This is a genomic window from Kitasatospora sp. SUK 42, assembly GCF_015776785.2.
Taxonomy (GTDB): domain Bacteria; phylum Actinomycetota; class Actinomycetes; order Streptomycetales; family Streptomycetaceae; genus Kitasatospora.
This window is the reverse complement of the sequence record NZ_LFMD02000003.1, coordinates 190,387-245,137: the sequence shown is the minus strand read 5'-3', so window position 1 is coordinate 245,137 and position 54,751 is coordinate 190,387. Positions and strand designations below refer to the sequence as shown.

At 74.0% G+C, this 54,751-nt stretch carries 53 protein-coding genes; 26 read left to right on the top strand and 27 right to left on the bottom strand.

Going from position 1 to position 54,751, the window contains the following annotated elements; translation table 11 throughout:
* Positions 1 to 318 precede the first annotated feature (318 nt).
* The 4 genes from RZ50_RS10710 to RZ50_RS10695 all read right to left on the bottom strand — a co-directional run bounded on the left by RZ50_RS10710 (position 319) and on the right by RZ50_RS10695 (position 4,760).
* Positions 319 to 1,098, bottom strand: coding sequence for a MerR family transcriptional regulator (locus RZ50_RS10710; RefSeq protein ID WP_196952683.1), 780 nt, complete (start codon positions 1,096 to 1,098; stop codon positions 319 to 321).
* A gap of 213 nt (positions 1,099 to 1,311) precedes the next feature.
* A complete protein-coding gene (locus RZ50_RS10705) occupies positions 1,312 to 2,385 on the bottom strand; it encodes an isopenicillin N synthase family dioxygenase (protein ID WP_374199905.1) in 1,074 nt (357 codons plus the stop codon).
* A 324-nt stretch (positions 2,386 to 2,709) separates the two neighbouring features.
* A complete protein-coding gene (locus tag RZ50_RS10700) occupies positions 2,710 to 3,357 on the bottom strand; it encodes a response regulator transcription factor (protein ID WP_196952685.1) in 648 nt (215 codons plus the stop codon).
* Positions 3,309 to 4,760 (bottom strand): histidine kinase, encoded by a 1,452-nt coding sequence (locus RZ50_RS10695; RefSeq protein WP_196952686.1) that lies wholly within the window; start codon positions 4,758 to 4,760, stop codon positions 3,309 to 3,311. Before RZ50_RS10695 ends, RZ50_RS10700 begins: the two co-directional genes overlap by 49 nt.
* 276 nt (positions 4,761 to 5,036) lie before the next feature.
* Between RZ50_RS10695 and RZ50_RS10690 the strand changes: the two genes are divergently transcribed.
* Entirely contained in the window at positions 5,037 to 5,750 is a 714-nt protein-coding gene (locus RZ50_RS10690) for an ABC transporter ATP-binding protein (RefSeq protein WP_196952687.1), read from the top strand.
* A complete protein-coding gene (locus RZ50_RS10685) occupies positions 5,747 to 8,140 on the top strand; it encodes an FtsX-like permease family protein (protein ID WP_308271580.1) in 2,394 nt (797 codons plus the stop codon). Before RZ50_RS10690 ends, RZ50_RS10685 begins: the two co-directional genes overlap by 4 nt.
* Positions 8,141 to 8,316: 176 nt before the next feature.
* Here RZ50_RS10685 and RZ50_RS10680 read toward each other — a convergent pair whose 3' ends face one another.
* The 5 genes from RZ50_RS10680 to RZ50_RS10660 form a co-directional block, all read right to left on the bottom strand.
* On the bottom strand, positions 8,317 to 9,078 hold the full coding sequence (locus RZ50_RS10680) for a MerR family transcriptional regulator (RefSeq protein WP_196952688.1): 762 nt from the start codon (positions 9,076 to 9,078) through the stop codon (positions 8,317 to 8,319).
* Positions 9,079 to 9,296: 218 nt separating this feature from the next.
* Positions 9,297 to 10,313, bottom strand: a complete 1,017-nt coding sequence (locus RZ50_RS10675; RefSeq protein ID WP_196952689.1) for a DUF2332 domain-containing protein — start codon at positions 10,311 to 10,313, stop codon at positions 9,297 to 9,299.
* Between the two features lie 104 nt (positions 10,314 to 10,417).
* Positions 10,418 to 10,795 carry a hypothetical protein gene (locus tag RZ50_RS10670; RefSeq protein WP_196952690.1) on the bottom strand — a complete coding sequence of 126 codons (378 nt, stop codon included), beginning with the start codon at positions 10,793 to 10,795 and terminating at the stop codon, positions 10,418 to 10,420.
* A gap of 111 nt (positions 10,796 to 10,906) precedes the next feature.
* Positions 10,907 to 12,058, bottom strand: a complete 1,152-nt coding sequence (locus tag RZ50_RS29865; RefSeq protein WP_196952691.1) for an SUKH-4 family immunity protein — start codon at positions 12,056 to 12,058, stop codon at positions 10,907 to 10,909.
* Positions 12,059 to 12,219: 161 nt separating this feature from the next.
* Positions 12,220 to 12,855 (bottom strand): hypothetical protein, encoded by a 636-nt coding sequence (locus tag RZ50_RS10660; protein WP_254802446.1) that lies wholly within the window; start codon positions 12,853 to 12,855, stop codon positions 12,220 to 12,222.
* 245 nt (positions 12,856 to 13,100) lie between these two features.
* Here RZ50_RS10660 and RZ50_RS10655 point away from each other — a divergent pair, with 245 nt between their 5' ends.
* Entirely contained in the window at positions 13,101 to 13,637 is a 537-nt protein-coding gene (locus RZ50_RS10655) for an AAA family ATPase (protein ID WP_196952692.1), read from the top strand.
* Positions 13,638 to 13,649: 12 nt separating this feature from the next.
* On the opposite strand, the gene RZ50_RS10650 is transcribed toward RZ50_RS10655, so the two are convergent.
* Both RZ50_RS10650 and RZ50_RS10645 read right to left on the bottom strand, forming a co-directional pair.
* A complete protein-coding gene (locus tag RZ50_RS10650; protein WP_196952693.1) occupies positions 13,650 to 14,240 on the bottom strand; it encodes a DinB family protein in 591 nt (196 codons plus the stop codon).
* A gap of 62 nt (positions 14,241 to 14,302) precedes the next feature.
* On the bottom strand, positions 14,303 to 14,653 hold the full coding sequence (locus RZ50_RS10645) for a DUF6191 domain-containing protein (RefSeq protein ID WP_196952694.1): 351 nt from the start codon (positions 14,651 to 14,653) through the stop codon (positions 14,303 to 14,305).
* 519 nt (positions 14,654 to 15,172) lie between these two features.
* Between RZ50_RS10645 and RZ50_RS10640 the strand changes: the two genes are divergently transcribed.
* The 12 genes from RZ50_RS10640 (at position 15,173) to RZ50_RS10585 (ending at position 30,938) form a co-directional block, all read left to right on the top strand.
* Positions 15,173 to 16,195, top strand: coding sequence for a hypothetical protein (locus RZ50_RS10640; protein WP_217680481.1), 1,023 nt, complete (start codon positions 15,173 to 15,175; stop codon positions 16,193 to 16,195).
* 94 nt (positions 16,196 to 16,289) lie between these two features.
* A complete protein-coding gene (locus RZ50_RS10635) occupies positions 16,290 to 18,032 on the top strand; it encodes a class I tRNA ligase family protein (protein ID WP_196952696.1) in 1,743 nt (580 codons plus the stop codon).
* A 25-nt stretch (positions 18,033 to 18,057) separates the two neighbouring features.
* Positions 18,058 to 19,377, top strand: a complete 1,320-nt coding sequence (locus tag RZ50_RS10630; RefSeq protein ID WP_254802570.1) for a lysine N(6)-hydroxylase/L-ornithine N(5)-oxygenase family protein — start codon at positions 18,058 to 18,060, stop codon at positions 19,375 to 19,377.
* Positions 19,374 to 19,724 (top strand): cupin domain-containing protein, encoded by a 351-nt coding sequence (locus RZ50_RS10625; protein ID WP_196952698.1) that lies wholly within the window; start codon positions 19,374 to 19,376, stop codon positions 19,722 to 19,724. The genes RZ50_RS10630 and RZ50_RS10625 overlap by 4 nt, the downstream gene beginning before the upstream one ends.
* Positions 19,721 to 20,788 carry an FAD-binding oxidoreductase gene (locus RZ50_RS10620; protein ID WP_196952699.1) on the top strand — a complete coding sequence of 356 codons (1,068 nt, stop codon included), beginning with the start codon at positions 19,721 to 19,723 and terminating at the stop codon, positions 20,786 to 20,788. Before RZ50_RS10625 ends, RZ50_RS10620 begins: the two co-directional genes overlap by 4 nt.
* Positions 20,789 to 20,872: 84 nt before the next feature.
* The gene (locus RZ50_RS10615; RefSeq protein ID WP_196952700.1) at positions 20,873 to 22,057 is read left to right on the top strand and encodes a hypothetical protein; all 1,185 of its coding nucleotides are present in this window, start codon (positions 20,873 to 20,875) and stop codon (positions 22,055 to 22,057) included.
* A complete protein-coding gene (locus tag RZ50_RS10610) occupies positions 22,051 to 23,262 on the top strand; it encodes an MFS transporter (RefSeq protein ID WP_196952701.1) in 1,212 nt (403 codons plus the stop codon). The genes RZ50_RS10615 and RZ50_RS10610 overlap by 7 nt, the downstream gene beginning before the upstream one ends.
* A gap of 83 nt (positions 23,263 to 23,345) precedes the next feature.
* Positions 23,346 to 24,395: a GNAT family N-acetyltransferase gene (locus RZ50_RS10605; protein WP_196952702.1), complete on the top strand. Its 1,050-nt coding sequence runs from the start codon at positions 23,346 to 23,348 to the stop codon at positions 24,393 to 24,395.
* 15 nt (positions 24,396 to 24,410) lie between these two features.
* Entirely contained in the window at positions 24,411 to 24,980 is a 570-nt protein-coding gene (gene cysC, locus RZ50_RS10600; protein ID WP_217680480.1) for an adenylyl-sulfate kinase, read from the top strand.
* Positions 24,981 to 25,192: 212 nt separating this feature from the next.
* Positions 25,193 to 25,927 (top strand): hypothetical protein, encoded by a 735-nt coding sequence (locus RZ50_RS10595; RefSeq protein WP_196951905.1) that lies wholly within the window; start codon positions 25,193 to 25,195, stop codon positions 25,925 to 25,927.
* Position 25,928: 1 nt separating this feature from the next.
* Positions 25,929 to 27,617 carry a DNA polymerase Y family protein gene (locus RZ50_RS10590; protein WP_196951904.1) on the top strand — a complete coding sequence of 563 codons (1,689 nt, stop codon included), beginning with the start codon at positions 25,929 to 25,931 and terminating at the stop codon, positions 27,615 to 27,617.
* Between the two features lie 81 nt (positions 27,618 to 27,698).
* Positions 27,699 to 30,938 carry an error-prone DNA polymerase gene (locus RZ50_RS10585; protein WP_196951903.1) on the top strand — a complete coding sequence of 1,080 codons (3,240 nt, stop codon included), beginning with the start codon at positions 27,699 to 27,701 and terminating at the stop codon, positions 30,936 to 30,938.
* A 26-nt stretch (positions 30,939 to 30,964) separates the two neighbouring features.
* On the opposite strand, the gene RZ50_RS10580 is transcribed toward RZ50_RS10585, so the two are convergent.
* A complete protein-coding gene (locus tag RZ50_RS10580) occupies positions 30,965 to 31,780 on the bottom strand; it encodes a TIGR03084 family metal-binding protein (protein ID WP_196951902.1) in 816 nt (271 codons plus the stop codon).
* A 159-nt stretch (positions 31,781 to 31,939) separates the two neighbouring features.
* Here RZ50_RS10580 and RZ50_RS10575 point away from each other — a divergent pair, with 159 nt between their 5' ends.
* Positions 31,940 to 32,746, top strand: a complete 807-nt coding sequence (locus tag RZ50_RS10575) for a LuxR C-terminal-related transcriptional regulator (protein WP_196951901.1) — start codon at positions 31,940 to 31,942, stop codon at positions 32,744 to 32,746.
* A gap of 22 nt (positions 32,747 to 32,768) precedes the next feature.
* Here RZ50_RS10575 and RZ50_RS10570 read toward each other — a convergent pair whose 3' ends face one another.
* Genes RZ50_RS10570 through RZ50_RS10560 form a run of 3 tightly spaced genes read right to left on the bottom strand, consistent with a single transcriptional unit; the run spans position 32,769 to position 35,559 of the window.
* Positions 32,769 to 34,307 (bottom strand): AMP-binding protein, encoded by a 1,539-nt coding sequence (locus RZ50_RS10570; RefSeq protein WP_196951900.1) that lies wholly within the window; start codon positions 34,305 to 34,307, stop codon positions 32,769 to 32,771.
* 51 nt (positions 34,308 to 34,358) lie between these two features.
* Positions 34,359 to 34,766, bottom strand: a complete 408-nt coding sequence (locus RZ50_RS10565; RefSeq protein ID WP_196951899.1) for a MerR family transcriptional regulator — start codon at positions 34,764 to 34,766, stop codon at positions 34,359 to 34,361.
* 28 nt (positions 34,767 to 34,794) lie between these two features.
* The gene (locus RZ50_RS10560; RefSeq protein WP_196951898.1) at positions 34,795 to 35,559 is read right to left on the bottom strand and encodes an SDR family NAD(P)-dependent oxidoreductase; all 765 of its coding nucleotides are present in this window, start codon (positions 35,557 to 35,559) and stop codon (positions 34,795 to 34,797) included.
* An 84-nt stretch (positions 35,560 to 35,643) separates the two neighbouring features.
* On the opposite strand from RZ50_RS10560, the gene RZ50_RS10555 reads away from it, so the two are divergent.
* From RZ50_RS10555 to RZ50_RS10545, 3 genes are all read left to right on the top strand, one after another.
* On the top strand, positions 35,644 to 35,865 hold the full coding sequence (locus RZ50_RS10555; protein WP_196951897.1) for a hypothetical protein: 222 nt from the start codon (positions 35,644 to 35,646) through the stop codon (positions 35,863 to 35,865).
* Positions 35,866 to 35,948: 83 nt separating this feature from the next.
* Entirely contained in the window at positions 35,949 to 36,500 is a 552-nt protein-coding gene (locus RZ50_RS10550; protein ID WP_308271579.1) for a GNAT family N-acetyltransferase, read from the top strand.
* 4 nt (positions 36,501 to 36,504) lie between these two features.
* The gene (locus RZ50_RS10545; protein ID WP_196951896.1) at positions 36,505 to 36,891 is read left to right on the top strand and encodes a VOC family protein; all 387 of its coding nucleotides are present in this window, start codon (positions 36,505 to 36,507) and stop codon (positions 36,889 to 36,891) included.
* 56 nt (positions 36,892 to 36,947) lie between these two features.
* On the opposite strand, the gene RZ50_RS10540 is transcribed toward RZ50_RS10545, so the two are convergent.
* On the bottom strand, positions 36,948 to 37,541 hold the full coding sequence (locus RZ50_RS10540; protein ID WP_196951895.1) for a maleylpyruvate isomerase N-terminal domain-containing protein: 594 nt from the start codon (positions 37,539 to 37,541) through the stop codon (positions 36,948 to 36,950).
* Between the two features lie 175 nt (positions 37,542 to 37,716).
* Between RZ50_RS10540 and RZ50_RS10535 the strand changes: the two genes are divergently transcribed.
* Positions 37,717 to 38,364: an NAD(P)-dependent oxidoreductase gene (locus tag RZ50_RS10535; RefSeq protein ID WP_196951894.1), complete on the top strand. Its 648-nt coding sequence runs from the start codon at positions 37,717 to 37,719 to the stop codon at positions 38,362 to 38,364.
* Between the two features lie 68 nt (positions 38,365 to 38,432).
* On the opposite strand, the gene RZ50_RS10530 is transcribed toward RZ50_RS10535, so the two are convergent.
* Complete coding sequence (locus RZ50_RS10530; protein WP_196951908.1) at positions 38,433 to 39,215, bottom strand: dioxygenase; 783 nt, start codon at positions 39,213 to 39,215, stop codon at positions 38,433 to 38,435.
* Between the two features lie 116 nt (positions 39,216 to 39,331).
* Between RZ50_RS10530 and RZ50_RS10525 the strand changes: the two genes are divergently transcribed.
* A complete protein-coding gene (locus tag RZ50_RS10525) occupies positions 39,332 to 39,799 on the top strand; it encodes a MarR family winged helix-turn-helix transcriptional regulator (RefSeq protein WP_196951907.1) in 468 nt (155 codons plus the stop codon).
* Between the two features lie 7 nt (positions 39,800 to 39,806).
* On the opposite strand, the gene RZ50_RS10520 is transcribed toward RZ50_RS10525, so the two are convergent.
* From RZ50_RS10520 to RZ50_RS10510, 3 genes are all read right to left on the bottom strand, one after another.
* Positions 39,807 to 41,039 (bottom strand): RNA polymerase sigma factor, encoded by a 1,233-nt coding sequence (locus tag RZ50_RS10520; protein WP_196951893.1) that lies wholly within the window; start codon positions 41,037 to 41,039, stop codon positions 39,807 to 39,809.
* A gap of 52 nt (positions 41,040 to 41,091) precedes the next feature.
* Positions 41,092 to 41,463 (bottom strand): YciI family protein, encoded by a 372-nt coding sequence (locus tag RZ50_RS10515; RefSeq protein ID WP_196951892.1) that lies wholly within the window; start codon positions 41,461 to 41,463, stop codon positions 41,092 to 41,094.
* 246 nt (positions 41,464 to 41,709) lie between these two features.
* Entirely contained in the window at positions 41,710 to 42,816 is a 1,107-nt protein-coding gene (locus tag RZ50_RS10510; RefSeq protein ID WP_196951891.1) for a hypothetical protein, read from the bottom strand.
* Between the two features lie 89 nt (positions 42,817 to 42,905).
* Here RZ50_RS10510 and RZ50_RS10505 point away from each other — a divergent pair, with 89 nt between their 5' ends.
* Both RZ50_RS10505 and RZ50_RS10500 read left to right on the top strand, forming a co-directional pair.
* Positions 42,906 to 43,424 carry a GNAT family N-acetyltransferase gene (locus RZ50_RS10505; protein ID WP_196951890.1) on the top strand — a complete coding sequence of 173 codons (519 nt, stop codon included), beginning with the start codon at positions 42,906 to 42,908 and terminating at the stop codon, positions 43,422 to 43,424.
* A gap of 232 nt (positions 43,425 to 43,656) precedes the next feature.
* Positions 43,657 to 44,691 carry a sphingomyelin phosphodiesterase gene (locus RZ50_RS10500; RefSeq protein ID WP_196951889.1) on the top strand — a complete coding sequence of 345 codons (1,035 nt, stop codon included), beginning with the start codon at positions 43,657 to 43,659 and terminating at the stop codon, positions 44,689 to 44,691.
* Positions 44,692 to 44,714: 23 nt separating this feature from the next.
* Here the strand turns inward: RZ50_RS10500 and RZ50_RS10495 are convergent, their stop codons facing one another.
* Positions 44,715 to 45,833: a LacI family DNA-binding transcriptional regulator gene (locus RZ50_RS10495; RefSeq protein ID WP_196951888.1), complete on the bottom strand. Its 1,119-nt coding sequence runs from the start codon at positions 45,831 to 45,833 to the stop codon at positions 44,715 to 44,717.
* A 158-nt stretch (positions 45,834 to 45,991) separates the two neighbouring features.
* Between RZ50_RS10495 and RZ50_RS10490 the strand changes: the two genes are divergently transcribed.
* Entirely contained in the window at positions 45,992 to 46,969 is a 978-nt protein-coding gene (locus RZ50_RS10490) for a DUF4436 family protein (protein ID WP_196951887.1), read from the top strand.
* On the opposite strand, the gene RZ50_RS10485 is transcribed toward RZ50_RS10490, so the two are convergent.
* Positions 46,966 to 47,856 carry a MurR/RpiR family transcriptional regulator gene (locus RZ50_RS10485; protein WP_196951886.1) on the bottom strand — a complete coding sequence of 297 codons (891 nt, stop codon included), beginning with the start codon at positions 47,854 to 47,856 and terminating at the stop codon, positions 46,966 to 46,968. The genes RZ50_RS10490 and RZ50_RS10485 overlap by 4 nt on opposite strands.
* Positions 47,857 to 47,978: 122 nt before the next feature.
* Between RZ50_RS10485 and RZ50_RS10480 the strand changes: the two genes are divergently transcribed.
* Positions 47,979 to 48,836, top strand: a complete 858-nt coding sequence (locus RZ50_RS10480) for a DMT family transporter (RefSeq protein ID WP_196951885.1) — start codon at positions 47,979 to 47,981, stop codon at positions 48,834 to 48,836.
* A gap of 13 nt (positions 48,837 to 48,849) precedes the next feature.
* Here the strand turns inward: RZ50_RS10480 and RZ50_RS10475 are convergent, their stop codons facing one another.
* The 4 genes from RZ50_RS10475 to RZ50_RS10460 form a co-directional block, all read right to left on the bottom strand.
* Positions 48,850 to 49,605, bottom strand: a complete 756-nt coding sequence (locus RZ50_RS10475; protein ID WP_196951884.1) for a GNAT family N-acetyltransferase — start codon at positions 49,603 to 49,605, stop codon at positions 48,850 to 48,852.
* 104 nt (positions 49,606 to 49,709) lie between these two features.
* Complete coding sequence (locus RZ50_RS10470) at positions 49,710 to 50,804, bottom strand: sialidase family protein (protein ID WP_196951883.1); 1,095 nt, start codon at positions 50,802 to 50,804, stop codon at positions 49,710 to 49,712.
* Positions 50,805 to 50,918: 114 nt separating this feature from the next.
* Positions 50,919 to 52,364: an NAD(P)/FAD-dependent oxidoreductase gene (locus tag RZ50_RS10465; protein ID WP_254802445.1), complete on the bottom strand. Its 1,446-nt coding sequence runs from the start codon at positions 52,362 to 52,364 to the stop codon at positions 50,919 to 50,921.
* A gap of 188 nt (positions 52,365 to 52,552) precedes the next feature.
* On the bottom strand, positions 52,553 to 53,287 hold the full coding sequence (locus RZ50_RS10460; RefSeq protein ID WP_196951881.1) for an alpha/beta fold hydrolase: 735 nt from the start codon (positions 53,285 to 53,287) through the stop codon (positions 52,553 to 52,555).
* 103 nt (positions 53,288 to 53,390) lie between these two features.
* Here RZ50_RS10460 and RZ50_RS10455 point away from each other — a divergent pair, with 103 nt between their 5' ends.
* Positions 53,391 to 54,353, top strand: a complete 963-nt coding sequence (locus RZ50_RS10455; protein WP_196951880.1) for a YafY family protein — start codon at positions 53,391 to 53,393, stop codon at positions 54,351 to 54,353.
* A 138-nt stretch (positions 54,354 to 54,491) separates the two neighbouring features.
* Here RZ50_RS10455 and RZ50_RS29045 read toward each other — a convergent pair.
* Positions 54,492 to 54,751: IS30 family transposase (locus RZ50_RS29045; RefSeq protein WP_254802444.1), on the bottom strand; the 260-nt coding region annotated here is incomplete at its 5' end.

Sequence of the window (54,751 nt, the reverse complement as noted above, 5' to 3'; positions counted from 1 at the left end):
ATCTGGGCCACCTGTTCCTCCGGTCGTTCGATGCGTGCTGCTCGTCCGGACGACCTCGCCAGCGTGGTCCTACTCAGCGATGCACCCGAGGGGCTCGCAGCTCCTAATCAGCGGTCGAGTCGTCGTGAGACACCGGGCGGCCAGGTGACGTAGGCCATCAAGGGCAACCGACTGAAAGCCATACCCGATGTCTCTGGATCTCTGGACCTTACGACGGCCCGTCCAACCCACCAACAACGTAGGACCGACTGAGCGGCGGGCCTCGCGGTTGCTGGTGGCCCTGCCGGTTCTCGGTGGTCCTACCGGTTCTCGGTGGTCCTACCGGCTTTCCGCGGTCCCGGGTGAGGCCGTGCCCCGCACGGCCTCACCCAGTTCCTCCCGCAGCGACCGCTGGAACGCGGTGACCAGCGCCTGCGCGACCATCGGCTGGATGTGGTCGGTCAGCGCCTTCATCCGGGCCAGCTCCTCCGGGGCGGGCTCGCTCTCCCGGTACGGCTTCCACACCGTCTCCCGGAACAGCCGCTGCAACTCCCGGGCCGTGGCCCGGCTGTGCTCCAGCACCACCGCCCGGGCGGCCAGCAGCGTCTCCAGCGGGATCGGCACGTCCAGGACCCGCACGCCCAGCGGCAGCAGACCCGGGTCCACCCGGAACACCTCCGGGTCCTCCGTACGCTCCAGCGCCCCCATCGCGGCCAGCCGCTCCACCTGCTCCTCCGACAGCCCCCGCCCGGCCCGCCGCTCCAGTTGCGCCCGCCCCAGCTCCTCGGCCGCCTCGGGCGTCCAGGAGGCCACCAGCGCGCGGTGGATCGCCAGGTCCAGCGGCGTGCTGTCCTCCGGCAGCCGGGCCAGGTACCGCTCGATCGCCGCCAGGGTCAGCCCCTGCCGCTGCAACTCCTCGATCAGCCCCAGCCGGTCCAGGTGCACGGCCCCGTACAGGCCCACCCGGCGCGGCCCCAGCTCCGGCGGCGGCAGCAGCCCCTTCGTCCCGTAGAACCGCACCGTGCGCACGGTCACCCCGGCCCGCGCCGCCAGCTCGTCCACCGTCAGCCGCACCCCGTCGGCCACCACATCGCCCCCCACGACCCCGTCCGCCCCCATCTGCCGCCTCCGCGCTGGCACATTCCCGCTGTGACAGCAGCAGTGTGACAGCGCCGTGCGACCAGGTCCACAGCCCGTCCAGCCGCCACCGGCAGGGGCGGGACCGGCCGGTGGCGGGCGCATGGTGGGGCGGTACGCGCGACGCCCCTGCCCTTGGGTGGGCAGGGGCGTCGGTCGTGGCGGCGGCCCGGAGCCGGGGCGGCCCGGGACGGGTCAGACCAGAGTGGCGTGGTGGCGGCGGGTGACCTCGGGGTGGGCGCGGGTGTAGCCCTTCCACTCGTTGAGGCCGAAGTCGGCGAAGAGCGGGTTGTCCGGGTCCTCGGTGGCGCCGGGGGCGTGGTGGGCCAGCGGGAAGTCGAGCGGCTCGACGTGGGCGTCGAGGCGGGGGTTGTAGAAGAAGGGGACGGAGAAGCGCTCGCGGGCACCGGGCGGGCTGACCACGCGGTGGTTGGTGGCCTTGAGGTAGCCGTCCGTGGCCACCTCCAGCAGTTCGCCGAGGTTGACGACGAAGGCGCCGTCGAGCGGCGGGACGTCCAGGAAGGTGCCGTCCGGGCGCTCGACCTGGAGCCCGCCGACGGTGTCCTGGAGCAGCAGCGTGATGAAGCCGTAGTCCTTGTGGGCGCCGACGCCCTGGCCGGCGCCGTCCGGGGCGGTGCCGGGGTAGCGGACCAGCTTCAGGCGCAGGTGGGGGTGGTCCGCGAAGGCCTCGTCGTAGAAGTCGGGGCGGGCGCCGATCGCGGTGAGGAGTTCGTGCAGCAGACGGCGGGCGACCGCGCCGAGGTGGTCGATCCAGCCGAGCGCGGCGGTGCGCAGCTCGGGGAGTGCGGCCGGCCACTGGTTGGGGCCCTCCAGCCACCAGTACGGGGGCTCGCCGGTGCCGGGGACGTGCGGGGGCAGCTCGGCGCCGATGTCCAGCTGGTCGCGCCAGTCCTGGCTGCCGCCGGTGCGCTCGTCGCCGGTGCGGGTGTAGCCGCGGTAGTGCGGGGAGTTGAGGTTGCTCACGGAGAGCCGGTCGGCCTCGGGGAGGGCGAAGAAGGCGCGCATGGCCCGGGTGAGCGCGGTGGTCTCCTCCGGGGTGATGCCGTGGCCGACGAGCTGGAAGAAACCGACGCCGGTGGCCGCGGCGCGGAGCTCGTCGTGCAGCCGGAGGCGGTCGTCCGGGCTGCCGTCGGCGAGTGAGAGGTCGATCACCGGGAGGGCGTCGGGGGTGGTTGTGACGGGGCCCGCCGGGGCCGGGGTGGAGCCGGTTCCGGGTATGGGCGTGCGCTGCTGCGTCATGTGTGACATCCGCTGGGTCTCGTCCCGGCGCGTCCCGGTGGTCGACCGGGGGTGGCCGGAGCCGCGCCTGGTGCGGCGGGTGCTCCGGGAGCCGGGAGGTGGTGGCAGCCGCTGGGGCCGCCGTTGAGGGTGGTGGCGCGAGGTTCAGCCGGAGCGTCGACAGGACATGCTCGTCACGCGGAGCAGGTCCACGTGGCGGCGGCGAACAAGGATGAGCACCCCACCAGGGTAATTGACCCGTTCGGCGGCGGGCGAGCCCCCTGCGGCGGAGGGCCACCCACCAGTTGTCCGTGGCCCCTCAGGGTGCGGTGGCGTGGCGATCGGCGGCTCCTTTCAGGAGTTGTTGAGGTAGGCCAGGACGGCCAGGACCCGGCGGTTGTCGTCGTCGGAGGGCTGGAGGTCGAGGCGGACGAAGATCGACGCGGTGTGCTTGGCGACCGCCCGTTCGGTGATCACCAGCTGCTGGGCGATCGCCGCGTTGGAACGGCCCTCGGCCATCAGCGCCAGCACCTGCCGCTCGCGGGGGGAGAGGGTGGAGACCGGGCCGGCCGAGGAGTTGTGGGTCAGCAGCCGGGTGATCACCTCCGGATCCATCGCGGTACCACCCTGGGCGACCCGCTGGACGGCGTCGATGAACTGGGCGCCGTCCAGCACGCGGTCCTTGAGCAGGTAGCCGATCCCGCCAGTGCTGCCGGCCAGCAGCTCGCGCGCGTACAGCTGCTCCACGAACTGCGACAGCACCAGCACGGGCAGGCCCGGGTGGGCCTGGCGGGCCGCCAACGCCGCCCGCAGGCCCTCATCGGTGAAACTCGGCGGGAGCCGCACGTCCACCACGGCGATGTCGGGCCGGTCGGCGGCCACCGCGGCGAGCAGCTGCTCGCCGTTCTCCACCGCCGCGGTGACCTTCATTCCGCTGGCCTCCAGCAGCCGGGTCAGCCCGTCCCGGAGGAGGAAGAGGTCTTCGGCGATGACAACGCGCACGGGATCTCCAGGTTCACGATGGTCGGACCACCGGACGGGCTGCTGATCGCGAGCACCCCGTCGAAGGCGGCCAGTCGGCGTTCGGTTCCGCTGAGGCCGGTTCCCCGGGACGGGTCGGCGCCGCCGCGCCCGTCGTCGGTGATCGATATCCGCAGCAGCCCGCCACTGTGCCCTATCTCGATCCACACGTGCGAGGCCCCGGCGTGTTTCACCACGTTGGCCAGCAGCTCGCTCACCGCGAAGTAGGCGGCCGACTCCACCGGGGCCGGGGCCCGGCCGGGCAGGCCGCCGGTGAAGGTGACCGGCAGCGGCAGGTCCAGCGCGGTCGCCTCCACCGCGTCGGCCAGGCCCCGGTCGGCCAGCACCGGCGGGTGAATGCCCCGGACCAGGTCCCGCAGCTCGCTCAGCGCCTTCACCGAGGACGTCCGGGCCTCGGCCAGCAGCGGCCCGAGGGCGTCCGGGTCGTGCTTCACCTGCTCGGCGACGGTCAGCAGCATGCCCAGCGCCACCAACCGGGCCTGCGCCCCGTCGTGCAGGTCCCGCTCGATCCGGCGCAGCTCGGCCGCCCCGGCGTCGATCGTGTCCGCCCTGGTCCGTGCCAGGTGGCTGACCTGGCGGGCGAGCTCGGTCTGCCGGGACGGACCGAGCAGGGCCCGGGCGGCCTTCTCGTGCATCCGCAGGACGGGCGGGGCGGCCCACAGGGCGGCCAGCGGGGCGACGTAGAAGCCCATCCCGTAGACGATGAACAGCGGGAAGAACGGTCCGTTGCGGCCGAAGACCTCCAGGGCGACCGGGGTCAGCAGGACGACCGCGGCGGTGAGCAGCACGGCGAAGCCGGTGAGGAGCGCCCAGGCGAGGTCCCGCCAGGTCGCCGGGTCGGTCAGCCAGCCGCCCGACCGCAGCCGTTGCCAGGGGCCGGCCGCGTCGACCGGGCGGCGGTACGGCACCGGGAGCGGCCGCCCGCTCCACTGCCCGACGACCCGCCGGCTCTCGGCGGCGATCCAGCGGGTGCCGAACAGCGCGAGCACCACCAGCGAGGGCGCCAGCCAGAGCGCACCGACCCGGCCGGCCGGTGGCGCGCCGCCGTACAGGTGGGTCGCCATCACGGCGAGCGCGCCCGGGGCGAACAGCGCGGCCCCGACCGCCCGGCCGCCGCCCCCGGTGGCCCAGCAGAGCGCCCAGAGGGCGACCGGCCCCATCGGCACCGCCAGGATCAGCGGCCCGCCCGGCGCGAACGGCCGGGACTCGTCCGGGCCGAACACGGCGGCGGCCAGCAGCAGCGGCCCGGCCAGCAGCGAGACCAGCCCCGTCACGGCCAGCGTCACCACGTACCAGGCGCGCACGCCCTCGACGCAGGCCCGGCCCACCCGCCGACCCACCCTGCCGATCACTCCCGCCGTCATGACGAGCCCCCTCTCCGTTCCGGAGCCCCCGTCAGGGGGGCCTCGAAGCCTGGGTTCCGAACCCCGCAGGCCTCGGTCCCGATCTTTCGGTGGCTCAGTCTGCCCGCCGCGGAGGTCCGGCGCTCTAGGCCTGAACACCCAGTTCGGGGTGTATCTGGATACACCTCCGAGAGACCGTTCAGACGGCTGTCCGCGCCCCGCCGCCGATTCGTAGCGTCATGTCCCGTCAGCCGGCCCGGGCCTCCCGGTGCCGGACCCAGAACCGTGGAGGGCCCCGTGAACGCGCCGATCATCCGGATCCGCGGCGTCGGCAAGACGTACGACCGATCCGACGCCGCCCGCCCCGCCCTGGCCGGGCTCGACCTGGAGGTACGGGCCGGCGAGGCGCTGGCCGTGCTCGGCCGTTCGGGCAGCGGCAAGTCCACCCTGCTGAACCTGGTCGCCGGCCTCGACCGCCCCAGCGAGGGCGGCGTGGAGGTGGACGGCGTGGCGGTCCACGAGCTCGGCGAGGCGGCGCTGGCCGAGTACCGGCGGACGCGGATCGGCATGGTGTTCCAGTTCTTCAACCTGCTGGACGACCTGAACGTGGAGGACAACGTGCTGCTCCCGGCCCAGCTGGCCGGGATGCGGCGGGACACCGCCCGGGCCCGGGCCGGGGAACTGCTGGAGCGGCTCGGGGTGGCCCGGCACGCCAAGGCCTTCCCCGGCCGGCTCTCCGGCGGCGAGCGCCAACGCGTCGCGGTGGCACGGGCGCTGATGAACCGCCCGCCGCTGCTGCTGGCCGACGAGCCGACCGGGGCGCTGGACAGCGCCTCCGCCGCCGACGTCCGCGACCTGCTGCGCGGGCTCAACGCGGAGGGCCAGACGATCCTGCTGGTCACCCATGACACCGCGCTCGCCGAGGCCTGCGCCAACCGGACCATCGAGCTGCTCGACGGCCGGCTGGTCCGGGACACGGCGGCCGCGCCTGCCCAGGGTGGTGGCCGGTGAGCGCGCTCGGCAAGGTGGTCCGGGCGGGGGTCGGCCGCAAGCGGGTGCAGACCCTGGTCATGGTGCTCACCACGACGGTGTCGGTGATGGCGTGCATCCTCGCGGTCGGGCTGCTGGTCGCCGCCCGGGGCCCGTACCAGCGCTCCTTCTCCGACCAGCACGGCGCGCACCTCAACGTGCTGTACGACCAGACCAGGGCGAGCCCCGCCCAGCTCGCCGCGACCGCCCACGCGCCCGGGGTGTCGGCCTCGGCCGGCCCCTACCCGGCGCTCACCGTCCAGCCGCGCTCCGGTCCGGGGACCAGGTTCCCCGCAGCCGGCAGCCTGCTGCCGCCGATGACACTGGTCGGCCGGGCCCAGGGCGGTCCGATGGACGACCTGCGGATCACCAACGGCCGCTGGATCCAGGGCCCCGGCGAGGTGGTGTTCCTGGACGGGCACTCCCCGCTGGCCGTCGGCGACAGCGCCCGGTTCACGGACCTGCCCGGGCAGCCGACGCTCAAGGTCGTCGGCCTGGCCGCCTCGGTCTCCTGGAGCGCGGACGGCTGGATCGCCCCCGAGCAGGTGGCCGGGCTCACCTCGCCCGGCACGGCGCCCGCCGCCCAGTACCTCTACCGGTTCGCCCGGGCCGGCACCGACGCCGAGGTGGAGGCCGACCGGGCCGCGCTGGCCGCCGCGGTGCCGAGCGGGACGCTCGCCAGGGCGACGTCCTACCGGCCCGCCCAGGAGGAGGCCAACCGGACGGCCTCGACCTTCGTCCCCTTCGTCACGGCCTTCGGGGTGCTCGGTCTGGCCATGTCGGTGCTGATCATCGGCGTCGTGGTCAGCGGCGCCGTGAGCGCCGCCACCCGGCGGATCGGCATCCTCAAGTCCCTGGGCTTCACCCCGGCCCAGGTGGCGCGCGCCTACGTCGGCCAAGCGCTGATCCCCGCCGGGATCGGCACGGCGCTCGGCGTGTTCGGGGGCAACCTGCTCTCCGTACCGGTCCTCGGGATAGCCCACAAGGCCCTGCGCGGCGGTCTGCTCGGCATCCCGCCCTGGGTGGACGTCGTGGTCGCGGTGGTGGCCATGGGCGCCGTGGCCGGAACGGCGCTGGTGCCGGCCCTGCGGGCCGGGCGGCTGCGCACGGTGGAGGCCCTCGCGGTCGGCCGGACGGCGCCGGGAGCCAAGCGGGCCGCAGCCCTCGGTGGTTCGGTCCGGCCCGGAGCAGCGGGCCCGCTGTCCCGGATACGGGAGCTGATCGGCCGACTGCCGGTGCCGCGCGCGTTCAGCCTCGGGCTGGCCTCCCCGCTCAACCGGCCGGGCCGCTCGGCGACCACCGCCGCCGCGGTGGTGCTCGGCACGGTCGGGGTCACCCTCTGCGTCGGCCTGACGCTCTCGTTGGGCTCCCTCCAGGACGGCTTGGCGGCCGACCGCGCGGGCAAGGTCCTGGTCCAGACGCCGATCGAGGGCTCCGCCGTGCCCGTCGACCACGTGGACGAGGCGGCCGTGGCCAAGGCGATCGAGTCCCGCCCCGGCACCCGGGCCTGGTACAGCAGCGTGCCGACCCCGGTCACCGTGGCCGGGAACACCGGGCGCTCCGAGGTGGTCGCGCTGAGCGGCGACGCCTCCTGGAGCGGCTTCCAGCTGGTCTCCGGCCGGTGGTTCCACGGCCCCGGCGAGGTCGTGGTCAGCGCCTCCTTCCTGCGCGCCAACCAGACGAAGGTGGGCGACACCCTCACCCTCACCGACCACGGCCGCAGCACCCCGGCGAAGATCACCGGCGAGGTCCTGACCACCAACGACCTGGTGTTCCTGGACCGGGCCGCCCTGGCGCCGCTCGGCGGCGCGATCCACCCCGAGGCGATCGCCTTCCACATCGACCTCACCCCGGGCGCCGACGCGAAGGCCTACGCCGACGGGTTGGACGCGGTCGTGAAGCCGATGGGCCTGAGCGCCGACGAGGGCGGGCCGGGCATCAACATCGTGGTGCTGGCCATGAACACCCTGGCGGGCACGCTCACACTGCTGCTCTCCGTGGTCGCCGGGCTCGGAGTGCTCAACACGGTGCTGCTGGACACCCGGGAGCGGGTGCACGACCTCGGCGTGCTCAAGGCGCTCGGGATGTCGCCCCGGCAGACGATCGGCATGGTGCTCACCTCGGTCTGCGGCGGCGGTCTGGTGGCCGGGTTGATCGGGGTTCCGATCGGGATCGTGGTGCACCACCAGGTGATGCCCGCGATGGCCCGCGCCGCCGGGATCGGGGTGCCGGACGCGGACCTCACCGTGTTCTCCCCGTCGGTGGTGGGGCCGCTGATACTCGGCGGCCTGGTCCTGGCGCTGCTCGGCGCCGCCCTGCCCGCCACCTGGGCCGCCCGTACCCGGACGGTCACGGCACTGCGGACGGAGTAACGGCGGGGGAGGGCTCCTCGGGGCCGGGCCGGCCGGCCCGACCACGAGGCCCCCTCTGACCGGGCGGGGTCGGCTCAGGCGAGCTGCGCCCTCGGGAGAACCGCGGCCCCAGGAGAGCCGCGCCCTCGGGAGAACCGCGGCCCCAGGAGAGCCGCGCCCTCGGGAGAACCGCAGCCTCAGGCGAGCCGCGCCGCCGCGTACGCCTCCATGGCGGCGCGCTGGTAGGCGGCCAGCCCCGGGGCGATGGCCTCATACGCGGCGTTCCACTGCGCGTTCTCGGTGCAGGAGCGCGCGATCGCGAGGTACTCCTCCACCGAGACGGTCCGGATCTCGCCGAGCAGCTGGTACTCCTCGTCGATCATGTGCTGCGTGGGCTCGGCGTCGGCCGGGTGGCCGGCCGCCAGCAGCTCCGCCAGGCGGACCATCCGGGCGGTCCGCTCGCGCTGCCCGGCCTCGATCTCGGCCGGGGTCATCGCGGCGGTGGCGCGCCGGGCCGCCTCGGCCTGCTCGGGGAAGTCGCGCAGGCTCTCGTCGATGTCGGCGGGCTGGATGCCCTCGAACAGGTTCTCCGGTCGGTTGATGCTGGTCATGGGTGTGCCGTCCCTCCGGGAGCGTTCCAGGTCGGCGATCGTGCGGGAGACGGTGGCGGCCAGCGAGTCCAGCCGGTTGCGCTCGGCGACCAGCCGGAGGTGGTGGCCCCGCAGGGCCTCCAACTCGTCCACCTGGTCGCCGAGGATCCGGGCGATCTCGGACAGCCCCACGCCCAGCGCCCGCAGTACGAGGATCTGCTGGAGTTGCAGCAACTGCCGTTCCTCGTAGTAGCGGTGGCCGTTGGAGCCGATCCGGGCCGGAGGCAGCAGCCCGATCTCGTCGTAGTGCCGCAGGGTCCGGGCGGTCACCCCCGACATCCGGGCGACCTCGGCGATCGGCCAGGCCATGGCGGTCTCCTCTCGCACGTCCTTCGACGTCCGCACGTCCTTCGACGTCCGCACGTCCTTCGACGTCCGCACGTCCTTCGACGTCCGCACGTCCTTCGACGTCCACGTTCGCTTGGACCAGGGCCGGTTCCTCCGGCCCTGGTCACGACGGTAGAAGCTGCCGCAGCGGCAGCTTCAAGTCCGTAGCCGGTCCGTAGCCATCCGGCCCGGGCCACGGTTCAGGCGCCGGCGAACCAGTCCAGGGACTGCCCGTGCGGTCCGGTGAAGGCCACCGGCCGTTCGTCCAGGGCGAGGGCGAACAGTCCGGAGCCGGCCGGGGCCGGGTGGGGGAGGCGCTCCGCCACGGTCGGCAGAACGGAAACGGCCTCGTTGGAGATCCAGTGCCCGGGCAGCTCACGCATGGTCGCCGCGAACTCCTCCCGCGCCTCGGGCGGCAGGTAGGCGAGCACCGCGCTGTGGAACACCACCGGAGTCGCCCCCGCCGGGGCCTGCGCCACCAACTCCCGTACGGTCGCGTTGAGATCGCCGCGCACCAGCAGCGGCGGTTCGGCCCGGGCGATCCGGACGGCCCCGCGCAGCCGCTCCAGTCGGTGGGTCTGCTCCGGCCAGACCAGCGACTCCAGCCAGCGCATGTCCTCCTCGGCCCGGACGTCCAGCGGATTGAGGTCGATCCCGGCCCGCCACACCACCTCGGGCAGTCGCTCCCGGAGGGAGTCGAGCATCGGCACCGGCCCGCTCACCGCGCAGTCCAGCGTCACCGGACTGCCCTCGGCGCCGAATTCGTGCACCGGCTCGCCCGGTTCACCCGCAGCGCGGCCCGCAGGCAGGTACCGGTACCGATACCGGTCCGGGTACAGGCAGAGCCCCGCCGAGGCGCCCACCTCGATCAGCGCGAGCGGCTGCGGCAACGAGGCCAGCAGCGGCAGCAGGGTGGCGCAGCGGCCCGCCTCGTTGGTCTGGGTCCGCCGTTCCAGCATCGTCGCCGAGACCTCGTCCCAGCGCGCCGCCGTCCAGTCGCGGAAGGCCGGCCAGCCCGCCGTCACCGGCCCGCCCAGGTGTCGTACCGCGCCGAACAGCAGGTTCGGCTGTCGCTTCGCCGCCGGCAGGCCGTCCAACAGTCCGAGCAACTCGGCGTCCCCCGCGGCCCGCTCGGCCAGCTCCTGGTAGGTCGCCGAGTTGCCACGAGCCTCCCGCTCCGCAAAGGCCAGGTAGAGGCTGTCCGTGCCGCTGTCCATGGTCCGTACTCCCTATTCCTCGATCCGACTCGACGAACTCCTCGGCCCCCGAGCCGCCCCCCCCGCCCCGGCGGTGGCCCGGCTCACCGCCGCAACGGCCGGGCCTACCAGTGCGGAGCGCCGTGCCCCGGCTGCCAGTCCAGCCCCGGGTCCGGGCGCGGGCGGAGGGCGCGCACCAGCGCGGCGGCCGACCAGACGACCGCGGTCAGCAGCGCGTAGAACAGCAGCAGTGCCCAGAACGGCGTGGTGGACAGGCTCTGGTCCTCGAACCGGCACCACGCGTCCGGCGGCAGCCAGGAGGCCCCCGTTTCCAGCAGCCGCCCGCCGCCCGACACCAGGCCCTGCTCGCAGCGCCGGCCGTAGTCCAGCGACCGTACGTACAGCAGGCCGTACAGCGCGCCCGCCCCGGCGAGGGAGACGACGGCGGTGATGCCCAGGAGCATCGCCCGTCTTCGCCCGGCCGCCGTACGGATGTTCGTCACCGAGGCAGCGTACCGGCGCGGCCCGCCCGGAACGGCCGGATCACGGGCAGGCGCGGTGGGGCTCTCAGGGCACCCCGCCCCCGCCCCCGCCCCCCGACGGGAACCCGGTGGTCACCCGAGCAGACCGCCCATGTGCCCGTCCTCGGCGAGCAGCCGCCAGGAGCGGCCGGGCGAGGCGAAGGCCTCCGGGTCGACCGCCTCGACCAGCCGGTCCACCACCGTGCTCAGCAGCGACTGCGGGTCGAACACCGCCCAGGTGCCGTCACCCAGGCCGTGGTCCCAGCGCTCCCACTCGGCGCGCAGCCGCTCGTACGTCCACAGGGCGTAGAGCAGGGCGGAGAGATCGCGGTTCAGGTAGGCCTCGGGCTGGCCGTCGTCGTACCAGTCCGGCAGTTCGAGCCGGCCGGTGGCGCCGTCCAGGGCGATCGTGAGGTCGGTCGGCCAGTCCCCGAGCGCGAGGAAGTCCCGCTGGTACGGGCGCTCCTCCTCGCCGTCGAAGTACTCCGGGTACGCCTGCGCCATGGTGACCAGCGGCTCCTCGCCCACCCCGAACATCGCCCCGCCCAGCGGCAGCCCGACCTCGGTCAGCAGCCGCCGGGTCGGCGCGTGCACCAGGGCGTCGGGCAGCGCCTCCGGGCGGAAGCGGTGCACCAGGCCCGCGCCGCCGTCCTCGTCCGTGAGCGCGGCCAGCTCGGCCACCAGCTCCGCGCCGACCTCGTACGCGGGCCCGCCCGGCCCGCCCGGCAGCGCGCCCCAGCCCAGCGCCCTGACCAGCAGCGCCGTTCCCCAGTGCGCCGGCGGGGTCGCGGCCCGCCCGTACAGTCCCGGGTCGATCTCCCGCATCCGCCGTTCGGCCCCCGCCATCACCTCGGCCACCACCGCCGGTCCGCGCCGCCCGTCCAGGGCCTCCGGCCGCCGCGCGGCCTCGCCGACCGCCTCCACCTCCCGCACCAGCGCGGCCAGTGCGGTCAGGTCGGAGGCCAGCAGGTCCCGCTGCGGGCCGCCGTTGCCCAGGAACACCTCACCGCTGGTCCCGTCCAGCAGCACCAGGGTGCCGACGGCGGCGAAGGGCGTGCAGTAGTCCGTCTCACCGAGGACGAACAGCCGCTCCGCCCCGCCCGGGAAGGCCCTCAGCGGGCCGCCGTCCAGCGCCCCGAAGTCCAGGAAGGCACCGGTGGCCGGCAGCCCTTCGAGGGTCAGGAACTCCCGGCTCCCCGCGTGCACCACCCCACCCGGCACCCCGGCCACCCGCGCGCACCCCATGTGCCCCACCCTTCCCGGCTCCCCCTGACCCACCAGACCCCCAGACCCTAGCGGGCCCGCCCGACACCGGTGCTGCCCGACACCGACACCGGCACCGACACCGCCCGACACCGGCTCCGCCGCCGCCCGACACCGGCTCCGCTGCCACCGGCCCCACATCACTACGACGGCAGCGCCACCTCGTCGACGTTCCAGTGCTCCGGCAGGTCCGCGTCGCAGAACACACAGACGTAGTGCTCCTCGCGGACGATGCCGAGGCGCCCGCACGCCGGGCAGCGGCGGAACACCACCGGGTGCGTGAAGCCACCCGGGTGCGGCAGCCCGATCCGATCCAGGGCGGCGGCGACGGCGGGCCAGCTGAGGACGTCGGGGCAGTAGCCGGTGGACTGGTTGCTGACCGTCCGGACCTTCCAGCCCCCGCGGAACCCGCCGCCCCCACGGAACCCGCCGCCCTCACGGCTCGGGGGCCGGAACCCGATCTCCCCGGCGCTCAGCACCGGCTCCCCGCCCGCGCACGCCACGTGCTCGCTGCGGCGCGCGGCGAGCCGCAGCACCCCGCGCAGGTCGACCACGAAGGTGAACGGCTCCGCCAGTTCCGCCGCCGTCCGCGGCGCCACCCAGGCGGCGAACTCGTCCTCCGTCCGCACCGGTTGACCGCCCCGCCCGCCGTCCGCCGGCAACTCCCGCAGCTCCGGCGGGCCCACGTACCGGTACGCGCGCCCGAATCCCCCCTGGAGCTCCGCCGCGACACCCCGATCGCCCAGCGGCGCCGCTTCCGGCCCCGCGTGCTCGCCCATGGCGGAGCCGCAGGACGGACAGTGGCGCTCGGCGTCCCATCACAACTCCGGCCCGCCCCGCCGGGATCCGCCCTGAAGGAACCGACCGACGCTCCGGACGGCGGCGCCCCCGCGACCCTCGCACCGGACGGCCGTCCTCGCACCCTGCGTCACAACCATCACAACCGTCATACCCGTCGTACCCGTCGTACCCGCCACACCCGTCAGGCCCACCACCCCATGGATCCCCTTCCTAGAGTGGGGGCATGAAGCGCTATCTCCTGACCGGCACCCCGGGCGCCGGGAAGACCGCGATCCTGCGCCGACTGGAGTGGGAGGGCTACCCGGTGGTCGAGGAGGCCGCCACGGACGTCATCGCACTGCGGCAGGCCCAGGGCGAGCGGGAGCCGTGGACGGACCCGTCCTTCGTGGACGCGGTGATCGGCTTGCAACGCCTGCGGCAGGAACGGGCCGCGGCACTGCCAGGCGCGGTGCAGTTCTACGACCGCTCGCCGGTCTGCACCTACGCCCTGGCCCGCTACCTCGGCCACCCGGTCACCCCCGCCCTCACCCGGGAACTGGACCGCATCCGGGCCGAGGACGTCTACCAGCGGCAGGTCTTCTTCGTTGAGAGCCCGGGCTATGTCACCCCGACCGAGGCGCGCCGCATCTCCTACGAGGAGTCGCTGCGCTTCGAGCGGATCCACCAGGAGGCCTACGCCGAGTTCGGCTACGAGTGCCTCCCGATCGCCCCGGGCCCCCTGGTGGACCGGGTCGCCGCGGTTCGGAGCCGGCTGGCCTGAACCGCCCGGCGGTCAGGCGAGCCCGCCGGCCTTCCGGGCCGCCTGCTCCACGCGGTCGTGGTGGGACTGCCACCAGGCGGTGTCGCCGGGGGCGGTGTTGGCGCCGTCGGAGCGTTGGCCGATGGCACCGTCGACGAGTTCGCGGACCAGGTCGGCGTGGCCGACGTGCCGGTGGGTCTCGGCGATCATGTGGACGAGCACCCGGTGCAGGGTCTGCTCCGCGCGGATGCCGAACGGTATCCGGCCGATCGCGTCCAGCGGCAGCGCCTCGATGGTGGCGTCCGAGTGCGCCCACACCCGCCGGTAGCGTCCGACGATCTCCTCGGTGCTCTCGTCCGCCCGGGCCCACAGGTCGGCGTTCGGTTCGACCTCGTCGACCATCCACAGTGGGGTCGGCTCGGGGAAGGGACGTCCGAAGGTGGCGCCGAAGTACAGCGCCTCGGCCCCGGTGACGTGCTTGACCAGCCCCAGCAGGTTGGTCCCGGTGGGGGTGAGCGGGCGGCGGAGGTCGTACTCGGAGAGGCCGTCGAGCTTCCACAGCAGGGCGTCTCGGGCGTCCTGGACGTAGATCTGGAGATCGGCTTTGGGATCTGTCGCGTTCATGGGGCCAGTCTGCTGATCGCGGAAGGCCTGTCCATCGGTTTAATCGGCTGGACCGTGCTCAACTACCGTGCGTGGCCCGAAGAACCGCCAGGGAGCCGGGTCACCTGAGGGAGCCGGATCACCGCCGTACCCCTGGCCAGGTCCACCCCGGTGCGGTTCGGTGGCGCGCCGCTCTCGTCGTCGTCCCGCTGCATGAGCGAGGACTGACGCTCCTTGAGCTCGTGCTGCTTGCCCGCCGAGAAGGTGGCGTGCAGCTGCTCGAACCCGGTCGCGGAGACCTGTCCCTGACGGGCCGGGGTCCGCCAGGGCAGCAGCCCGGCCCGCCCCGCGCGCAGCATCAGCTGGTCGATCAGCGCGAGCGCGGTGAGCAGCACCACCAGCCCGGGCAGGGTGACGAAGACGACGAGTCCCATGCGCCCAGTATTCGCACGCGTCGTCGCCCGGAACAGGCCTACCGGACGGTAGTGCGATCCGTGCTGCGATCCGTGCTGCGAATGGTACGACGAACCGGTGCTGCGAGTCCGATTATCGGAATCGCCCGGTAGTCGCCAGGAAAGCAGCCCCGGCATAGCGCTTTCAGTGGCCCCGGTATGCCTCGGAGTAAACTTCCCTTAAAGTCGCTTACGCTCAGCCACCACCACTCGGCGGTACCTGCTAAATCCCCCGCAGGCAGAGCGAGTCAAAGCGGACATTTGTCTTCATTGCTCGCGTCCGACCGACACTCAAAGTATTGCCGGAGTATTAACGGAGCTTGTCATGTGATGCGCATCACATGGATGTCGCATCACGGTCGACCTATAGTCGAGTGGTAGGTGACTTAAGCACCAGTGGCCCCACGCAGCGTCGCGGGGAGGGCCCTTTTGTCGGCGATGATCTCCATGGCTCGTTCCATTCCGCCGAAAGCTGACTGAAAAAGTGAAGATTGGATCGACGTGTCCAAGTTTCAAAACCTTGCCGACTTGATGGGCTCGGGCGAGAACTCGGAGAACTCGGAGAACTCGGAGAACTCGGAGAACTCGAAGGATTCGAAGGCCGAGGATTTCGCCCTGGAGCCGGACGGTCGGTACCAGCTGTCGGCAACCACTGTCAGGGACACCTCCAACTATGTCTCCGACGTGCTGCGCGACGGCTTCGCGGGGCGTTCCGCCCGGGAGTTCCCGCTCCTGGTCGTGGGCTGGGGCAAGTGCCGGGTCGGATCGACCGCCATGACGAACCTCTTCGGAATCGCCGGCATCCCCGCGTTCTACCAGCCGGTGAAGACGATCGCCCGGCACCGGCTGGTGGGGCAGGCGGGATCGCCGTGGCAGCTGCCCGAGGGTGAGGGCGTCCTCTTCGCGAAGGAGATGGCCGGCCCGTACGTCCACTACGAGGCGGTCTTCAATCCTGTCGAATGCCTGCTGAATGCGGGGTGGCCCGCCGAGCGAATTCACCTCCTCGTTCTGGACCGGGAGCCGCGGGCTTCGCTCAGCTCGTGGATAAACAAGTGGCAGGATCGGATCGGCCGCGAACGCGTCGTCGAGAACTTCGTGCTCTCCTCGCTGAACTACTCGCGCATGCGGTCTTTCGCCGACCGGGCGGGCGTGCCCACCACGCATTTCCCGTACGAGGCGAGCCGGGCCCCGGAAGCCACTGTCGGGCGCATGTTCGACAGGATCGGAATCCCGGATCGCTACCAGGAGTCGATCCTGACGGGTTGGGGCGAGCGGGGCGACCTCAATTCCGCGAATTCCAAGGTCGTGCACCCGGTCGAGCCGGAGCCGTACGTCGTTCCCGGGCTCCACGGCGCAGGGGACGCCTACCGCTTCCAGCAGCGGTCCCACGCGGACCTCTCGGCGGGTGAGCTGGCCGCGGCGGACGGCGTCCGCGACGCCTACGAGGAATCCGTCCGACGCTGTGTCGAGGACCTGGACATCTCCGCCGAACTCGCCGGGAAGCTCTTCCAGTTGGAGCGCTGACAGTTCAACCCACCCGAAACCGGCATGCTGCCGCGCCGCCTTCCCTGGTCCGGTCCGTGGCGCGGCAGCAGCCTCACAGAGAGGGTACTCCGCGATGACCTCTGCCCGCTGGCTGGTCACTGCCACACCGCCCACGCCCAACGGTGACCTCCACCTGGGACACCTCTCGGGCCCCTACCTCGCCGGCGACGTCTTCAGCCGGCACCAGCGCCGCCTGGGTGCCGACGTCGCCTATCTCTCGGGGATCGACGATCACCAGAGCTACACGGAACTGCGGGCCGTACGGGACGGCCGCGGCGCCGCGCAGACCGCGGACTGGTACGGCACCCGCATCAGGCAGGCCTGGTCGGAGGCCGGGATCCGCTTCGACCTCTGCTCGATGCCCCGGACGTCCCCGCTGCACCGGACCCTGACGCAGGGGATCTTCCAACAGCTGGTCGAGCAGGGGGACATCGTCCCCCGGACCCGTCCACTGCCCTACTGCGTTCCCTGCGACAGGTGGGCCTACGAGGCCTACGTCGTGGGGGACTGCCCGCACTGCGGTGCCAGGGCCTGCGGGAACGCCTGCGAGGTCTGCGGCCTGCCCAACGACTGCGCGGACCTCGGGTCGCCGAGCTGCACCGTCTGCGGTGCCGACTGCGAACTGCGCGACTGCACCCGCCTCTACCTGCCGCTGGAGAAGCACCGGCGGCCCCTGGAGACCTTCTGGACGACCGCGCACATGAACCACCACCTGCGTGCGCTCTGTTCCCGGATCTCCGACGGGGGCCTGCCCGAGATCGCCGTCAGCCACCCCGCCGACTGGGGAATTCCCGTTCCCACCGCCGGGTACGCGGACCAGCGGATCTACGTGTGGTTCGAGATGGCGGCCGGATACCTCGCCGCGACCGGGGAGCTCGCCACTCGCACCGGGCAGGCCGCCTGGGCGGAGTCCTGGCGCCAGAAGGAACGTGTGGTCCAGTTCTTCGGGTTCGACAACGGCTACTTCCACGCCGTGCTCTTCCCGGTGGTCATGTCCGCCCACGACCGCGCGACCGTTCTCCCGGCGGCCTTCGTCAGCAACGAGTTCTACCGCCTCGACGGGCTGAAGTTCTCCACGAGTCGACAGCACGCCATCTGGATGCTGGACGCGCTCAAGGAGGTCGCGGCGGACCAACTCCGCCTGTACGTCTCCTGGGACCGTCCCAGCACGGGGCAGACGAGCTTCTCCTGGCCGGAGTTCGACGGGTACTTCCTCTCGGGCCCGCCCCGCCGGTGGCGGACCTGGCTGGCCGAACTCTCCCGCAGGCGCGCCTCGGCCGCCGAGATCGTCACCGCCGCCGAACTCCCCACCACCGCCGAACTCCCCACCACCGCGGGGACGTTCGGGACATGGGAGCGCCGGCTCTCCGACCGCGACCGGGCGCGTCTGGCCGCGCGGACCGGCGAGGCTCTGGACGGGGTGGACGAGGCCCTGTCCGTCACGGGTTTCTCGCCGCGTCGCGCGATCGCCCGGCTCGACGGCCTGGCCGACGAAGCCGCCGAGTTCGGCAGCGGGCTGGACACCCTGCTCGGCAATCCCGCCCTGCACGACGACTTCGTGGCCGGGGTGCGGGCGGAACTGTCGGCCGCCGCCGCCTTCGCCGCGGGCCTCTACCCCATCGCGCCGCAGCTCGCCCAGCAGCTGTGGGAGGGCCTGCGCCCCGGGGAGAAGGTCGAGGAGGCCTCGTGGCACGAGGTCCGGGCCGGCCTGGCCGTCCCGCTGTGGACCGGCGACCTCCTCGCGCAGTGCTCCCTGCTCCACCCGCGCACCGCCGGCGAGCCGGCCGCCACGAAGCCTGCGGCGCATGTCGGCTGAGGGGAGGGAGACGACCGTGCGCCCGATGGACCTGGTCGGGGTGGGGGTCGGCCCCGCGAACCTGAGCCTGGCCGCACTCGCCGAGCCCCTGCCGGAGCTCCGGACGCGGTTCCTCGACGCGAAGCCGGGCTTCCAGTGGCACCCGGGCTTCATGCTTCCCGGGGCGGAGCTCCAGGTGTCCTTCCTCAAGGACCTGGTCACCCTGGTCGATCCGACGAGCCGCTACTCCTTCCTCAACTTCCTCGCCGCGCACAAGCGCATCTACCGCTTCCTGGTGGCGAGCCGGAGCGGTTGCTCACGGCAGGAGTACGAGCAGTACTGCCGGTGGGTCTCCGAATCGCTGACGAGCGTGTCGTGGAACTCGGCGGTGGAGGAGGTGGACCTGGCGAACGACCGGACGTTCACCGTCCGTTGCGCGGACGGCCGGCGGCTGCGGGCCCGTGCACTGGTCCTGGGCTCCGGAAGGACGCCCGTGATGCCGGAGTGCGCGGAGCGGCTCCGCGGTCCGTCCGTGCTGCACAATGCGGAACTCGCCTTCGTCGACCCCGAGTTCGCCGGCCGGGACGTCGTGGTGGTCGGCGGGGGTCAGAGCGGGGCGGAGACGGTGCAGCACCTGCTCTCGGCGGAGGCCGGGCTGCCGCGGTCGATCACATGGTTGTCCAGTCGGCTGGGCTTCCCGCCGATGGACGACTCGCCGTTCACCAACGACTGGTTCACCCCGGCCTACGTCGAGTACTTCCGTCAACTGCCGTCCGACCGCAGGAGGAGGCTCCTCGCCCAGCAGCGCATGGCCAGTGACGGCGTCTCCGCCTCCCTGTTGCAGGCGATCTACCGCCGCCTCTACGAGCTGGACGTCCAGCGGCCCGGCCGTCTGCGCCACCGGCTGCTCGACCAGCGCCGACTGGTGGACCTCGCGAAGGACGGCAACCGCCTGTCGGCGACCATCCACGACACCGGCCTGGACGCCATCGAGTGCGTGCCGGCCGACGTGGTGATCTGCTGCACCGGCTACCGGCCCGAGTTCCCCGAGTACCTCGGGCCGCTGCGGTCCTGGCTGCCGCGCACCGCCGAGGGCTTCGAGGTGCAGGACGACTACTCGCTCGCGTGGGACGGCCCGGAGGGCCTGAGGATCTTCGTGCAGAACGCCGCCGAGCACACCCACGGCATCGCCGACCCGAACCTCAGTCTCGTCCCCTGGCGCAGTGCCCGCATTCTCAACTCCGTTCTGGGATACGAGCGTTACCCAACCAGTCAGTACGCCGCAACGGTCGAGTGGGAAGGCCCCGGCGCTCATGCCGGCGCCCATGCCCCGGACTTCCGTCTGGAGGAGGTGGGGAAGGTATGACGACGACACCGGCCCCGGTGATCCTGTCCTTCCTGCCCGGTGAGCACTCTCCCTCGGGCATGGTCGTACACGAGGTCACGGAGCGCCCGGACCTCGCGCAACGCCCCTTCTCGGCCTCGCGGTTCACGGTTCCGCCCGGGGCGACCAGCGAACTCGACCAGCACGAGGTGGCCGAGCTGTGGATGGTCGCCGCCGGCTGCGGAACGGTCCACTCCGAGGAAAGGCGCCTGGACATCGGCGCCGGGGACGTCGTCCTCCTCCCGAGCCGGGCCCCGCACCGGCTGGAGAACACCGGCTCCCAGCCCGTCGAGGTGTTCAGCGTCTGGTGGCAGGAGAACCGGTCATGACACTCGACCTCGCCATCGTCGGCGGCGGCGTCCTCGGCTGCCTCGCCGCCGACGAGGCCGCGCGCAGACATCCGGAGTGGACCACCGCGGTGCTGGACAGCCGCGCGCCCGGCTCGGGCGCCACCTCGTGGTCGGCGGCGGCCGACTTCCCGCTCGCCGCCACCGACGGCCACCGCGAACTCGTCCGGGCGAGCGACGACTACTGGCGGGAGGCCGTCGGCAGCCCGATCAGCCGGCTGGTCCGCCGCGTCCCGATGATCTACGTGACGGCCAGGGACCGGCTGGCCGCGCTGGAGGGACGCGTCGTCGACCGCGGTCTGCGGCCGGCCAACCGGTCCGAGCTCCGCCGGATGGCGGAGATCCTCCCCGACATGGTGCTGGTGCCGGACGAGGTGGTGGTCACCCACGACGAGCCGGGCTCGGTGCTTCCCGCGCGGGCCTTCGTCGAGGCGCTCCTGACCACCGGCCCGGCGGCGCGGACCACGGAAGTGCACCCGGGGCAGCACGTGCTCGACATCGAGTCGGCCGACGGCGTCTACCGCCTGCGGACGCCCGGGGTCCGGTGGGAGGCCCGCCGGGTCATCCTGGCCGTGGGCCCCTGGGAGGCCCCGGCCGTCAACGGGCGGGCCGTGGCCGCCCCACCCACCAGGGTGAAACGGGTGGCGGCCCTGCGGTCACGGCTCCCGGTACGGGTGGGCGACCCCCTGGTGTACTTCCTGGACGACGATCTCTTCGTCCTCCCGGTGGCCAGGGGTGTGGCGCTGATCAGCTTCTACCGCGACGTCTGGGACGTGGCACCGCACGGCATGGACGGCAGCGTGGACGGCTCGGACCTGGAGGAGGGGCTGCGTGCGCTCTCGGCGCGCAGCCGGCTGGCGGCCGAAGGAGTCGTCGGAGGCCAGGCCTTCTGCGACCGTTACACGGAGCAGCGCCTGCCCTTCGTCTGGACGACGGGCGAACTCCCGGGCCTGGCCGCGGTTCTGGCCGGGTCGGGCTCGGGCGTACGCCTCGGACCGGGACTCGCCCGGCGTGCCGTCCACGCGGTCGGCCGGGAGGAACGCTGATGTCGGGTGAACGCTGACGCGGGGCGAACGCCGATACCCGGCGAGCGCTGATGTAGAAGGAACGTTGATGCGGGAGGAACGCTGATGTCCGTCCAGACCCTTCGGGATCTGCTCATCGACCTGCGGCCGGCGGGACCGCCGCCGGAGGAGGTCCGACGGCGTCGGCAGGCCCTCGCCGAGTTCGTCCGGCAGGTCGAGCCCCGGGTGTTCCGGGCCGACGGCCGGACCGAACGGGACCGCCTGCGCGGGCTCCTGGGCTGGGACGACCAGTCGCTGCACACCTTCGTCAACTCCACGATGGTGGTCCACAGTTCGACGCACGTCAGCATGAACGCCTTCGCGCCCATGCTGACGTTCCCCTGGTTCTGCCTGCGGATGACCACCGCGGAGCGCGCGCTGCTCGGCCCGGGTTCGCCCTCGCACCTGCGGACCCAGGTGACCCACAACAACCTCAGCGACAACCGGTGGAAGCCGCACGTCTGGTGGCGGATCGACAGCAAGGGGGAGCTGCGCCGGACCCCGCTGTTCAGCAAGGCCCCACGCTTCGAACACCAGCTCCTGCTCTGCCAGCCGACCCCCGAGATCCCGACGGACGACCTGGCGGAGGGCGATCGCGAAGCGGTCGAACTGGCCGGCCGGGCGACGAACTTCGCGTACTTCGCGATGATCTACCGGATGTCGTTGGAACGGCAGGCCGGCCTCCACCTGCCGGACGGAACGGTCGAGGTTCCCATCGACCTGATGAACGCGTTCTCCCTGCACGGGAGCGACGCCTTCGCGGCCTGGCGCTCCGCGCTCCACCGCTGCGGCATGGGCCTGCGGCGGATCGGTGCGGACCGGGAGCTTCACGCGGTTCCGCAGGAGCGGGCCGACGAGTTCATCGCGGGCGATCCGCTCGTGGTCGACGACACCTCCATCTGCCCCAACTACGTGAACGTCGGCCAGGCCTACCGGCTCGGGCTGAGCGTGACCATGGGAGCCGAGAAGATGTCCGCCTACGAGGCCGAGATGAACCAGGTCCTGGAAGGTTTCTTCGAGGCGCTGGGGGAGGAGGTCACCACTCCGCAGTTCCTGGGCGTACGGAGCATCGACCTGGACCGTCTCGCCCCACTGCCGGAACCCGTGGTCTCGGGTCTGCGCCCCCTCGGGGGAAAGCCGTCGTTCCCGCTGTACGCGGCACTGTTCGGACCGCGGTTGACGCCCGCGCTGGATGCGGCGCTGGACCGGCCCGTCGGCGATCTGGCCGGCATTGTGACGCGGACGTGGTAGCACTCGGCCTGATACCCGAGGCCCGCGGGACGCGGGTGCTCGGGGTGGCCACGCTGGTCAACGCGCTGGGCAACGGCCTGTTCGCGGTCAGCAGCGTGCTCTTCTTCACCCGCTCGATCGGGCTGAGCGTGGCCACCGTGGGCCTGGGGCTCACCGTCGCCGAGGGAATCGGCCTCGTGGCGGGCCTCCCCGCCGGGGCGCTCGGAGACCGCATCGGACAACGGCTGGCCTACCAGGGCCTGTTGGCCGTCCAGGCGCTGACCATGGTCCTCTTCGTGTTCGTGCACACCTTCTGGTTCTTCCTGGTGGTGGCGGCCCTGTACGCGACCGGGCAGAAGGCCGCACGCGCCGCGAACAACGCACTGATCGCCCACACCGCGGGCGAGGACCGGGTCCGGGTCCGGGGGTACCTGCGTTCCGTCAACAACCTCGGCATGTCGCTCGGAGCGCTGGCCGGCGGTCTCGCGCTGTCGGTGGACACCCGGCAGGGCTACGTCCTGCTGATGCTGGCCGACGCCGCCACGTTCTGCGGTGCGACGGCCCTGATCTCGCGGCTGCCCGGCACCGGGGGCGAGCGCACCGGGCCGCCGCCGCCGCGGGGCTGGCCGGCCCTGCGCGACCGGCCCTACCTGCTCCTGACGGCGACCAACGGCGTGCTGAGCCTCCAGTACTTCGTCCTGACCCTGGGACTGCCGCTGTGGGTCGCGGAGCGGACCACGGCCCCACACTGGGTGGTCTCGGTCCTGCTCGCGCTGAACACCGCGCTGGTCGCGCTGGTACAGGTGCGGGCGGGCCGGCCCGTCCGGGACGTGAAGTCCGCCGTCACGTACCTGCGGCGGGCCGGCGCCGTGCTGCTGCTGGGCACGGCGCTCTTCGCCCTCTCCGGAAGCCTGCCGACGTGGGGTGCGGTCGTCCTGCTGCTGCTCGGCGTCGTCGTCCACACCCTCGGTGAGCTGTGGCACGCGGCGGCGGCGTTCGAGCTGAGCTTCGGCCTGGCGGCGCCCGGCGCCACGGCGCAGTACCAGTCCGTCTTCAACCTGGGCATGGGCGGGGCCGAATTCCTGGCACCGGTCATCGTGACCACGGTCTGCCTCGGGCTGGGCGGCTGGGGGTGGCTCGCGCTGGGGGCGGTCTTCGCGGCCACCGGGGCGCTCGCGGGACCGGTGGCGGACCGGGCCGAGCGCCGTCAACGGGTGCCGCTCTGATCCGCCTCCGTCCTCCCGCGCGTGTCCCGTCCCGTACGTGTCGCGTGTTCCGTCCCGCGCGTACCGACCCGAAAGGGAGCCCGATGCAGATCGTCGAGATCGACGACCACCTGACCGACGCGAACTGGCGCGAACTCTGGGAGTCGGACCCGGTACAGCACCCCTCCTACCTGGACCTGGAACTGGAGGCCGCCGCCGCCCACTTCCAACCGCTGTACTACCTGCCGCCCGACCTCCAGTACCACCACGATCCGGACTCGTTCCGCGGCTTCGAGCCGCACCGCCTGCTGGCGGGGGACGAGGAGGGCCCGGTCATGGGCCTGACCGTCACGGTCGACCGGTTCGCCGCCCACACCAGGCTGTCGGCGTTCGGCCGGCCGCTCTGCGTGGTGCAGAACCGCCACGCCCGCCCGGCACGGCTGAAGTCCGCGGCGCGCATGCTCCACCGGGAGCTGGAGTCGCTGCGCACCGGGAACGGCGCCGAGGCGTACCACGTGCGCGACTTCATGGTGGACGGGGAGGTGTCGCCCTTCGGCGAGTTGGTGCTGCGCGGAGGCGCGGTCTCGCGGCCGTTCTTCACCCAGGTGATCAACCTCTCCAGCCCCCTCGACGAGACGTTCCAGGCGTTCCGGGCCAACCTGCGGACGGTCATCCGCAAGCCGCGCCCGGGGCTGGTCGTCGAACGGATCTCCGGGCCCGACGCCGACGAGGAGCACCGGGACGTGCTGCGCGACCTCCACGTGCTGATGCGCGGACGGTCGGTCCGGCCACAGGCCTACTGGGACGCCGCACTCGCCTGTGTCCGGGCGGACCAGGGCTTCTTCCTCCTCGGCAAGGAGGACGGGGACTACGTCGCCGGCGCCTACTTCCCGTGCTCGGACGCGTACTGCTACTACGCCGCGGCGGCCCACGACCCGCAGCGGAAGGCCGCGGGGATCAGCCACCGGATGCTGTGGGAGGCGATCCAGTACGCGGAGAGCAGGGGGTGCACGTCCTTCGAGGTGGGGGACCGGGTCTACCCGGCGGAGCACTCCTGGGTCGACGGGAAACTGCACACGATCAGCCACTTCAAGTCCGGCTTCGGCGGTTCGTCCCGTGTGCGGCTGGACCTCCTCGTGCCGGGCAGGGGCTGACTTTCAAGGAAGGGAATGGCGGAGATGGAGAGTTCGATCTGCACCTGCTGGCCCGGCTCCACCGTGTGGCTGACCGGATTGCCGAGCTCGGGCAAGACGACCATCGCCCGTGCGGTGGCCGAGCGGCTGCGCGGCCTCGCACGCCGGGTGGAAGTGCTGGACGGGGACGAGATCCGCGCCGTCCTGCTCCCCGGGACCGGTTTCGGCAGGGAGGACCGGGACGCCCGTGTGCGGCGGATCGGCTTGATGGCCGAGGTGCTGGCACGCAACGGGGTGACGGTACTGGTCCCGGTGATCGCCCCGTTCGCGGACTCGCGCGCCGCGGTGCGCGAGCGGCACGCGGCGGCCGGCACCGAGTTCCTGGAGGTGCACGTGGCCACGCCGGTGGAGCTGTGCGCCGAGCGGGACGTCAAGGGCCTGTACGCGAAGCAGGCGGCCGGCGAGATCTCCGGCCTGACCGGCGTGGACGATCCGTACGAGGCCCCGGCCGCCCCGGAACTGCGCCTCCAGACGCACACGATGACGGTCGACCAGTGCGTGGACGCCTTGGTCGCGCTCCTCGCCGAACGGGGACTGGCGGCATGACGGCTCCGGCCGTGCCCGCTGTCGGCGGGCACGCGCTGTCGCACCCGTGCTTCTGACCCGCGACCACCGCCACGACCACCACCACGACCGCCACCACCCGCGAAGCCGCCCGTGGAGCGCACACCTCCCCGAGGCGGGCGCTACGGAGCGTGACGAATGAGGTGGGAGTGGCGGACTTGAATCTTTGCGAACGAATGTTCGATCCTGGGGGTGTGTCCGCTTTCGAATCTATTTTCGAATTTGCCACCGAGCAGCCCGCCCGCCCCGCGCTGCGGCCGGTGGCGTCGATCGCCGCGCCCGAGGACGGGCGGACGGCGGTGCGCGGCCTGCTGCCGGTGGCCCCCGCACTGCGGGAGGTGCTGCCGGACGGCGGGCTGCGGCGGGGCACGACGGTGTCGGTGGCGAACGAGGACGCCGGGCTGCTGCTGGCGCTGGCCGCCGGGGTGCGGGAGACCGGGGGCGGCTGGGCGGCGGCCGTCGGGCTGCCGGACCTCGGACTGGCCGCCGCCGAGGGGTACGGGCTGGACCTGCGGCGCCTGCTGGTCGCGGACGACCCGGGCCCCCACTGGCCCGAGGTGGTGTCGGTGCTGGCCGGCGCGGTGGAGCTGATCATGCTGCGCCCGGACGGCCCGGTGCCGCCGAAGCTGGCCGCCCGGCTGGGCGCGGTGCTGCGGCGCAGCGGCTGCGTCCTGCTGGTGGCCGGGCCGTGGCCGGGCGCGGCGCTGCGGCTGGGGGTGCGGTCCGGGCGCTGGTTCGGGCTGGGCGACGGCTACGGGCAGCTCGCCGGACGGCAGGTGGAGGTGGTGGCCGAGGGCCGGGGCTCGGCGGTGCGCGGCCGGACGGCCCGGCTCTGGCTGCCGGACGAGCACGGTGCGGTGCGCCCGCTCCGGGAGCGGCCGCAGGCCGTGCCGGAGCCGGCGGCACCCCGTGTGGCGGCGGTGGTCTGAGATGGCGGAGGACCGAACCCCCCGGGTGCTGGTCGTCTGGTGCCCGGACTGGCCGGTGGCGGCCGTCACCGGCGACGACCCGGTGGCGGTGACCGAGGGCGGGCGGATCCTCGCCTGCTCGGCGGGCGCCAGGGCGGCCGGGGTGCGGCAGGGGCAGCGGCTCAAGCTGGCCCAGCGGCTCTGCCCGGAGCTGGAGCTGCGCGACCGCGACCCGGAGGCGGAGACCCGCCGCTTCGAGCCGGTGGTCGCGGCGGTGGAGGCGTTCACGCCCCGGGTGGAGGTGATCCGCCCGGGCCTGTGCGCCATCCCGGTGAAGGGCCCGGGCCGCTACTTCGGCGGCGAGGAGGCGCTGGCGGCCCTGGTCGGCGTGGCGGTGGCGGAGGCGCTCGGCCGGCCGGCCGTCCCGGACGCCGTCCCCGGCGCGGTGACCGCCCGCACCCCGGAAGCCCCCCAGCCTCCCGAGGCCCCTCAGCCCGCCGAAGGCCCCCAGCCCCCCGAAGGCCCCCAGCCCCCCGAGGCCCCTCAGTCTCCCGGGGCTCCGCAGCCCCCCGAAGTCCCCCACGCCCAGGTCGGCGTCGCCGACGGCCTGTTCGCCGCCGTGCTCGCCGCCCGCGCCGGGGTGCTGGTGCCCGCCGGCCGTACGGCGGAGTTCCTCGCCCCGTACCCGGTGGCCGCGCTGGGCGACGAGGCGCTGGCCGAGCTGCTCGGCCGGCTCGGCCTGCCGACCGTCGGGGCCTTCGCCGCGCTGCCGCCGGAGTCGGTCGCGGACCGCTTCGGCCCGGCCGGGACGGCCGCCCACCGGCTGGCCCGGGGCCTGCAACCGCGCCCGCTGGTGCCGCGCGACCAGGAGCCGGACCTCGCCGTCGAGCAGCGCTTCGACCCGCCGGAGCCGCTGGCCGAGCCGCTGGTGTTCGTCGCCCGCACACTGGCCGAACGGCTGCACCGGCGGCTGGCCGGGGCCGGGCTGACCTGCCGCCGGGTGGCCGTCGAGGTGGCCTGCGCGGACGGCCGGACGGCCTCGCGGCTGTGGCGGCACGAGGGCCGGCTGTCGGCGACGGCGCTGGCCGAGCGGGTCCGCTGGCAGCTCCAGGCCTGGCAGGGCGCGGGCACCTTCGCCGGTGACCAGGAGGGCTTCACCCTGCTCCGGCTGGCCCCCGACGGCCTCTCCCCGGACCAGGGCCGCCAGCTCGCCCTGTGGGGCCAGGCCGTCGCGGACGACCGGGTGGAGCGCGCGGTGGCCCGGGTGCAGGCGGTGCTCGGGCACGCCGGGCTGCGCCGGATCGAGCCGGCCGGCGGGCGCGGTCCCGGAGAGCAGGCGGTCAGGGTGCCGTGGGGCGAGCCGTACGAGGCGGCGGTCCCGGCCGACGCGCCCTGGCCGGGACGGCTGGCGGACCTCTGGCCCGCCAGGGTGCTGCGCGACCCGGCGCCGGTGCGGGTGCTGGACGAGGCCGGGCTGCCGGTCACGGTGGACGGCCGGGCGGGGGTGTCGGCCCGGCCGGCCCTGGTCGTGGCCCGGGGCCGGGAGGAGCGGGTGGAGGGCTGGACCGGGCCCTGGCCTGCGGTCGAGTACTGGTGGGACCAGTCGCTCGCCCGCCGCCGGGCGCGGTTCCAGGTCGTGGTGGGCGGCGGCCGGGCGCTGCTGCTCACCGTGGAAGGGGGTGCGTGGTTCCTGGAGGCCGGCTACGACTGACGGCCGCCCGGCCGCTACCCGAGGGGGGAGCAGGACGCGCACGAGCACAGGACGTGCGCGGGAACGACGAAGGCGACCCCGATGGGCTTCACCAGCCACCCCACCCTCCCCTGGAGCGAGCTGCACCGCCGGCTGACCGGCGCCGCGCCGGACCGCACGGTCGTCCCGCTGCGCCGCCCCGCCGAGGAACCCCCCGCCGTCAGGACCGGGGCCGGGACCGGGACCGGGACCGGGTCGGGGAGCCCCGAGCCCTGGGCCGAACTGCACGTCCACTCCGCCTTCAGCTTCCTGGACGGCGCCAGCGAACCCGAGGACCTGGTCGCCGAGGCGGCCCGGCTGGGCGTGGAGACCCTTGCGATCACCGACCACGACGGCCTGTACGGCGCCGTCCGGCTCGCCGAGGCGGCCCGGGGGACGGGCGTGGCCACCGTGTTCGGTGCAGAGCTGACGATCCGTCACGAACGCTCCGTCGAGCACCTGTTGGTCCTGGCCCGTGACCCGGCCGGCTACCGCCGCCTCTCCGCGGCGATCGCCGCCGCCCAACTGGCCGGAGGGGCGAAGGGGCGCCCCGCCTACGACCTCGCCACACTGGCCGAGGCGCACGGCGGCCACTGGGCGGTGCTCACCGGCTGCCGTCTCGGGAGGGTCCCGGCGGGCCTCCAGGACGGCAGCGCCGAGCGCCGACTGCGCACCCTCACCGAGGCGTTCGGCCGCGAGAACGTCCACGTCGAGCTGATCGACCAGTGGCTGCCCGGCGACGACCGGCGCAACGACGCCCTCGCCGCGCTCGCCGCCGGGGCGAAGCTCCCCGTCGTCGCCTCCACCAACGCCCACCACGCCGGCCCCGCCCAGGGCCGCCTCGCGCAGAGCCTCGCCGCGCTGCACGAGCGCCGCACCCTGCAGGAGGCCGTCGGCTGGACCAGGGCGGCCGGCACCGCGCACCTGCGCTCGGGCCGCGAGATGGCCGCCCGACTGGCCCGCTTCCCCGGTGTGCGGCGGGCCACCGCCGAACTCGGCCGGGCCTGCGCCTTCGACTTCGCCCGGCTGGACCCCGAACTGCCCGGCTACCCCGTCCCCGAGGGCGAGACCGAGATCAGCCACCTGCGCGCCCTGGTCGCGACCGGCGGCCCGGCCCGCTTCGGCCCCGGCAACGCCGCCGCCCGCCGCCAGCTCGCCAAGGAGCTGGACGTGATCGAGGACCTCGACCTGGCCGGCTACTTCCTGATCGTGCACGACATCGTGGACTTCTGCCGGAGCCAGGACATCTGGTGCCAGGGCCGCGGATCGGCCGCCAACTCGGCGGTCTGCTACGCCCTCGGGATCACCGCCGTCGACCCGGTCCACTACAGGCTGCTGTTCGAGCGCTTCCTCTCCACCGCCCGGGACGGGCCGCCGGACATCGACCTGGACATCGAGAACCGCCGCCGCGAGGAGGTCATCCAGTACGTCTACCGCCGCTACGGCCGCGAGCACGCCGCCCAGGTCGCCAACGTGATCACCTACCGGCCCCGGCTGGCGATCCGCGACGCCGCCCGGGTGCTCGGCTACCCGCAGGGGCAGGTGGACGCCTTCAGCCGGCAGACCGACTTCCGCTCCGCCCCCGGCGCGGACGCCGTCATCCCGGCCGACGTGCTCCAGCTCGCCACCCAACTGCACGGCCTCCCGCGCCACCTGGGCATCCACTCGGGCGGCATGGTGCTCACCAGGGAACCGATCGGAGAGATCTGCCCGACCGAGTGGGCCCGGATGCCCGGGCGCTCCGTGCTCCAGTGGGACAAGGAGTCCACGGCCGCTGCCGGGCTGGTGAAGATCGACCTGCTCGGCCTCGGCATGCTCGCCGCCCTGCACGACACCTGCGACCTGGTCGCCGAACACCACGGCCTGCGCTACGACCTGGCCACCATCCCGGACGACGACCCGGGGGTGTACACGATGCTGCGCCGCGCGGACACCGTGGGCGTGTTCCAGGTCGAGTCCCGGGCGCAGATGGCCACCCTGCCCCGGCTCAAGCCGGACCACTTCTACGACTTGGTGGTCGAGGTCGCGCTGATCCGCCCCGGCCCGATCCAGGGAGGCTCCGTCCACCCGTACCTGCGCCGCCGCGCCGGGGCGGAGCCGCCCGGCTGCCCGCACCCGCTGATGGAGAACGCCCTCGGCAAGACCCTCGGGGTGCCGCTGTTCCAGGAGCAGATGATGCAACTCGCCATCGACTGCGCAGGGTTCACCCCCGCCGAGGCCGATCAGCTGCGCCAGGCGATGGGCGCCAAGCGCTCGCACGAGCGGGTCGCCAGGCTGCGCGAGCGGCTGCTCACCGGAATGGCCGAGCGCGGCATCCCGCCCGAGGTCGCCGAGGACGTCTACGGCAAGATCGAGGCCTTCTCCAACTACGGCTTCCCGGAGAGCCACGCGATCAGCTTCGCCTACCTGGTGTACGCCAGCGCCTGGCTCAAGTACCACTTCCCGGCGGCCTTCACCTGCGCCCTGCTGGCCAACCAGCCGATGGGCTTCTACTCGCCGCTCAGCCTGGTCTCGGACGCCCGGCGGCACGGCGTCCGGGTGCGCGGGGTGGACGTCAACGCCAGCGGGCCGCGCCCCACCCTGGAGCCGTACCGGGGGCCGACCCCGGTGCCGCCGCTGACCGCGGGGCGCCCGCAACCGGCGGTCCGGCTGGGCCTGGAGACGGTGCGCGGCATCGGCACCCCGCAGGCCGAGGCGATCGCGGCCGGCCGCCCGTACGCCGACCTGGAGGACTTCGCCCGCCGCACCGGCCTGCCCGCGCCCGCCCTGGAGGCGCTGGCGACGGCCGGGGCCTTCGACTGCTTCGGGCTGACGAGACGTCAGGCGCTGTGGGCGGCCGGTGCGTTCGCCGGGGTGTCGGCCGGCCTGCTGCCCGGCACCACGCCCGGCACCGAGGCGCCGGAGCTGCCCGGGATGAGCCCGGTCGAGGAGACCATCGCCGACCTGTGGGCCACCGGCACCTCCGCCACCAGCCACCCGCTCCAGCACCTGCGCACCCGGCTGGAGCGCGGCGGCGCGCTCTCCGCCGCCCAGCTCCCGGACGTGCCGCCGGGGGCGGAGGTGGTGGTCGGCGGCCTGGTCACCCACCGGCAGCGGCCGCCGACGGCCGGCGGAGTGCTCTTCCTGAGCCTGGAGGACGAGACCGGCCTGATCAACGTGATCTGCAACCGCCCGGTCTGGGAGTCCCAGCGCCGCACCGCCCTGGACCGGGCCGGCCTGCTGGTGCACGGCCGCGTCGAGCGCGACCGCGGCGCCACCAACCTGATCGCCACCAGGCTCACCCCACTCCGGATCGGCCTCTGAACGGGGCGGGCCTCACCGGAGAGGTTCTAGAGGGCGGGCTGTCGCCCCTTGCCGGGGGCGCCGGCGAAGGCCTGGGCGATCGGCAGCCAGGCCGTGGCGACCGGGCCGGTGGCGGTGAGGGCGAGGTCGTCGCGGTGGCGGCGCTGGGTGACCAGCAGGCAGAAGTCCAGCGCCGGGCCGGTCACCAGGTCGGCCGCGCCGTCGGGGCCGAAGGTCCACGACCCGCCGTCGGGGGCGGTCAGTTCGAGCCGGACTGGGGCCTGTGGGGCGGGCCGCCCGTGCAGGGTGAAGGCGAAGCCCAGGGTGCGCAGCCCCAGGTGGGCGATGTGTCGCAGCCGGGCGGTGGGCTCCCGGACGGCGCCGAGGGCGTCGGCGACGTCCTGGCCGTGGGCCCAGGTCTCCATCAGCCGGGCGGTGGCCATCGAGGCGGGCTTCATCGGCGGGCCGAACCACGGGAGCTTCACGTCGGCCGGGACGGCGGCCAGTGCGGCCTGAACCTGTTCCCGGCCCGCTCGCCAGCGGTCGAGCAGGGCGGCGGGTTCGGCGGCCGCCCCCTCCCGCGCCCCCTGTTCGACCGGGTCCGCCCCGGCTGCGAGGAGCCCGCCGAAGCGTTCCCCGGTGGCCGCGGTGAAGCCCTCGGCGTCCCGCGCGGCCAGCGCAGTCCAGTCGTCGGTCCAGGCCAGGTGGGCGATCTGGTGCGCGACCGTCCAGCCCTCGGCGGGGGTCGGCCGGGCCCACTCCTCGGCCGGCAGCCCGGCGACCAGTGCGTCCAGTACGGCGCTCTCGGCCCGCAGATCGGCCAACAGGCCGTGCAGGACCTCGGCGGCGCTCGGATCGGTCATCGGCTTCCCCTTTCCGGCAGGGCGGTTGCTACCGGCCGGTAGCCCGCGGTCGCACCCTACGCCCGGCCCGGCCGCCGCGTCGGACACTTCCCGGCAACGAACCGGAACACGCACGTCAGGACTCTCGCCACCGGACGCGACCCGTGTGACAATCGCGCGATGACAAGCGCGGACGCCCTCCCACCTGCGCAACCCGTCGACGACGCTGCGCAACCCGACGACCCCGAACTCGCCGTGCGCGCCGCCGAGCTGGTCCGGGACGCCGTGCTCGGCGACCTCGCCCGCCGGGTGGTGGCCGAGTGCGGCGCCGACGTCGGCCTGGTCGGTGTGCCCGAGCCGCTGCCCGGGAGCCGTGTCGACGGCGAGGGCATGGTGCTGCGCCACTGGGCCGGCACCCGGGCGGACCTGCTGCACGACGTGGAGGTCCCGGCCGGCCTCGGCCTCGGCGGGCGGGCGCTCGCCGAACGCTCGCCCACCTGGGTGCCCGACTACCGCGCGGCCACGACCATTTCGCACCACTACGACGCGGCCGTGGCCGCCGAGGACCTGTACGCGATGCTCACCGTCCCCCTGCTGGACGGCGACACCGTGCACGGCGTGGTGTACGCCTCGGTGCGCGCCGTCGTCCCGTTCGGGGACGTTCGGATCTCCGCCGTCGGCAGGCTCGCCCAGGCCGCGACCCGGGCGCTCGCCGGGGCCGCCGCCTGGAGCCGGGAGACGTCCCGACCGGAGCGGGGCCGACCGGAGAAGCCCCGACCGGCCGCCCCGGTACCGCCGTTGACCCCGCGCGAGCACGAGGTGCTGCGCTGGGCGGCGACCGGCCGGACCAACCCGGAGATCGCCGCCCGGCTGGGCCTGACCAGCAACACCGTGACCGGCTACCTCAAGTCCGCGATGCACAAGCTCGGCGTCCGCAACCGGACCGAACTCGCCCTGGCGGCGCGGGAGTCGGGCCTCATCGGTTGAGCCCCGAGGTCAGTGGGGCAGGTCAGTTGACCTGGCGCTCCTGCTCGCTCCAGTACGGCCCGCGCAGCCGGAACTTCTGCAACTTGCCGGTGGCGGTGCGCGGCAGCGAGTCCCGGAACTCCACCGAGGTGGGCGACTTGTAGCCGGCCAGCCGCTGCTTGCAGTGCGCGATCAACTCGGCCTCGGTGACGGCCCCCTGGCCCTCCCGGAGCACCACCAGCGCCTTGACCGTCTCGCCCCACCGCTCGTGCGGCACGCCGATCACCGCCACCTCGGCCACCGCCGGGTGGCTGTACAGGCAGTCCTCCACCTCGATCGAGGAGACGTTCTCCCCGCCGCTGATGATGACGTCCTTCTTCCGGTCCGAGATGGTCAGTTGGCCCTCGTCGCCGAGGGTGCCGCCGTCGCCGGTGTGGAACCAGCCGTCCCGCAGCGCCTCGGCGGTGGCCTCGGGCTGTTGCCAGTAGCCGTCCAGCACGGTGTTGGAGCGCACCAGCACCTCCCCGGAGGGGTCCACCCGCAGCCGGGTGCCGAGCGCCGGGGCGCCGGCCTGCACCAGCTTCTCGGCCCGCTCGGCGGCGGGCAGCGCGTCCCACTCGGCCCGCGAGCGGTTGACCGTGACGATCGGGGCGGTCTCGGTCAGGCCGTAGAGCTGCATGAACTCCCAGCCCAGCCGCTCCTCGACCTGCTGCACCACCGAGGTCGGCGGCGGCGCGCCGGCCACGATCATCCGCACCCGGTCCCGGCCGGGCACCGGGCCGTCCCAGTCGGCGGCCGCGTCCAGCACCATCTGCACCACGGCGGGCGCGCCGGACAGGAAGGTCACCCCGTGCCGCTCGACCCGCCGCAGGATCTCCGCGCCGTCCACCTTCCGCAGCACGATGTGCCGGGCGCCGAGTCCGGTGAGCGAGAACGGCAGGCCCCAGCCGTTGGCGTGGAACATCGGCAGGGTGTGCAGGTAGACGTCCCGGTCGTTGGCGCCGTAGTGCAGGCCCATCAGCGTCGCGTTCAGCCAGATGTTGCGGTGGGTGAGCTGAACGCCCTTGGGGCGGGCGGTGGTTCCGCTGGTGTAGTTGACGGTGGCGGTGTCGTTCTCGGAGATCGCGTACTGCCGTGGGGAGTTGTCGAAGTCGTAGAGCAGGGCGTCGCTGTCCGCGCCGAGCACGAACTTGTGCTTGGCGGTCACCCCGTCCATCGCGTCGGCGACTTCGGGATCGACCAGCAGCACGGAGGCGCCGCTCTGCTCGACGATGTACGCGACCTCCTCGGCCTTCAGCCGGAAGTTCACCGGCACCAGCACCCGGCCGTACCCGCTCACCCCGAAGAAGGAGGTGAGCAGCCGCGCCGAGTTGTGCGAGACGATCGCGACCCGCTCGCCCGGCCCGACGCCGAGCCGGTCCAGCCCGGCCGCCTGGGCCCGGGCGAGCTCGGCGATCCGCCGGTAGCTCAGCTCGCCCCAGGATTCGGCCGGCTGCACCGGCTCGTCGACGATGCCGACCCGGTCGCCGTAGACCAGCTCGGCCCGGTCGAGGAAGTCCATCACGGAGAGTGGAATCTGCATGGCCCCACTGTCCTCTCCGGCCCGCCCCCTGCACACCCCCGAACGGGGGTGTCACCCGGCCTCGTGAAGCCCGGCCTCGTGAAGCCCGCTCCCGTGCACCCCGACCTCGTGAACCCCGGCCGCGACCAGCGCCGCGACCAGCCGGTCCCGGGCCTCGGTCTGGGCGGCGATCCGGCGCTCCAGCACCGCCAGCCGCTCCCGGGCGATCCCCAGCACCCGCTCGGACGGCCGGCGGGAGAGCACGTCGCCGTCCAGGCAGCCGAGCAGCGGCCGGATGTCCTCCAGGGTGAGCCCGGCCGACACCAGCGCACGGATGTTGCGCACCCGCACGACCGCCGACTCGCCGTACTCGCGGTAGCCGTTCGGCTCGCGCTCGGAGTCGATCAGCCCGGCCTGCTCGTAGTGCCGCAACGCCCGTGCGGTACTGCCCGCCCGCCGCGCCAGCTCGCCGATCCGCACCCGTACGGCCCCCGCCCTGTTCGGGGCGTCAGCCCACCAGCGCGCCCCCGTCGACCGACAACACTACGCCGGTCACGAACGAGGCCTGCGGCGAGGCGAGTCGGGTGATCGCCCACGCCACCTCCTCGGGCCGGCCGATCCGGCCCAGCGGGGTGTGCTCCAGCTGCCACTTGCGCGTCGCCGCCCGCTGCTCGGGCCCGTACCCGGAGTGCTCGGCGATCGGGGTGTCGATCGCCCCCGGCGCGACCGCCACCACCCGGATGCCGCGCGGCGCCAGCTCCACCGCCCAGCTGCGGGTGATCGTCTCCAGCGCGGCCTTGCTCGCCGCGTAGACCGAGTTGGACGGCCAGCCGCGCTGCCCGACGGCGGTGCTGACGTTGACCACCACCCCCCGGCTCTCGCCCAGCGCCGGCAGCGCGGCCTGCCCGAGCAGCACCGGCGCGACCAGGTTGGTGGCCAACAGCGCCTCGACGCCCGCCCGGTGGTAGCCGCCGAGGCCCTGTCCGCTCTGCACGATCCCGGCGTTGTTGACCAGCACGTCCAACCGCCCGTACCGCGCCAGCGCCGCACCGACGATCGTCTCCGGTGCGTCCGGCCCGGTCACGTCCGCGACCAGTGGCTCGATCAGCCCCGGGTGGGCGGTCGCCGTCTCCGCCAGCGGCTCCGGCCGCCGCCCGACCGCCAACACCCGCGCCCCCTCGGCCGCGAAGGCCCGCGCGGTCTCCCGCCCGATCCCCGTCCCGGCCCCGGTGACCACCACGACCCGACCCTCCACCGCGCTCACTTCGTCCATGCGCCAACCCTCCGACCCTGCCGCCAGCGTCAGGGTCAAGCCGGAGCGGCGGAGTTGTCGGTGCCGTCCGTCACCATGCGGCGTATGAGCACACCGGAAGCCGCACCGGAGCCCGAGTCCACCCCGTTGACCATCTGGGCCGCCGCCCATGACCTGCCGGTGGTGCGCCGCGGCGTGATCCTGCCGGACACCCGCGAGGCGGCCGCCCGCGCCTGGGCCGTAGAGCAGGAGCCCGCCCCTCCGCTTGCTGAGCCCGGCGCGAACAGCGGGCCCGAGGCCCTGCCGCCCGCCCCCTCCGGCTGCTAGGAAGGTCACAACGCACGGTTCAGCACGGGGAGCACAGCCATGAACGACCACCGGCCCGCCCGCACCGCACCGGGAGCGCCCGCGTGACCGTCACCGCGCCCCCGACGGCCGAGGGCCTGCTGCTGCGGCCCTTCGAGGACGCCGACGCCCCGGCGCTGGTCGAGGCCTACCGGGACGAGACGCTGCGCCGCTTCACCCGGAGCCCGGTGGCCGACGCCGAGGAGGCCGCCCGCTGGCTCGGCCAGCAGTACGAGGGCCGGGCGGCGGGCACCCGGTACAGCTTCGCCGTCCTGGAGGCGGGTGAACTGGTCGGCCAGGTGGTGCTCAAGCGCGGCGCCCCCGGCGGGGAGACGGCCGAGGTGGGGTACTGGACGGCGGCCCCGGCCCGTGGCCGGGGAGTGGCCCCGCGCGCGGTGGAGGCCCTCACCGTCTGGGCCTTCGACACCTTCGCCGCGGACGGCCTGGTCCGGATCGACCTGCTGCACGAGGGGGACAACGCCGCCTCCTGCCGGGTCGCGGAGAAGAGCGGCTACGCGTTCACGGAGATCGTCCCGGCCTTCCCGCCCTACCCGCTGGACGGCCACCGGCACTCCCGGAAAAGGCTGGACGAGGCCCAACGGCACAGGTCAGAGTAGGCGCATGGCTTCTCTGGTACGACATGTGACGATCGATTGCGCCGACCCGTACGGCCTGGCACGGTTCTGGGCCGAGGCGCTGGACGGCACCGTGGGGGAGGACGACAACCCGGGCGACGAGGAGGCGGTGGTGAACTCCGCCGGTGCCTCGTTGCTCTTCATCCGGGTGCCCGAGGGCAAGTCGGTGAAGAACCGGGTGCACCTCGACCTCCAGCCGCAGGACCGCAGCCGGGACGAGGAGGTGGAGCGCCTGACCGCCCTGGGCGCCACCGTGCTGGCGGACCACCGCACCCCGGACGGCAAGGGCTGGGTCACCCTCGCCGACCCGGAGGGCAACGAACTGTGCGTCGAGCGCAGCCAGGCCGAGCGCGTCGCCACCGGCAACGCCTGACCGCCTGACCGGTTGGCCGGCTGAGCGGTTGGCCCGCCGGCCGCCCGTTCGACCGGTCAGTCCGGCCACTCGCCCCTGGCCGCCCGCCAGTTCCACGAGGACTTGCGCGGGCGGCCGTTCAGTTCCCCGCGCCCGGTGCACCAGAGCAGGACCTCCGCCGGGTGCGCGTCCGGCTCCTCCGGCGCGTCCGGGAAGAGCCGGTCGAGCACGAAGCGGCACAGGTCGGCGGGCGGCCGCCAGGTCAGGCCGAGGCCACCGGTGATGTCGTGGGTGTGCAGCAGGGTCTCGGCGACGCCCATCGCGGCGAAACCGAGCGGCTCGCAGGGCCCGTGGTGGTAGGCGCGCAGCTCGGGCGGGGCGGCGTCCAGGGCGGTGGCGAGGAGCCGGCCGGCGGCGGTGACCACGGTGAGCACCTGGGCCGGGTCGGCCTCGGGCCGGACGGTGAGGTCGAGCGGGAGGTAGCGCTCCCGGGGCCGGGCGGCGAGCTGGCCGGCGTAGGCGAGCAGGTCGTGGGCGATGTGGGCGGCCGTCTCGCGGCAGCTCCACTCCAGCGGCCCGGCGGGGACGTTCCAGTCGCGGTCCCCGGTGTGCGGGGCGAGCGCCGCCAGCGAGGCGTCCAGGGCGGTTCGTACGGCGTCACCATTGCGCATGATCACTCCTTCGGCGGACCGTCACACGATAGGCGTAAGCCCCGGGCAGTCGCTGGGAGTTCATCCGATAATCGACTCTGACCGGTGCGTCGAGCGCGCCTGCGCCCCCACCGCCGGGCAACACCCCAGGGCAACACCACCGAGTAACACCACCGAGCAACCAGGCAGGTACCCCATGGCCAGAATCGCCGTGATCGGCGCCAACGGAGGCATCGGCAGCGCCATCGTCGCGGAGGCGGCCGCCCGAGGCCACGAGGTCACCGCCGTGGTCCGCGACCCGGACCGCTACCAGGGCGCCGCCGCCTCCGTGGAGCGCGGCGACGTGCTGACCCCGGCCGACGTGACCCGGGTCGCGGGCGGGCAGGACGTCCTGGTGAGCGCCGTCGGCGGCGGCGACGGCCCGGGCCACGTGGCACTGATCGAGCCCGCCGCGCGCTCCCTGGTCGAAGGCCTGCGGGCGCTCGGCGACGGGGCGCCCCGGCTGATCGCGGTCGGCGGCGCGGGCAGCCTGGAGACCGCACCGGGCGTACGGGTCTGGGACGCCCCGGGCCTGCCGGAGCCGCTCCTGCAGATCATGCACGCGCACGGCGCGGCGCAGGACTACTACCGGGCGGTCTCCGACATCCGCTGGACGGTGCTCAGCCCGGCCGCCGAGATCGGCCCGGGGGAGCGGACCGGCCGCTACCACACCGGTCTGGAGCAGCTGCTCACCGACTCCGAGGGGCGCAGCCGGATCTCCATCCCGGACTACGCGGCCGCCCTGCTGGACGAGATCGAGCAGCCCGAGCACATCGGGGAGCGCTTCACCTGCTGCGCCCTCTGACGAGGCGCCCCGTGGCAAGGCGCCCTGTAAGAAGGCGCCCCGCGACGGGGCGCCTTCTCGCGGTAGCGTCAGCCCAGCTGGACCGACCGCTTGGCCAGCCCCATCCAGAACCCGTCGATGACGCTGCGCTGGCTGCCGAGGTCGGCCTCGCCGGCACCGAGGGTGACGAACAGCGGGGCGAAGTGCTCGGTGCGCGGGTGCGCCAGCCGTCCGGCCGGGGCCTTGTGCTCGAAGTCGAGCAGCGCGTCCAGGTCGTGGGCGTCCAGGGCCCGCTTGCCCCAGTCGTCGAACTCGGCCATCACCGAGGTGATCCGGCCGTCGCTGCTGAGCGCCCGCAGGTTGTGGGTGAAGAAGCCGCTGCCGATGATCAGCACGCCCTCGTCGCGCAGCGGGGCGAGCTTGCGGCCGATCTCCAGCAGCCGCTGCGGGTCGAGGGTGGGCATGGAGATCTGGAGCACCGGGATGTCGGCCTCCGGGTACATCTCCACCAGCGGCACGTAGGCGCCGTGGTCGAGCCCGCGGTCGGGGATGTCCTGGACGGGCGTGCCGGGGGCGCGCAGCAGCTTGCGCACGCGCTCGGCGAGCTCCGGCGCGCCGGGGGCGGCGTACTGGACCCGGTAGTAGTGCTCGGGGAAGCCCCAGAAGTCGTAGACCAGCGGGACGGTCGTGACGGCGCCGACGGCCAGCGGGGCCTCCTCCCAGTGGGCGGAGACCATCAGCACGGCCTTGGGCCGCGGCAGGTCGGCCGACCAGGCGGCCAGCTCGCCCGGCCAGATCGGGTCGTCGGCGAGCGGCGGCGCGCCGTGCGACAGGTACAGGGCGGGCATGCGCTCGGGGGCCGCGGCGCTCATGGCGTCCTCCTCGGGGTCGAACCGTCGCGAGTAGTTCAAATTTGAACCTCTCCTCCAGACCGTACACCCTTAGTTCGAATTTGAACAATGGGAGTACGCTTCACCCCATGTCCTCACTGAACGAACCCCGCTGGCTCGACCAGGACGAGATGGCCGCCTGGCGGGGCTTCGTCACCGCGAGCAACCTGCTCAACCGACGGCTGGAGCGCCAGCTCAAGGAGGACTCCGGCCTCTCGCACCAGCAGTACGAGATCCTGGTGCACCTGTCCGCCGCCCCCGGCGGATCGCTGCGGATGACCGAGCTCGCCGACAAGCTGGTCACCTCCAAGAGCGGCCTCACCTACCAGGTCACCCAGCTGGAGCGGATCGGCCTGGTCGCCCGCCGCTCCTGCCCCAGCGACGTGCGCGGCGTCATCGCCGAACTCACCGACCAGGGACGGGAGACGCTGCGCCAGGCCGCCCCCGGGCACGTCGCCCTGGTGCGCGAGCTGCTGATCGACGTGCTCACCCGCGAGCAGCTCGCCGTGCTCGCCGAGGGCCTCGGCGAGGTCAGCGCCCGGCTGAGGCAGGACGACACGCCCTAGCCAGGCCCTACTCCCCGAGCGTCGCCGCCCGCTCCCGCAGCAGCTCCCGCTCCCGCTCGTTGCGGGTCAGCTCCGCGGCCCGTTCGAACTCCGCCCTGGCCTCCGCCGCCCGCCCCAGCCGGGCCAGCAGATCGCCCCGCACACTCGGCAGCAGGTGGTAGCCGCTCAGCGCCGGCTCCGCCGCCAGCGCGTCGACCAGCTCCAGCCCGGCGGCCGGCCCCCGGGCCATCGAGACGGCCACCGCCCGGTTCAGCGCCACCACCGGCGAGGGCGTCAGCACGAGCAGCCGCTCGTACAGTGCGGCGATCGTCCCCCAGTCGGTGTCCCGGTACCGCCGCGCCTTGGCGTGGCAGGCGGCGATCGCGGCCTGCACCGAGTACGGCCCGGTACCCGCCCGCTCCAGGGCGTCGAATCCGCGCCGGACCAGCAGCCAGTCCCAGCGGGCCCGGTTCTGCTCGGCCAGCAGCACCGGCCGCCCGTCCGGTCCGGTCCGGGCCGCCGTCCGCGAGGCCTGGAACTCCAGCAGCGCGGCCAGCCCGTGCACCTCCGGCTCGGCGGGCATCAGCCCGGCCAGCACCCGGGCCAGCCGCAGCGCGTCCTCGCACAGTTGCGGGCGGAGCAGGTCGTCCCCGGCGGTGGCCGAGTAGCCCTCGTTGAAGACCAGGTAGACGACCTCCAGCACCGAGGACAGCCGCTCCGCCCGGTCCCGCCCGTACGGCACCTCGAAGGGCACCCGTGCCTGCGCCAGCGTCCGCTTCGCCCGGACGATCCGCTGCGCCACCGTCGACTCGGGCACCAGGAAGGCCCGGGCGATCTCCGGGGTGGTCAGCCCGCCGAGCAGCCGCAGGGTGAGCGCGATCCGGGCCCGCGCCGACAGCACCGGGTGACAGGCGGTGAAGATCAGCCGCAACAGGTCGTCGTCGATGTCGTCCGGCTCCACCGGCTCCGGCGGCGGCACGTCCTCCAAGGACCGCCCCACCTCGGCGAGTTTGCGGGCGTACACCTCCCGACGGCGCACCAGGTCGATCGCCCGCCGCTTGGCGGTGGCCGTCAGCCAGGCGCCCGGGTTGTCCGGGACGCCCTCGCGCGGCCACTGCTCCAGCGCGGCCACCAGCGCGTCCTGCGCCAGCTCCTCGGCGATGCCCACGTCCCGGACGATCCGGGCGACCCCGGCGATGATCCGCGCGGACTCGATCCGGAAGACCGTCTCGACGGCCGCGGCCGACTCCCTCTCCGTCACGGCCACCCATCAGAGCAGCCGACGGCGAGGGAGGCAACCGCGGGCGTGATCGTCACCGCGGGGGCTGCGGCATCTCCTCGATCTGCCGGAGCTCCGCCTCGACGGGCCAGTGCACCGGGTGGACGCTCAGGAAGCGGCGGGTCCACTCCAGCGCCTCGGCCTTGTCCTTGCACTGCAGGATGGCGTAGCCGCCGACGACCTCCTTGGTCTCGGTGAACGGGCCGTCGGTGTAGCCGACCTTCCCGTCGTTCCAGGTCAGCCGGGTGCCCTGGGAGGTCGGGGTCAGCCCGGCGGTCTCCAGCATCACCCCGGCCCTGGTGATCTCCTCGAACAGCGCCCCCATCCGCTGCTCGAAGCCCGGGTCGGGCTCCCAGCCCTCGCGGGCGTTCTCGTCGATGCGGACCAGCGTCATGAAGCGCGGCATGGCGACTCCTCGGTCGGACGGGCGGGGTCCCTCCCCGCCTCTCACCCCTGCGTCGAACGGGCGGGTGCCGGATCGACACCCGTCCTGAGGAATTCTTCCGCCGGTTCCGGTTCCGGGTCCCGCGGGCTGAGCCGTCCGTGACCGGGCCCGGGTCCCGCGGGCTAGCCAGTCCGTGGCCAGGCCAGTCCGTGGCCAGGCCCGTCCTTCGCCGGGCCCGTCCGTCGCCAGGCCCGGCGAAGGGCGTCCCTACCCCCGGGCCTTCGGCCGCAGCTCCGGCGGCAGCGGCTGCGCCCCGGAGAGCCGGACGGCGGTGCCGCGGGCGAGCTCGAAGGCGGCCGCCGGGTTGTCGGAGGCCGTCCACGGCTTGCAGCCGCAGTACGGGCCGATCGCCCGGAACTGCTCCAGCGCGACGTCGTACAGCTCCGCCCGGCCCGCGTAGTCCGCGAGCAGGTGGCGCAGCACGGTCAGCCGCTGGTCGTCCGGCCGGACCTGCGCCAGCGCGGCCGCGACCTGCTTGAGCCGGCGCTGCCGCTCGTCGCCGGTGAGCGAGCCGAGGGTCTTGCGCAGCTCCAGCTCGTGCAGCGCGTGCAGGTAGATGCCGGGCAGCGGGCTGCCGGCCGGGGCCGTGTCCATCGCCCGCTCGGCGAAGGCCGTCATCTTCCTGTCCGAGCCGAACCACTTGGCGCACCAGTACTGGAGGGCCTGCACGTGGCCCGCGTAGTGGTGCGGCGCCCGAGCGGCCAGGCCGTTCCACAGCTCCTCGAACTGCTCGGGCTGGTACTGCGCGCCGCGGGCGGCGGTGACCATGACCACCCAGGGCGCCGGGTTGGCCGGGTCGAGCAGCGAGGCCCGCTTGGCCGCCTCGATGGCGGCGGGCAGCATCGCCCGGAAGGCGTTCATGTCCTCCTCGGGCACCTCGTGGCCGTACTTGCCGCCCCGGATCGCCCAGGCCGCGTGCACCATCCGGTTGGCCTCCAGGGCGGCCGCCTCGCAGTCGCCCGGGTCGGCCGCGCGCCAGGCCTTGAGCCAGGCGTCGTCCTGGTCCGCGATCGAGTCCAGCAGCTCCAGCCGGGACCAGCGCTCGTCCCAGTCCTGCCCGGCGGCCGCGACGTACTCGGCGGCGGCCCGCCAGTTCCCGGCCCAGGCCGCGTCGGCCACCGCCTGCGACTCCTTGCGGCGGTGCGGGGCCGGCGGCGGGCCGGCCCGGTCGGCGTCGAGCCGGTCGAAGGGGACGAGTCCGTAGGCCGGGGCGTCGAACTCGGTCCGGCTCCAGGTCGCGGCCTTGGACTTCCTGGCCCTGGTCACGGCGGCGGATATCGCGATGACCAGCACGATGATGATCAGATGTGTCACGGCCGAGCATCATCCCTGGTCGCGAGGGGTGCGGGCAACGTGGTTCCAACCGCTCGCCCGGGGTGGATTTCCGTGCCAACATGCCCCATATGGGGACGATCCTGCACGGCACTCTGGTCACCCTCCGCCCGGCCACCGCCGACGACATCCCGGAACTGGTGGCGATCCGCAGCACGCCCGAGGTGTTCGCCCGCTGGCGCGGCGGCGACGACCTGGCCGACGTGGTCGCGGGGGAGCTGGAATCGCCCGACACCGAGACCTTCGCGATCGAGCTCGGCGGCCGGGTGGTCGGCGCCGTCCAGTGGTACGCCGAGAACGACGACGAGTACCGGCACGCCGGGATGGACCTCTACCTCGACCCGACGGTGCACGGCCTGGGTCTGGGCACCGACGCCGTGCGCACCATGGCCCGGTACCTGGTGCACGACCACCACTACCACCGGCTGGTGATCGACCCGGCGGCGGACAACGCGGCCGCGATCCGCTGCTACGCCAAGGTCGGCTTCCGCCCGGTGGGCACCATGCGCCAGTACGAGCGCGGCCCGGACGGCAGTTGGCACGACAACCTGCTGATGGATCTGCTCGCGGACGAACTGCTGGACGGCTGACGGCGGTTCACCGCGGCTCCGGGGCCCGGTGCAAGGGTGTACAGACATCTTGTCAGCCGATCGCCCTGACCTGTACAGACACCTCACCGCCACAGGAGCGATCGGAACTGCTCTCCTGGCGTTCTTCCCGACGTACCGAGCGGTAGCTAGCGTTCCCCCGCCAATCCCCGGCGGCCGGTCACCCCGGCGCCGGGCCCACCGGATTGACGGATCCCTCCCCAGGAGAACGCCCATGCTCTCGCGTCGCACGGCCACCGCCCTCACCTCGGCGGCCGCCGCCGCACTGCTGCTCGGCGGCACCGCCCCGACCGCATCCGCCGCCTCGGCGAGCCCGACCACGCTGTCCGTCCTCGCCTTCAACGTCGACCTCGGCACCGCCATCGTCGACAGCACCCAGAACGAGCAGGCCGCCCGCCGCACCCCGGTGATCGAGCAGCTCATCCGCCAGCACAACGCCGATGTCGTCATCCTGGACGAGCAGTTCAACAACAGCTCGACCGCCGACATCAACACCAAACTCGCCGACCTCTACCCGTACCGCACCCCGGTGGTCGGCCAGACCTGTTCCGGCGGCGGCTGGACCGGCGTCAGCGGCAACTGCTCCAACTCGTGGTTCGTCATCAACGGCGGCACGATGATCCTCTCCAAGTACCCGATCACCGCCCAGTACGCCCACGTGTTCAGCAACTCCACCTACGGCACCTGGGACTACCACGCCAACAAGGGCGCGGCGCTGGTGCGGGTGAACAAGAACGGCGGCACCGCCTGGGTGGTCGGCACCCACCTGCAGGCCGACGAGTCCGGCACCTCCACCGACACCACCCAGTCCACCCGGCTCGGCCAGCTCGCCGAGATCCGCGCCTGGGTCGACGGGATCGCCGGCAGCGGCGCCCCGGTGCTGATCGGCGGGGACCTCAACGTCGAGTACTTCCACGGCCAGGGCCGCGGCGACTACACCAACGCCCAGAACGCGGTGAACGGCGTGCTCGGCACCCCGGCCACCGACCCGAGCCAGACCCGCACCACCATGGACTGCCCGGTCTCGTCCTGGTGCCAGTACATGGCGGGCGTCGAGACCTTCCCGGCCGACTACCGGGACGACCTCGACTACATCGGCTACCTCAACGCCCCGGGCCGCCCGGTGCCGACCGCGATGTCCAACGTGAAGGTCGACTTCGACCCGCAGGCCGGCTGGGCGCCGGGGCAGCTCGACACCAACGCGCCGAGCGACCACTACCCGGTCGAGGCCACCTTCCAGCTGAACTGACCCGCCGCGCCGGTGCCTTGACGTCAGACCAGGTCGGACACCGGCTCGGGCCGGGCCAGGTCGGACCGGGTCAGCCCGGACCGGGCCGGGTCGGATCGCGTCAGGGTGGCCGGAGCCGGATTCGGAGCCGGATTCGGGCAGCCGCAGGAGCGCCGCACCACCAGCTTGGCCGGGAAGGTCCGGGCCCCGGCGGCGCGGCGCTCGGCCCCGCCGAGGACGAGCTCCAGCGCGGCGCGGGCCATCTCGTCCTGCGCGGTGGTGACGGTGGTCAGCGCCGGACCGGCGATCACCGCCTCGGCGATGTCGTCGAAGCCGGCCACCGCGAGGTCCTCCGGCACCCGGATGCCGAGGTCGTCGGCGGCCCGCAGCAGGCCGATCGCCTGGTCGTCCGTCGCGCAGAACACGGCGGACGGCCGGTCGGGCCGGCTCAGCAGGGTGAGCGCCTCGGCGTGTGCCCGGACCCGGTCGAACGGCGCCGCGGTGAGCCGCCCCTCGACGGGCAGCCCGGCCTCCGCCAGCGCCGCGGCCCAGCCGGCCGTCCGCCCGGTGACCGGGTCGTGCGGGCTGAGCGCCAGGGTGCCGCCGAAGCAGTGCACCTCGGGGTGGCCGTGGCCGAGCAGGTGGCGGACCACCTCGCGGGCGCCGCCCTCGTCGTCCGCCACCACGGCCACGCCCTCGGCGGTCTCCGCCCGGTGGTGCAGCAGCACGACCGGGGTGCCGTCGGCCGAGTCGAAACCGGTCAGCCCGGGGGTGGCCGGGTCCTGGGTGACCAGGATCAGGCCGTCCACCTGCATGCCGAGGAAGGCCCGGATGTAGTGCGCCTCGCGCTCGTCGGCGTAGTCGGAGTTGCCGATCAGCAGCAGCCGGCCGTGCTCGGCGGCGGCCTGCTCGACCGCGTGGGCCAGCCCGGCGAAGAACGGCTGGCGGGCGTCCGGCACGACCATCCCGAGCAGGTTGGTCCGCCGCCGGGCCATCGCCTGGGCGACCCGGTTCGGGCGGTATCCGAGCTCCTCGACCGCCGCGAGCACCCGGGCCCGGGTGGCCGGTGCCACCGGGCGCGGCCCGTCGTTGATCACATAACTCACGACCGCCGTGGACGTCCCCGCCACCCGCGCCACATCGTCCCGTGTCACCCTCGCCATGACCATTGAGCCTACACAGCCCCTCCGACCAGCCCCTTTCCCCTGTCGGTGGCGATCCCCGGACGGCCCTCCCGGCTTGCGGGGCGGGTGGCGCCGTGCCGAGGCTGGCGGGACGGGCGGCAGCCGGTGCCGCCGCTGCCGACCGTGGGAGCAGGTCGATGAGCACGCCGCCGCACCGCCGCACCGACCGGCCGCACCGCCGCACCGCCCGGCCCCCGCGCCCGACGGCCCGGCCGCGGGTCCGCCTCCACACCCGGGTGCGGGCCGTCAGCGCGACCCGGCCGAAGGTCAGGCCCTGGAGCGCGTACGCCGTGGTGGTGGTGATCGCGCTGTCCGTCACCGCCGGGCTGCTGTTCTACCTCAACGAGCGCTCCAGCCGCGGCCACGCCCAGGTGGTGGGCGCCGCCCCCGGCCCGGACCTCCTGGAGGTCGACGTGCTGCTCCAACGGGTCGACCCGGCCGCGCAGACCGTCACCGCCAAGGTCCTGGTCCAGCCGCACGGCGCCCTGCGGGTGCCGGGGGACCAGCTGGTCCCGGCGCAGGACGTGGTGCTGGAGACCACCTCGCTGGAGCAGACCTCGCTCAGGTATCCGGCCGGGCAGCGGATCGGTTCCAGCCCGGTGTCCTTCAGCCTGTTCGACGGACGGGTCACCGACTACCCCTTCGACGGCTACCAGGTGCAGATCGGCTTCCGGGCCACCGCCGGCGGGAGGCCGGCGCCGGTGGTGATCGGGGTCGAGGAGGCCGACCCGTTCTTCGCCTTCACACCGGGCGGGACGGAGACCGAGGGCGACGCCGCCCAGGTGACGGAGCGGATCAGCCGCTCGCGCAGCACCTTCATCCTCGCCTGGTTCATGATGGCGGCGATGTGGGCGCTGGCCCTGGCCGTGCTGCTGGCGGCCTGGCTGATCGTCCGACAGCGGCGCGGGATCGTCTGGCCCGCCCTCGGCTGGATGGCGGCCACCCTGTTCGCCCTGGTCGGCATGCGCAACGCCGCGCCCGGCAGCCCGCCGATCGGTTCGCTGCTGGACTACGCGGCGTTCTTCTGGGCGGAACTGCTGGTCGCGGTCGGGCTGATCATGGTCGTGGTGCGCGGCGCCCGGGTCGAGGGCGCGCACCGGCCCCAGCCCCTCTAGTAGGCGTAGTCCGCGGTGACGTCCGCCGAGAGCCGGAGCGCCCGTTCCGCCCCCGGCCCGCGCAGTGCGAGCAGGGTTTGGGCGAGCGCGTCCACGGCGGCCAGGTGGGCGAGGCGGCTGGCCGTGGTCTCCAGTCCGAAGACCAGGTCCTGGCCGCCCGCGACCAGGGCGCGGGTGGCCGTCTCGGTGAGCGGGGAGCGGGCGTAGCTGGTGAGCGCCAGCACCTCGGCCCCGGCCTCGCGGGCGCGGCGGGCCGCGTCCACCACGCTGCGGGTCGAGCCGGTGTGGCTGACGGCCAGGCAGACGTCGCCCGGCGCCAGTGCGGCGGCGGCCAGCTGGGCGGTGATCGGGTCGGCCGGGGCGTCGACCAGCAGGCCGAGCGCGCGCAGCCGGTACGCGAGGTCCAGCACCACCGCGCCGGACAGCCCGGCGCCGACCAGCACCACCCGGGAGGCGCCGTCCAGCAGCCCGGCCGCCGCGCGCAGGTCGCCCGCGCCGAGCGTGGCGGTGAGGCCGTCCAGGGCGGCCCGGGCGGCGCGCAGGGTGTCGGCGAGCGCCCGGGCCGCGGGGTCGTCGGCGTCCCCGGTGGTTCCGGCCTCCCCGGTCGCGCCGGGGGCCCCGGCGGGGGAGGGGGCGTGCAGGGCGGCGGCGATCTTCAGCTCCTGGTAGCCCCGGAAGCCGAGCCGCTGGCAGGCCCGGACCACCGAGGAGGGGGCCGTCCCGGCCAGCGTCGCGACGTCGCTGACGCTCAGGTGCACCAGGCCGGTGCCCCGGTCCAGCACCACCTGGGCGACCCGCGCCTCGCTGCCGCGCAGCTCGCCGAGCCGGGCCCGGATCCGGGCGGCGAGCTGGGACTCCAGGGGCGTGAATTCGGAATGTCCTTCCATGGGTCTAGGGTAGCGTGGAATTCGGTTCCAAGTGGTTCCGGACGGTTCCACACGGTTCCGAGCGGTTCCAAGCGTTTTCACGCCCGTCGCTGTCCGGCGGGCCGTCGGAGGGGAGCTTCGTCATGTCTGGACTCGGATCGGCCGTGCCGGCGGCCGTGCTCGCGGCGGCCGTGCTGCACGCCGTGTGGAACGGGCTGGCGCACCGGATCCCGGACAAGCTGGTCGGCTTCGCGCTGATCAACCTGACCTACACCGCCTGCGCCCTGGTCCTGGTCGCGGTCAACCCGCTGCCGGCCGCCGCCTCCTGGCCGTACCTGCTGGCCTCGGTCGCGGTGCAGGTGACGTCCACGGTCCTGCTGCTGCGGGCCTACCAGCTGGGCGACTTCGGGCAGATGTACCCGATCGCCCGCGGCTCGGCGCCGCTGCTGGTCGCCCTGCTGTCCGTCACCGTGCTCGGCCAGCACCTGGGGGCGGGCGAGCTGGTGGGCGTGGCGGTGATCTCCTGCGGACTGATCGGGCTGGCCTTCGCCCAGGGCATACCCGGGCGGGCGCAGCTGCCCGCACTCGGGGCCGCCGCCGGTACGGGCGTGATGATCGCGCTGTACACGGTGCTGGACGGCAGCGGCGTCCGGCACGCCGGTACCGTCGGCGGCTACGTGGCCTGGCTGTTCCTGCTCCAGGGGCCGACGCTCGCGCTGATCGTCCGGGCCCGGCGCGGCCGTTCGCTGTTCACCGGGGTGGGCCGGGTGCTGCCGGTGGGCATCGCGGGCGGGGTGCTGTCGCTGACGGCGTACGGCCTGGTGGTGTGGGCGCAGTCCCGGGGCAACCTGGCGACCATCGCGGCGCTGCGCGAGACCAGCATCGTGATCGCCGCGCTGATCGCCACCGTGGTGTTCCGGGAGCGCCTGGGACGGCTGCGGTTGGCCGCAGCCGTCACCGTGCTCGGCGGGATCGCCGTGCTCGAACTCGCGCGCCCCTGACGCCCGGCCGGTGCTACGCGGCGTCGGGCACGATCACGGTCAGCGACGTCTCCTGCAACAGGAAGCCCAGCGACTCGTACACCCTGCGGGCCGGGTTGCCCTCGGACACCACCAGGTGCACATCGGCGAGCCCGCGTGCGGCGGCGTCCGCGATCGCCAGGCGCAGCAGGTCGGCGCCGAGGCCGCGGTAGCCGCGCTCCGGGTGGCGGAAGACCTCGGCTATCCACGGAAGGCCGTCACGGTCGGTCAGCACCAGCCCGCCGACCACCCGGTCCTCGGCGTCCACGGCGAGCAGGCTGGAGGGCAGCACCGGGCCGATGGCCTTCCCGGAGAGCAGCGGGCCGATCCGCTCCGCGACCGCCTGGGCGTCGTCGCCGGGGAAGTGGTCCACGTGGCCGGGCGCGAAGGCGGCCCGCCAGGGCTCCAGCAGTTCCTCGGGCGCGCGGTCGCAGGGCACCGCCCGCAGGCCCTCGCGCAGCGGGGCCCCGGCCCAGTCGGCGGGCGGCGGATCGGCGCGGAGGTCGCGCCGGAAGCTGTGGGCGTGCCGGAGCACCTTCGCGCCGCCGTCCACCAGCCGCCGCCCGAGTTCGGGGGTGCCGGAGACCACCCAGCCGGGCAGTTCGGTGCGGATGAACTCCGCCGCGTCCACCGATTCGTCCAGTACCTCCAGCAGGTCGGCCCAGGGCCGACCCTCCCGCTCGCCCAGCTGGTAGCGCAGCACCGGCGCCCCGTCGCTGCCCTGCTTGACCACCCAGTCCGGCTCGGTCATGGCCCCACCTCGTCCTTGAGATCGTTCGTCGGCGGCTCATGCTCACCAGATTCGGACGTTCGGGGCAACAGGTTTTCGGCGGCGGCCCTCCGGGCGGCGGGTGTTCAGCCCACCGTGGCCGCGCGGAGGCAGAGCACGTCCGGCAGGTGGGAGATCAGCAGCGTCCAGGTCTCGCCCTCGTCGCGGCTGCCGTACACGTCGCCGGTCCGGTTGCCGAAGTAGATCCCGGCCGGGTCGGCGTCGTCGGTGCGCAGGGCGTCGCGCAACACGATGCCGTAGTGGTCCTCGCCGGGCAGGCCGTTGGCGAGCTGCTCCCAGCTGGTGCCGCCGTCGGTGGTGCGGAAGACCCGGCAGCGATGGCCGGGCGGGATGCGGTCGTCCGAGCCGCCGAGCGGGAAGAGGTAGGCGGTGTCGCCCCGGCGGGGGTGGGCGGCGACGGCGAAGCCGAACTCGGCGGGCAGCCCGTCCACGATCGAGCGCCAGCTCCCGCCCCAGTCGTCGCTGCGGTAGACGCCGCCGTGGTTCTGGAGGTAGAGCCGGTCGGGGTGGACGGGGTCCGGGGCGATCTTGTGAACGCACTGGCCGAACTCGGGGTACTGGCTCTCCGGCGGGAAGAACTCGGCCCGCAGCCCGGTGTTGGAGGGGGCCCAGCTCTCCCCGCCGTCCTTGCTGCGGTAGACGCCGCCGCTGGAGACGGCGACCAGCAGCCGCTGCGGGTCGCGCGGGTCGGTGAGGATGGTGTGCAGTCCCTGGCCGCCGTAGCCGGCGCCCCACTCGGGCCGCTGGGGGTGGTTCCAGAGCGACTCGACCAGGCCGAACGTCTCGCCGCCGTCGGTGGAGCGGAACAGCGCGGCGGGCTCGGTGCCGGCGTAGACGACCCCGGGGGCCTCCGGCCCGGCCGGCTGGAGCTGCCAGACCCGGGTGAGCGAGGCGCCGGTGGACCCGGGGAAGCGGATCGCCGGCCGCGACGGTTCGTTCCAGCTCGCGCCGAGGTCGTCGGAGCGCCGGACCGAGGGCCCCCAGTGACTGCTGTCGGCGCCGACCAGCACCCTGGTCCGGCCGTCGCGGCGGTCGATCGAGACGGAGTAGATCGCGTTCATCGGGAAGTGCGGCCCGTTGAAGTCCCAGTTCAGCCGGTCGCGGCTGCGGCCGAGAAAGAGGCCCTTCTCGGTTCCGACGGCCAACAGCACCTCGGTCATGCCTCACACCACCTGGTCACGAGTACGGCCCCCGGGACGCCTCCTCCCCGACTGCCAGTGTCCCGCCGTCCACCGATGGCCACACTTCGCCGCGCCGCCCCTCCGGGGCCGCTGCTACCCCCGGCAGCCCTCCAGCAGCCGCAGCCACACCTCGCTGATCGTGGGGTACGACGGGACGGCGTGCCAGAGCCGGTCGATGGGCACCTCGCCGACCACCGCGATGGTGGCCGAGTGCAGCAGTTCGGCGACCGCGGGGCCGACCAGGCAGGCGCCGACGATCACCTCCCGGTCGAGGTCGAAGACCGCCCTGGCCCGGCCGCGGTAGCCGTCGGCGTACAGCGAGGCCCCGGCGACGGAGCCGATCTCGTGGTCGACGGCCTTGACCCGCAGCCCCAGCTGCTCGGCGGCGGCCAGGGTGAGGCCGACGGCGGCGACCTCCGGCTGGGTGAAGACGACCTGGGGCGCGCCCGCGAGGTCTGCGGACGCGGAGTGTGCGCCCCAGCGCGAGGTGTCCAGCGCGAGCCCCTGGGCGCGGGCGGCGATCGCCGCGCCGGTGATCCGGGCCTGGTACTTGCCCTGGTGGGTGAGCAGCGCCCGGTGGTTGACGTCCCCCGCCGCGTAGAGCCACTCGCCGTCCACGCCGAGCACCGTGCAGCTGTCGTCCACCTCCAGCCAGCCGCCCGGGTGCAGCCCGACCTGCTCCATCCCGATGTCGGCGGTGCGCGGCGCCCGGCCGGTCGCGTACAGCACCTCGTCGGCGGTCAGCGTGTCGCCGTCGCCGAGGGTCAGCACCACCGGCCCGGAGGCGTCCGGGCGCTCCAGCGCGGTGACCTCCGTGCCGAAGCGCAGGTCCACCCCCGCCTCCCGCAGGCCCTCGGCGACGAACTCGCCTGCGAAGGGCTCCATCCGCGGCAGCAGCCGGTGGCCGCGCACCAGCAGGACGACCTCGGAGCCGAGCGCCCGCCAGGCGGTGGCCATCTCCACCCCGACCACCCCGCCGCCGACCACCGCCAGCCGCTTGGGGACGGTCGCCGAGCCGGTCGCCTCCCGGTTGGTCCAGGGGTGCGCGTCCGCCAGGCCCGCGACGCCGGTCGGCAGCACCGGGCGGCTGCCGGTGCAGACGGCGACGGCGTGCCGGGCGGTGAGCACCCGCTCGCTGCCGTCCTCGGCCTCCACCGTGACGGTCCGCACGCCCGCCAGCCGGCCGTGGCCGCGGACCAGCTCGATGCCGGTGTCCCGCAGCCACTGCACCTGGCCGTCGTCCTTCCAGTTCGAGGTGAAGGAGTCCCGCCGGGCCAGCACCGCGGCCGCGTCCAGCCGCCCGCCGCCCACCGCCTCCCGGGAGCCGGCCACCGCGCGGGCGTCGTCCAGCGCGGCCACCGGGCGCAGCAGCGCCTTGCTCGGCATGCAGGCCCAGTACGAGCACTCGCCGCCGACCAGTTCGGACTCCACGATCACCGTGCGCAGCCCGGCGGCGACCGTCCGGTCCGCCACGTTCTCGCCGGTCGGCCCGGCCCCCAGGACGATGACGTCGTACTCCTCGGTGGTGCTGCTGGTCATGCCCGTCCTCCGTGGTCTCACTGGCCGCCCCGCGCGTGCGGCGGGGGCTGCGGCCGCCGTTGGTCCCGTACCCGAGCCTGACCCGGACCGCCTCCGGCGGCCACTCCGCGCGCCCGGGCACGACGTGCGCCCCATCCTGCGCCGTCGAGCCTCCTCCGCGCGGGTGAACACGCGAACGCGGACACGACCTAGACCGCCGCGAGTTCCGCCAGCACCGCCGCCGTGTCGGCCGGGCGGGAGAACATCGGCCAGTGCCCGGTGGGCAGTTCGCGCAGCTCCCAGTTGGGCCCGGCCATCGCGGCGAAGTACGGGTGGCCGGCCGCGATCATCTCCCGCACCTGGTCGAGGGGGAAGGAGCAGGACACCAGCGCGTGCGGCAGCGCGGCCGCGGCGCCGGTCAGCCGCAGCTCGTCCCGGTACGCCCCGACCGGGTGCGGGGTGAGCCGGGTGCGGATCCGTTCCAGCGCGGCCCCGTCCAGGCCCTCCAGGCTGGAGCCGTGGGATTCCATGAACTCCCAGGACGGCATCGGGAGGCGGCCCTCGACCACCGCGGCGTCGGCCGCCGCCCGGAAGTCGGGCTGCCACAGGTCGTACACCGAGGTGCCGTCGGGCATCGGACCGCTGTCCAGGTAGACCACCCGGCGGATCCGCTCGGGCATCCGGTCCGCGACCCCGCCGACCGGGGCGCAGGCGCCGCTGTGCGCGACCAGCACGACGTCCCACAGGTCCTCGCGCACCAGCCGGTCGGTCAGGTCGGCGATGTGCTCCTCCAGCCCGAACACGCCCGGCTCACCGGCCCGTTCGGCCAGTCCCGGCAGGCTCACCGGGTGGACCGCGTGCCCGGCCGCGCGCAGTGGCGCGGCCACCTCGTCCCAGGCCCAGGCACCGAGCCAGAACCCGGGAACCAGTACGAACGTGCTCATGGCGGATCGCTCCTTCCGTGGTGGGACCCCCGTCACCCCGGACTCTAGGATCGAATCCGGACAGAACTCACCCGGATTTCCCGGCCCGGAGGCGGCGAACCCGATGGAACACCCGATCAGCCGTGTGCTCGCCCTGCTGGAGCTGCTCCAGGACCGCCCCGGCCTGACCGGCGCCGAGCTGGCCGCCCGGCTGGAGGTGGACGAGCGCACCGTGCGCCGCTACGCCGCACGCCTGGCGGAACTCGGCATCCCGGTCCGGGCCGAGCGCGGCCGCTACGGCGGCTACAGCCTGCTGCCCGGCTACCGGCTGCCGCCGCTGATGCTCAACCCGGACGAGGCGGCCTCGGTGGTCCTCGGCCTGCTGGCCGGCCGCAGCTCGGGCCTGTCGGTGGGGGAGCGGGCCGCCGAGAGCGCGCTCGCCAAGATCCAGCGGGTGCTGCCGCCGCAGCTGCGCGAGCGGGTCGCCGCCGTCGAGCAGACGCTGGGGCTGAGCGCCGCGCCCGCCGACGGCCCCAGCCCGGCCGCCGCCGCACTGTTCACCCTGGCCGAGGCGGCCCGGCGCAGGCGCCGGGTGCGGCTCGCCTACCGGGACCGCGAGGACCGGCGGAGCGAGCGCGAGTTCGACCCGTACGGCCTGGTCTTCCACTCCGGCCGCTGGTACACCACCGGGCTCGACCACCGCAGCGGAGAGCCGCGCACCTTCCGGCTGGACCGGATCGAGCGGGTCGAACCGGGAGATGCGCGGTTCGAGCCGCCCGAGGACTTCGACCCGGTGCAGCGGGTGGTGGAGTCGCTGGCCGGGGCGCCCTGGCGGCACCGGGTGGAGGTGGAGCTGCACACCACCCTGGCCGAGGCGCGGCGCCGACTGCCGCCCGCGGTCGGCACGCTCACCGAACTCGCCGGGGATCGGGTGCTGCTACAGGCCCGGGCCCAGAACCTGGACGGCGTGGCGGTGCTGCTGGCCGGCCTGGGGTGGCCGTTCACCGTCCGCGAGCCCGCCGAACTGCGGGCCGAGGTCCGGGCGCTCGCGGCCAGGCTCGCCGCCTGGGGCGAGGACCCGCCGTGACGGCGCGGCGAAGGTCGCGGCGGAGGGCGCGTCGAAGGACACCGCGGAGGGCACCGCGAGCGGCGCCGCGAAGGGCATGACGAAGGCCCGGGGAGCAACGGCGGTTTCTAGTGGTCGTTGCAACACGTGGTCGGTTGTCTAGGCCGCGAGGAGTTTAGCCAGGCGCTCGGCTGGGGTTTCCCAGCCGAGCGTCTTGCGTGGACGGCGGTTGAGCTGGTCGGCGACGGCCGCCAGGTGTTCCGGGGTGTGGACCGACAGGTCGGTGCCCTTGGGGAAGTACTGCCGCAGCAGTCCGTTCGTGTTCTCGTTCGAGCCGCGCTGCCAGGGGCTGGCCGGGTCGCAGAAGTAGACCGGGATGTCGGTGGCGAGTGTGAAGTCGCGGTGGCGGCCCATCTCGC

What these genes read in the sequence shown, in the direction of transcription:
- RZ50_RS10710 (WP_196952683.1), bottom strand. Translation starts at nt 1,098, where the DNA reads ATGGGGGCGGACGGGGTCGTGGGGGGCGATGTGGTGGCCGACGGGGTG.
- RZ50_RS10705 (WP_374199905.1), bottom strand. Translation starts at nt 2,385, where the DNA reads ATGTCACACATGACGCAGCAGCGCACGCCCATACCCGGAACCGGCTCC.
- RZ50_RS10695 (WP_196952686.1), bottom strand. Translation starts at nt 4,760, where the DNA reads ATGACGGCGGGAGTGATCGGCAGGGTGGGTCGGCGGGTGGGCCGGGCC.
- RZ50_RS10680 (WP_196952688.1), bottom strand. Translation starts at nt 9,078, where the DNA reads ATGGCCTGGCCGATCGCCGAGGTCGCCCGGATGTCGGGGGTGACCGCC.
- RZ50_RS10675 (WP_196952689.1), bottom strand. Translation starts at nt 10,313, where the DNA reads ATGGACAGCGGCACGGACAGCCTCTACCTGGCCTTTGCGGAGCGGGAG.
- RZ50_RS29865 (WP_196952691.1), bottom strand. Translation starts at nt 12,058, where the DNA reads ATGGGGTGCGCGCGGGTGGCCGGGGTGCCGGGTGGGGTGGTGCACGCG.
- RZ50_RS10660 (WP_254802446.1), bottom strand. Translation starts at nt 12,855, where the DNA reads ATGGGCGAGCACGCGGGGCCGGAAGCGGCGCCGCTGGGCGATCGGGGT.
- RZ50_RS10655 (WP_196952692.1), top strand. Translation starts at nt 13,101, where the DNA reads ATGAAGCGCTATCTCCTGACCGGCACCCCGGGCGCCGGGAAGACCGCG.
- RZ50_RS10650 (WP_196952693.1), bottom strand. Translation starts at nt 14,240, where the DNA reads ATGAACGCGACAGATCCCAAAGCCGATCTCCAGATCTACGTCCAGGAC.
- RZ50_RS10645 (WP_196952694.1), bottom strand. Translation starts at nt 14,653, where the DNA reads ATGGGACTCGTCGTCTTCGTCACCCTGCCCGGGCTGGTGGTGCTGCTC.
- RZ50_RS10635 (WP_196952696.1), top strand. Translation starts at nt 16,290, where the DNA reads ATGACCTCTGCCCGCTGGCTGGTCACTGCCACACCGCCCACGCCCAAC.
- RZ50_RS10630 (WP_254802570.1), top strand. Translation starts at nt 18,058, where the DNA reads ATGGACCTGGTCGGGGTGGGGGTCGGCCCCGCGAACCTGAGCCTGGCC.
- RZ50_RS10625 (WP_196952698.1), top strand. Translation starts at nt 19,374, where the DNA reads ATGACGACGACACCGGCCCCGGTGATCCTGTCCTTCCTGCCCGGTGAG.
- RZ50_RS10620 (WP_196952699.1), top strand. Translation starts at nt 19,721, where the DNA reads ATGACACTCGACCTCGCCATCGTCGGCGGCGGCGTCCTCGGCTGCCTC.
- RZ50_RS10615 (WP_196952700.1), top strand. Translation starts at nt 20,873, where the DNA reads ATGTCCGTCCAGACCCTTCGGGATCTGCTCATCGACCTGCGGCCGGCG.
- RZ50_RS10605 (WP_196952702.1), top strand. Translation starts at nt 23,346, where the DNA reads ATGCAGATCGTCGAGATCGACGACCACCTGACCGACGCGAACTGGCGC.
- cysC (WP_217680480.1), top strand. Translation starts at nt 24,411, where the DNA reads ATGGCGGAGATGGAGAGTTCGATCTGCACCTGCTGGCCCGGCTCCACC.
- RZ50_RS10590 (WP_196951904.1), top strand. Translation starts at nt 25,929, where the DNA reads ATGGCGGAGGACCGAACCCCCCGGGTGCTGGTCGTCTGGTGCCCGGAC.
- RZ50_RS10585 (WP_196951903.1), top strand. Translation starts at nt 27,699, where the DNA reads ATGGGCTTCACCAGCCACCCCACCCTCCCCTGGAGCGAGCTGCACCGC.
- RZ50_RS10580 (WP_196951902.1), bottom strand. Translation starts at nt 31,780, where the DNA reads ATGACCGATCCGAGCGCCGCCGAGGTCCTGCACGGCCTGTTGGCCGAT.
- RZ50_RS10575 (WP_196951901.1), top strand. Translation starts at nt 31,940, where the DNA reads ATGACAAGCGCGGACGCCCTCCCACCTGCGCAACCCGTCGACGACGCT.
- RZ50_RS10570 (WP_196951900.1), bottom strand. Translation starts at nt 34,307, where the DNA reads ATGCAGATTCCACTCTCCGTGATGGACTTCCTCGACCGGGCCGAGCTG.
- RZ50_RS10560 (WP_196951898.1), bottom strand. Translation starts at nt 35,559, where the DNA reads ATGGACGAAGTGAGCGCGGTGGAGGGTCGGGTCGTGGTGGTCACCGGG.
- RZ50_RS10555 (WP_196951897.1), top strand. Translation starts at nt 35,644, where the DNA reads ATGAGCACACCGGAAGCCGCACCGGAGCCCGAGTCCACCCCGTTGACC.
- RZ50_RS10545 (WP_196951896.1), top strand. Translation starts at nt 36,505, where the DNA reads ATGGCTTCTCTGGTACGACATGTGACGATCGATTGCGCCGACCCGTAC.
- RZ50_RS10540 (WP_196951895.1), bottom strand. Translation starts at nt 37,541, where the DNA reads ATGCGCAATGGTGACGCCGTACGAACCGCCCTGGACGCCTCGCTGGCG.
- RZ50_RS10535 (WP_196951894.1), top strand. Translation starts at nt 37,717, where the DNA reads ATGGCCAGAATCGCCGTGATCGGCGCCAACGGAGGCATCGGCAGCGCC.
- RZ50_RS10530 (WP_196951908.1), bottom strand. Translation starts at nt 39,215, where the DNA reads ATGAGCGCCGCGGCCCCCGAGCGCATGCCCGCCCTGTACCTGTCGCAC.
- RZ50_RS10515 (WP_196951892.1), bottom strand. Translation starts at nt 41,463, where the DNA reads ATGCCGCGCTTCATGACGCTGGTCCGCATCGACGAGAACGCCCGCGAG.
- RZ50_RS10505 (WP_196951890.1), top strand. Translation starts at nt 42,906, where the DNA reads ATGGGGACGATCCTGCACGGCACTCTGGTCACCCTCCGCCCGGCCACC.
- RZ50_RS10500 (WP_196951889.1), top strand. Translation starts at nt 43,657, where the DNA reads ATGCTCTCGCGTCGCACGGCCACCGCCCTCACCTCGGCGGCCGCCGCC.
- RZ50_RS10495 (WP_196951888.1), bottom strand. Translation starts at nt 45,833, where the DNA reads ATGGCGAGGGTGACACGGGACGATGTGGCGCGGGTGGCGGGGACGTCC.
- RZ50_RS10490 (WP_196951887.1), top strand. Translation starts at nt 45,992, where the DNA reads ATGAGCACGCCGCCGCACCGCCGCACCGACCGGCCGCACCGCCGCACC.
- RZ50_RS10485 (WP_196951886.1), bottom strand. Translation starts at nt 47,856, where the DNA reads ATGGAAGGACATTCCGAATTCACGCCCCTGGAGTCCCAGCTCGCCGCC.
- RZ50_RS10480 (WP_196951885.1), top strand. Translation starts at nt 47,979, where the DNA reads ATGTCTGGACTCGGATCGGCCGTGCCGGCGGCCGTGCTCGCGGCGGCC.
- RZ50_RS10475 (WP_196951884.1), bottom strand. Translation starts at nt 49,605, where the DNA reads ATGACCGAGCCGGACTGGGTGGTCAAGCAGGGCAGCGACGGGGCGCCG.
- RZ50_RS10470 (WP_196951883.1), bottom strand. Translation starts at nt 50,804, where the DNA reads ATGACCGAGGTGCTGTTGGCCGTCGGAACCGAGAAGGGCCTCTTTCTC.
- RZ50_RS10465 (WP_254802445.1), bottom strand. Translation starts at nt 52,364, where the DNA reads ATGACCAGCAGCACCACCGAGGAGTACGACGTCATCGTCCTGGGGGCC.
- RZ50_RS10460 (WP_196951881.1), bottom strand. Translation starts at nt 53,287, where the DNA reads ATGAGCACGTTCGTACTGGTTCCCGGGTTCTGGCTCGGTGCCTGGGCC.
- RZ50_RS10455 (WP_196951880.1), top strand. Translation starts at nt 53,391, where the DNA reads ATGGAACACCCGATCAGCCGTGTGCTCGCCCTGCTGGAGCTGCTCCAG.